This window comes from Haladaptatus sp. R4 (genome assembly GCF_001625445.1).
Lineage (GTDB): Archaea > Halobacteriota > Halobacteria > Halobacteriales > Haladaptataceae > Haladaptatus.
On sequence record NZ_LWHG01000028.1, the window covers coordinates 449,673 to 504,541 of the forward strand.

At 61.8% G+C, this 54,869-nt stretch carries 59 protein-coding genes and 5 pseudogenes (2 of these 64 cut by a window edge); 39 read left to right on the forward strand and 25 right to left on the reverse strand.

What is annotated here, in order from left to right:
• A protein-coding gene (locus tag A4G99_RS17315) for a proteasome-activating nucleotidase (RefSeq protein WP_066146398.1) crosses the window boundary here: on the forward strand, nt 1-631 show its 3' portion. 587 nt of this gene lie to the left of the window's left edge; the window shows 631 of its 1,218 coding nt (coding positions 588-1,218); its start codon lies off the left edge, out of view; it ends in the stop codon at nt 629-631.
• 76 nt (nt 632-707) lie between these two features.
• Here the strand turns inward: A4G99_RS17315 and A4G99_RS26085 are convergent, their stop codons facing one another.
• A complete protein-coding gene (locus A4G99_RS26085) occupies nt 708-851 on the reverse strand; it encodes a hypothetical protein (protein ID WP_190303794.1) in 144 nt (47 codons plus the stop codon).
• Between the two features lie 54 nt (nt 852-905).
• Nucleotides 906-1,103: a DUF5800 family protein gene (locus tag A4G99_RS17320; RefSeq protein WP_066146401.1), complete on the reverse strand. Its 198-nt coding sequence runs from the start codon at nt 1,101-1,103 to the stop codon at nt 906-908.
• A gap of 153 nt (nt 1,104-1,256) precedes the next feature.
• On the opposite strand from A4G99_RS17320, the pseudogene A4G99_RS17325 reads away from it, so the two are divergent.
• The 6 genes and pseudogenes from A4G99_RS17325 to A4G99_RS17350 all read left to right on the forward strand — a co-directional run bounded on the left by A4G99_RS17325 (nt 1,257) and on the right by A4G99_RS17350 (nt 8,140).
• A pseudogene (locus A4G99_RS17325) lies at nt 1,257-2,221 on the forward strand (polymer-forming cytoskeletal protein).
• Nucleotides 2,222-2,391: 170 nt separating this feature from the next.
• Nucleotides 2,392-3,240 carry an electron transfer flavoprotein subunit beta gene (locus A4G99_RS17330; protein ID WP_066146407.1) on the forward strand — a complete coding sequence of 283 codons (849 nt, stop codon included), beginning with the start codon at nt 2,392-2,394 and terminating at the stop codon, nt 3,238-3,240.
• Nucleotides 3,241-3,242: 2 nt separating this feature from the next.
• Nucleotides 3,243-4,814, forward strand: coding sequence for an electron transfer flavoprotein subunit alpha/FixB family protein (locus tag A4G99_RS17335; RefSeq protein ID WP_066146412.1), 1,572 nt, complete (start codon nt 3,243-3,245; stop codon nt 4,812-4,814).
• 3 nt (nt 4,815-4,817) lie between these two features.
• Nucleotides 4,818-6,490 (forward strand): annotated as a pseudogene (locus A4G99_RS17340) (FAD-dependent oxidoreductase).
• A gap of 197 nt (nt 6,491-6,687) precedes the next feature.
• Nucleotides 6,688-6,873: a hypothetical protein gene (locus A4G99_RS27445; protein ID WP_223301951.1), complete on the forward strand. Its 186-nt coding sequence runs from the start codon at nt 6,688-6,690 to the stop codon at nt 6,871-6,873.
• Nucleotides 6,874-7,006: 133 nt separating this feature from the next.
• On the forward strand, nt 7,007-8,140 hold the full coding sequence (locus A4G99_RS17350; protein ID WP_066146414.1) for a hypothetical protein: 1,134 nt from the start codon (nt 7,007-7,009) through the stop codon (nt 8,138-8,140).
• Between the two features lie 61 nt (nt 8,141-8,201).
• Here A4G99_RS17350 and A4G99_RS17355 read toward each other — a convergent pair whose 3' ends face one another.
• Complete coding sequence (locus tag A4G99_RS17355; protein ID WP_066146417.1) at nt 8,202-8,597, reverse strand: DUF2267 domain-containing protein; 396 nt, start codon at nt 8,595-8,597, stop codon at nt 8,202-8,204.
• A gap of 142 nt (nt 8,598-8,739) precedes the next feature.
• Between A4G99_RS17355 and A4G99_RS17360 the strand changes: the two genes are divergently transcribed.
• The 5 genes from A4G99_RS17360 to A4G99_RS17375 all read left to right on the forward strand — a co-directional run bounded on the left by A4G99_RS17360 (nt 8,740) and on the right by A4G99_RS17375 (nt 13,383).
• Complete coding sequence (locus tag A4G99_RS17360; protein WP_066146419.1) at nt 8,740-9,471, forward strand: GNAT family N-acetyltransferase; 732 nt, start codon at nt 8,740-8,742, stop codon at nt 9,469-9,471.
• 68 nt (nt 9,472-9,539) lie between these two features.
• Nucleotides 9,540-9,695, forward strand: coding sequence for a hypothetical protein (locus tag A4G99_RS26090; RefSeq protein WP_190303795.1), 156 nt, complete (start codon nt 9,540-9,542; stop codon nt 9,693-9,695).
• Between the two features lie 81 nt (nt 9,696-9,776).
• Nucleotides 9,777-10,751 carry a deoxyhypusine synthase gene (locus A4G99_RS17365; RefSeq protein ID WP_066146422.1) on the forward strand — a complete coding sequence of 325 codons (975 nt, stop codon included), beginning with the start codon at nt 9,777-9,779 and terminating at the stop codon, nt 10,749-10,751.
• Nucleotides 10,752-11,312: 561 nt separating this feature from the next.
• Nucleotides 11,313-12,494, forward strand: coding sequence for a redox-regulated ATPase YchF (locus tag A4G99_RS17370; RefSeq protein WP_066146425.1), 1,182 nt, complete (start codon nt 11,313-11,315; stop codon nt 12,492-12,494).
• Nucleotides 12,495-12,780: 286 nt separating this feature from the next.
• A complete protein-coding gene (locus A4G99_RS17375; RefSeq protein WP_066146427.1) occupies nt 12,781-13,383 on the forward strand; it encodes an NUDIX hydrolase N-terminal domain-containing protein in 603 nt (200 codons plus the stop codon).
• Nucleotides 13,384-13,416: 33 nt separating this feature from the next.
• On the opposite strand, the gene A4G99_RS17380 is transcribed toward A4G99_RS17375, so the two are convergent.
• Nucleotides 13,417-14,055, reverse strand: coding sequence for a type 1 glutamine amidotransferase (locus tag A4G99_RS17380; protein ID WP_066146429.1), 639 nt, complete (start codon nt 14,053-14,055; stop codon nt 13,417-13,419).
• Nucleotides 14,056-14,106: 51 nt separating this feature from the next.
• Nucleotides 14,107-14,511, reverse strand: coding sequence for a peptide-methionine (R)-S-oxide reductase MsrB (gene msrB, locus A4G99_RS17385; RefSeq protein WP_066146432.1), 405 nt, complete (start codon nt 14,509-14,511; stop codon nt 14,107-14,109).
• 87 nt (nt 14,512-14,598) lie between these two features.
• Here msrB and A4G99_RS26095 point away from each other — a divergent pair, with 87 nt between their 5' ends.
• Nucleotides 14,599-14,751 carry an HVO_A0556 family zinc finger protein gene (locus A4G99_RS26095; protein ID WP_190303796.1) on the forward strand — a complete coding sequence of 51 codons (153 nt, stop codon included), beginning with the start codon at nt 14,599-14,601 and terminating at the stop codon, nt 14,749-14,751.
• A gap of 140 nt (nt 14,752-14,891) precedes the next feature.
• Here the strand turns inward: A4G99_RS26095 and A4G99_RS17390 are convergent, their stop codons facing one another.
• The 3 genes from A4G99_RS17390 to A4G99_RS29430 all read right to left on the reverse strand — a co-directional run bounded on the left by A4G99_RS17390 (nt 14,892) and on the right by A4G99_RS29430 (nt 17,402).
• Nucleotides 14,892-15,869 carry a D-2-hydroxyacid dehydrogenase gene (locus A4G99_RS17390; protein ID WP_066146435.1) on the reverse strand — a complete coding sequence of 326 codons (978 nt, stop codon included), beginning with the start codon at nt 15,867-15,869 and terminating at the stop codon, nt 14,892-14,894.
• A 110-nt stretch (nt 15,870-15,979) separates the two neighbouring features.
• Nucleotides 15,980-16,984, reverse strand: coding sequence for a S9 family peptidase (locus tag A4G99_RS17395; protein WP_066146438.1), 1,005 nt, complete (start codon nt 16,982-16,984; stop codon nt 15,980-15,982).
• 250 nt (nt 16,985-17,234) lie between these two features.
• Nucleotides 17,235-17,402, reverse strand: a complete 168-nt coding sequence (locus tag A4G99_RS29430) for an HEWD family protein (RefSeq protein ID WP_394337464.1) — start codon at nt 17,400-17,402, stop codon at nt 17,235-17,237.
• A gap of 75 nt (nt 17,403-17,477) precedes the next feature.
• Between A4G99_RS29430 and A4G99_RS17400 the strand changes: the two genes are divergently transcribed.
• The 6 genes from A4G99_RS17400 to A4G99_RS17425 all read left to right on the forward strand — a co-directional run bounded on the left by A4G99_RS17400 (nt 17,478) and on the right by A4G99_RS17425 (nt 21,451).
• A complete protein-coding gene (locus tag A4G99_RS17400; RefSeq protein WP_082837871.1) occupies nt 17,478-18,071 on the forward strand; it encodes a YbhB/YbcL family Raf kinase inhibitor-like protein in 594 nt (197 codons plus the stop codon).
• A gap of 36 nt (nt 18,072-18,107) precedes the next feature.
• Nucleotides 18,108-18,611 carry a GNAT family N-acetyltransferase gene (locus A4G99_RS17405; protein WP_066146440.1) on the forward strand — a complete coding sequence of 168 codons (504 nt, stop codon included), beginning with the start codon at nt 18,108-18,110 and terminating at the stop codon, nt 18,609-18,611.
• Between the two features lie 151 nt (nt 18,612-18,762).
• Entirely contained in the window at nt 18,763-19,086 is a 324-nt protein-coding gene (locus A4G99_RS17410; RefSeq protein WP_066146443.1) for an EthD family reductase, read from the forward strand.
• Between the two features lie 55 nt (nt 19,087-19,141).
• Nucleotides 19,142-19,630: a TspO/MBR family protein gene (locus A4G99_RS17415; RefSeq protein WP_066146446.1), complete on the forward strand. Its 489-nt coding sequence runs from the start codon at nt 19,142-19,144 to the stop codon at nt 19,628-19,630.
• Nucleotides 19,631-19,690: 60 nt separating this feature from the next.
• Nucleotides 19,691-20,728: a diphthamide biosynthesis enzyme Dph2 gene (gene dph2 / locus A4G99_RS17420; protein WP_066146449.1), complete on the forward strand. Its 1,038-nt coding sequence runs from the start codon at nt 19,691-19,693 to the stop codon at nt 20,726-20,728.
• Nucleotides 20,729-20,917: 189 nt separating this feature from the next.
• The gene (locus A4G99_RS17425; protein ID WP_066146452.1) at nt 20,918-21,451 is read left to right on the forward strand and encodes a hypothetical protein; all 534 of its coding nucleotides are present in this window, start codon (nt 20,918-20,920) and stop codon (nt 21,449-21,451) included.
• A 143-nt stretch (nt 21,452-21,594) separates the two neighbouring features.
• Here the strand turns inward: A4G99_RS17425 and A4G99_RS17430 are convergent, their stop codons facing one another.
• Entirely contained in the window at nt 21,595-22,512 is a 918-nt protein-coding gene (locus tag A4G99_RS17430) for a triacylglycerol lipase (RefSeq protein WP_066146455.1), read from the reverse strand.
• Nucleotides 22,513-22,788: 276 nt separating this feature from the next.
• On the opposite strand from A4G99_RS17430, the gene A4G99_RS17435 reads away from it, so the two are divergent.
• Both A4G99_RS17435 and A4G99_RS17440 read left to right on the forward strand, forming a co-directional pair.
• Nucleotides 22,789-23,187, forward strand: coding sequence for a hypothetical protein (locus tag A4G99_RS17435; protein ID WP_066146458.1), 399 nt, complete (start codon nt 22,789-22,791; stop codon nt 23,185-23,187).
• Between the two features lie 46 nt (nt 23,188-23,233).
• Nucleotides 23,234-23,866: an METTL5 family protein gene (locus A4G99_RS17440; protein WP_190303801.1), complete on the forward strand. Its 633-nt coding sequence runs from the start codon at nt 23,234-23,236 to the stop codon at nt 23,864-23,866.
• On the opposite strand, the gene A4G99_RS17445 is transcribed toward A4G99_RS17440, so the two are convergent.
• Entirely contained in the window at nt 23,863-25,482 is a 1,620-nt protein-coding gene (locus tag A4G99_RS17445; RefSeq protein ID WP_223301952.1) for a rhomboid family intramembrane serine protease, read from the reverse strand. The two genes, A4G99_RS17440 and A4G99_RS17445, sit on opposite strands and share 4 nt — an antisense overlap.
• A 132-nt stretch (nt 25,483-25,614) precedes the next feature.
• On the opposite strand from A4G99_RS17445, the gene A4G99_RS17450 reads away from it, so the two are divergent.
• The gene (locus A4G99_RS17450; RefSeq protein ID WP_066146464.1) at nt 25,615-25,992 is read left to right on the forward strand and encodes a MaoC family dehydratase N-terminal domain-containing protein; all 378 of its coding nucleotides are present in this window, start codon (nt 25,615-25,617) and stop codon (nt 25,990-25,992) included.
• Here A4G99_RS17450 and A4G99_RS17455 read toward each other — a convergent pair.
• The gene (locus A4G99_RS17455; RefSeq protein WP_066146467.1) at nt 25,989-26,447 is read right to left on the reverse strand and encodes a hypothetical protein; all 459 of its coding nucleotides are present in this window, start codon (nt 26,445-26,447) and stop codon (nt 25,989-25,991) included. The genes A4G99_RS17450 and A4G99_RS17455 overlap by 4 nt on opposite strands.
• A gap of 173 nt (nt 26,448-26,620) precedes the next feature.
• On the opposite strand from A4G99_RS17455, the gene A4G99_RS17460 reads away from it, so the two are divergent.
• Nucleotides 26,621-27,811: a DUF4397 domain-containing protein gene (locus A4G99_RS17460; RefSeq protein WP_223301953.1), complete on the forward strand. Its 1,191-nt coding sequence runs from the start codon at nt 26,621-26,623 to the stop codon at nt 27,809-27,811.
• A gap of 79 nt (nt 27,812-27,890) precedes the next feature.
• Entirely contained in the window at nt 27,891-28,340 is a 450-nt protein-coding gene (locus A4G99_RS17465; RefSeq protein ID WP_066146470.1) for a hypothetical protein, read from the forward strand.
• 54 nt (nt 28,341-28,394) lie between these two features.
• On the opposite strand, the gene A4G99_RS17470 is transcribed toward A4G99_RS17465, so the two are convergent.
• Complete coding sequence (locus A4G99_RS17470; protein WP_066146472.1) at nt 28,395-28,874, reverse strand: acyl-CoA thioesterase; 480 nt, start codon at nt 28,872-28,874, stop codon at nt 28,395-28,397.
• Nucleotides 28,875-28,957: 83 nt separating this feature from the next.
• Between A4G99_RS17470 and A4G99_RS17475 the strand changes: the two genes are divergently transcribed.
• The 11 genes and pseudogenes from A4G99_RS17475 to A4G99_RS17520 all read left to right on the forward strand — a co-directional run bounded on the left by A4G99_RS17475 (nt 28,958) and on the right by A4G99_RS17520 (nt 37,752).
• Complete coding sequence (locus A4G99_RS17475; RefSeq protein WP_082837872.1) at nt 28,958-30,568, forward strand: bacterio-opsin activator domain-containing protein; 1,611 nt, start codon at nt 28,958-28,960, stop codon at nt 30,566-30,568.
• A 46-nt stretch (nt 30,569-30,614) separates the two neighbouring features.
• Complete coding sequence (locus tag A4G99_RS17480; RefSeq protein ID WP_066146475.1) at nt 30,615-30,959, forward strand: hypothetical protein; 345 nt, start codon at nt 30,615-30,617, stop codon at nt 30,957-30,959.
• A gap of 94 nt (nt 30,960-31,053) precedes the next feature.
• Complete coding sequence (locus A4G99_RS17485) at nt 31,054-31,338, forward strand: HalOD1 output domain-containing protein (RefSeq protein WP_223301954.1); 285 nt, start codon at nt 31,054-31,056, stop codon at nt 31,336-31,338.
• A 79-nt stretch (nt 31,339-31,417) separates the two neighbouring features.
• Nucleotides 31,418-33,134: pseudogene (locus A4G99_RS17490) on the forward strand (TraB/GumN family protein).
• Between the two features lie 8 nt (nt 33,135-33,142).
• Nucleotides 33,143-33,775 (forward strand): metalloprotease, encoded by a 633-nt coding sequence (locus A4G99_RS17495; protein ID WP_082837884.1) that lies wholly within the window; start codon nt 33,143-33,145, stop codon nt 33,773-33,775.
• Nucleotides 33,776-34,319: 544 nt separating this feature from the next.
• Nucleotides 34,320-35,294 (forward strand): phosphoribosylformylglycinamidine cyclo-ligase, encoded by a 975-nt coding sequence (gene purM / locus A4G99_RS17500; protein ID WP_066146741.1) that lies wholly within the window; start codon nt 34,320-34,322, stop codon nt 35,292-35,294.
• Between the two features lie 169 nt (nt 35,295-35,463).
• A complete protein-coding gene (locus A4G99_RS17505) occupies nt 35,464-35,880 on the forward strand; it encodes a hypothetical protein (protein WP_066146480.1) in 417 nt (138 codons plus the stop codon).
• Nucleotides 35,881-35,911: 31 nt separating this feature from the next.
• A pseudogene (locus A4G99_RS29890) lies at nt 35,912-36,100 on the forward strand (phosphoribosylformylglycinamidine cyclo-ligase); the annotation flags it as partial.
• Between the two features lie 57 nt (nt 36,101-36,157).
• On the forward strand, nt 36,158-36,598 hold the full coding sequence (locus A4G99_RS17510; RefSeq protein WP_066146483.1) for a cytidine deaminase: 441 nt from the start codon (nt 36,158-36,160) through the stop codon (nt 36,596-36,598).
• A 96-nt stretch (nt 36,599-36,694) separates the two neighbouring features.
• On the forward strand, nt 36,695-37,114 hold the full coding sequence (locus A4G99_RS17515; protein WP_066146485.1) for a hypothetical protein: 420 nt from the start codon (nt 36,695-36,697) through the stop codon (nt 37,112-37,114).
• A gap of 62 nt (nt 37,115-37,176) precedes the next feature.
• Nucleotides 37,177-37,752, forward strand: a complete 576-nt coding sequence (locus A4G99_RS17520) for a hypothetical protein (protein ID WP_066146487.1) — start codon at nt 37,177-37,179, stop codon at nt 37,750-37,752.
• Between the two features lie 20 nt (nt 37,753-37,772).
• On the opposite strand, the gene A4G99_RS17525 is transcribed toward A4G99_RS17520, so the two are convergent.
• The 10 genes from A4G99_RS17525 to A4G99_RS17570 all read right to left on the reverse strand — a co-directional run bounded on the left by A4G99_RS17525 (nt 37,773) and on the right by A4G99_RS17570 (nt 44,728).
• A complete protein-coding gene (locus A4G99_RS17525) occupies nt 37,773-38,297 on the reverse strand; it encodes an N-acetyltransferase (RefSeq protein ID WP_066146489.1) in 525 nt (174 codons plus the stop codon).
• A 71-nt stretch (nt 38,298-38,368) separates the two neighbouring features.
• Nucleotides 38,369-39,520 carry a low temperature requirement protein A gene (locus A4G99_RS17530; protein WP_150123143.1) on the reverse strand — a complete coding sequence of 384 codons (1,152 nt, stop codon included), beginning with the start codon at nt 39,518-39,520 and terminating at the stop codon, nt 38,369-38,371.
• A 74-nt stretch (nt 39,521-39,594) separates the two neighbouring features.
• A complete protein-coding gene (locus tag A4G99_RS17535; protein WP_066146496.1) occupies nt 39,595-40,170 on the reverse strand; it encodes a metal-dependent hydrolase in 576 nt (191 codons plus the stop codon).
• 104 nt (nt 40,171-40,274) lie between these two features.
• The gene (locus A4G99_RS17540) at nt 40,275-40,814 is read right to left on the reverse strand and encodes a CBS domain-containing protein (protein ID WP_066146500.1); all 540 of its coding nucleotides are present in this window, start codon (nt 40,812-40,814) and stop codon (nt 40,275-40,277) included.
• Between the two features lie 44 nt (nt 40,815-40,858).
• Nucleotides 40,859-41,233, reverse strand: a complete 375-nt coding sequence (locus tag A4G99_RS17545) for a DUF555 domain-containing protein (protein ID WP_066146503.1) — start codon at nt 41,231-41,233, stop codon at nt 40,859-40,861.
• 76 nt (nt 41,234-41,309) lie between these two features.
• Nucleotides 41,310-41,786 carry a GNAT family N-acetyltransferase gene (locus tag A4G99_RS17550; protein ID WP_066146506.1) on the reverse strand — a complete coding sequence of 159 codons (477 nt, stop codon included), beginning with the start codon at nt 41,784-41,786 and terminating at the stop codon, nt 41,310-41,312.
• A gap of 54 nt (nt 41,787-41,840) precedes the next feature.
• Complete coding sequence (locus A4G99_RS17555) at nt 41,841-42,377, reverse strand: NUDIX hydrolase (RefSeq protein ID WP_066146508.1); 537 nt, start codon at nt 42,375-42,377, stop codon at nt 41,841-41,843.
• Between the two features lie 48 nt (nt 42,378-42,425).
• The gene (locus tag A4G99_RS17560; protein WP_066146744.1) at nt 42,426-42,698 is read right to left on the reverse strand and encodes a DNA-binding protein; all 273 of its coding nucleotides are present in this window, start codon (nt 42,696-42,698) and stop codon (nt 42,426-42,428) included.
• A 2-nt stretch (nt 42,699-42,700) separates the two neighbouring features.
• Nucleotides 42,701-44,071, reverse strand: coding sequence for a hypothetical protein (locus tag A4G99_RS17565; RefSeq protein WP_066146511.1), 1,371 nt, complete (start codon nt 44,069-44,071; stop codon nt 42,701-42,703).
• A gap of 123 nt (nt 44,072-44,194) precedes the next feature.
• Nucleotides 44,195-44,728 carry an Rrf2 family transcriptional regulator gene (locus A4G99_RS17570; RefSeq protein WP_066146514.1) on the reverse strand — a complete coding sequence of 178 codons (534 nt, stop codon included), beginning with the start codon at nt 44,726-44,728 and terminating at the stop codon, nt 44,195-44,197.
• Nucleotides 44,729-44,876: 148 nt separating this feature from the next.
• Between A4G99_RS17570 and rocF the strand changes: the two genes are divergently transcribed.
• Complete coding sequence (gene rocF / locus A4G99_RS17575; protein WP_066146517.1) at nt 44,877-45,797, forward strand: arginase; 921 nt, start codon at nt 44,877-44,879, stop codon at nt 45,795-45,797.
• Nucleotides 45,798-45,973: 176 nt separating this feature from the next.
• A complete protein-coding gene (locus tag A4G99_RS25285; RefSeq protein ID WP_150123144.1) occupies nt 45,974-46,174 on the forward strand; it encodes a hypothetical protein in 201 nt (66 codons plus the stop codon).
• 45 nt (nt 46,175-46,219) lie between these two features.
• Here the strand turns inward: A4G99_RS25285 and gyrA are convergent.
• The 3 genes and pseudogenes from gyrA to A4G99_RS17590 form a co-directional block, all read right to left on the reverse strand.
• Nucleotides 46,220-48,708 (reverse strand): annotated as a pseudogene (gene gyrA / locus A4G99_RS17580) (DNA gyrase subunit A).
• Nucleotides 48,705-50,621 (reverse strand): DNA topoisomerase (ATP-hydrolyzing) subunit B, encoded by a 1,917-nt coding sequence (gyrB, locus tag A4G99_RS17585; RefSeq protein WP_066146520.1) that lies wholly within the window; start codon nt 50,619-50,621, stop codon nt 48,705-48,707. The pseudogene gyrA and the gene gyrB overlap by 4 nt, the downstream one beginning before the upstream one ends.
• A gap of 101 nt (nt 50,622-50,722) precedes the next feature.
• Nucleotides 50,723-51,409, reverse strand: coding sequence for a hypothetical protein (locus A4G99_RS17590; protein WP_150123145.1), 687 nt, complete (start codon nt 51,407-51,409; stop codon nt 50,723-50,725).
• A 243-nt stretch (nt 51,410-51,652) separates the two neighbouring features.
• Here A4G99_RS17590 and A4G99_RS17595 point away from each other — a divergent pair, with 243 nt between their 5' ends.
• On the forward strand, nt 51,653-54,070 hold the full coding sequence (locus tag A4G99_RS17595) for a DNA topoisomerase VI subunit B (RefSeq protein WP_066146525.1): 2,418 nt from the start codon (nt 51,653-51,655) through the stop codon (nt 54,068-54,070).
• Nucleotides 54,067-54,869 carry the 5' portion of a DNA topoisomerase IV subunit A gene (locus A4G99_RS17600; protein ID WP_066146528.1) on the forward strand. The gene runs 289 nt beyond the window's last position, so the window shows 803 of its 1,092 coding nt (coding positions 1-803); it begins with the start codon at nt 54,067-54,069; its stop codon lies beyond the right edge, outside the window. The genes A4G99_RS17595 and A4G99_RS17600 overlap by 4 nt, the downstream gene beginning before the upstream one ends.

A 54,869-nucleotide genomic window follows, 5' to 3' on the forward strand; every position in this document is an offset into this window, starting at 1 on the left:
GACGATGCTGGCCAAGGCCGTCGCCAACCAGACCGACGCCACGTTCATCAAGATGGCCGGGTCGGAACTCGTCCACAAGTTCATCGGCGAGGGTGCGAAACTCGTCCGCGACCTGTTCCAAGTCGCACGCGACCACGAGCCAGCGGTCCTCTTCATCGACGAAATCGACGCCATCGCGTCGAAGCGTACCGACTCGAAGACGTCGGGCGACGCCGAAGTCCAGCGGACGATGATGCAACTGCTCTCGGAGATGGACGGCTTCGAGGACCGCGGTGAAATCCGCATCATCGCGGCCACCAACCGCTTCGACATGCTCGACCGCGCCATCCTCCGCCCCGGTCGCTTCGACCGCCTCATCGAAGTGCCCAACCCCGGCGAGGAAGGCCGCGAGCAGATCTTCAAGATCCACACCCGCGACATGAACGTCGCCGACGACGTGGACTTCGCACACCTCTCGGAGGAGACGGGTGACGCCAGCGGTGCCGACATCAAGGCCATCTGTACCGAGGCCGGGATGTTCGCTATCCGCGACGACCGCACCGAAATCCGGATGCAGGACTTCCTCGACGCACAGGAGAAGATCGAGCAGGAAGAAGAGGAGAACGACGAAGTCTCCAAGACGTTCGCGTAATCCCGTTTAAACAATTCTGGGCCGCCCGCAGCACCCGCTTCGGGCGGATTTCGTTTCGATACAGTTTTTTTTCGATCTACAGGAATGTGAAAATCAGGTAGGGAATCCCGAACAGCAGGACAGTCATCGACACGAGGATGAGCAGGTACGATCCGACCGTGCTCGCCGCGGTCTTCCACGCGGGGTGGTCGAAGCCAGCGGCTTCAGCGGTTTCGGTCATACCCGACGTTTCGTGTCTCTCACCTAAACGCTATCGGACTGTCAGGGGGTTCGATTACCGCAGGATATCTCCGATTCGCCGCGCTTGTCCACCCGTCGCCGGGTCCTTCTCCACGATGTGCAGCACTTGGTGGTCCGTCACGTCGTAGTAGGACTTCCCCGTCGCCTCCTCTATGAGGTCCTTCGAGAGCCGAAATTCCGTCCCTTCGTACACGACATCGACGCCATCATCATCGAACGAGAGCGTAGTCATGCCCACTCGTTGGCCACGGTCGGATAAAAAAGCTACAAATCGGAGACGGGAAACGAAGCCCTTCGAGAACACATCTCATATCGAACGAATGACGGCAGACGGGCGTCAGACGACTCGGGAGGATTTATTACGAGCGACCCGGTGGTAGGATGTGTGCCGCTCCGTTCCGACCCTCTGGATGAACTCTCGATTCCCGACGGGACGACCGTCGAAGAACACGACCTCGTGACCGACGGTGACATCATCGTCGGCGCGCAGAGTACCGTCGAGTTCGGCGTACGGGGAAACAACGTCGTTGCGGGCGAACGGGCGACGTTCGGGGGACACATCGAAGCCGAGGCCGATTGCCGACTGGACCTCTGGTGTGACGTGGACGGGGACGTGCTCGTCGGACAGGACGCCTACCTGGGCGAGCGCGTCCACGTCACCGGCCAACTGATGGTCAGCGGCGATTTGGATATCGGCGACGACGTGGAAATCGACGAAGGGTTCGAAGCCAACGGCTGGATCGTCATTCGCAACCCGATGCCGACCGTGGTTTTCCTCTTCGTCTACCTCTCGCAACTCCTCCGACTCGGCGAGGAGGAGGCCGCTCAGGGCATCATCGACGATGTGCTGGACGAGAGCGACGCGGAACCGATCACGATTCCGCGAAACGCCCACGTCAGCGACGACGCGTGGCGCGTCTCCACCCCTGCCGCCGTCGGCGACGGTTGTCGCCTCCACGGCAACATCCGGGCTGAGGAGATTACGGTCGGCGCGGACAACGAAGTGTTCGGAAGCCTGCGCGGCCGCGGCGATATCGTGGTCGGCGAACGAACGCGAATTCACGGCGACGTGACGACTCGCAACGGGACCGTCGTGCTCGAAAACGGTGCCGAAGTGCTTGGCGACGTTTCCTGTACGGACCTCGAATTCCACGAGAACGCGACGGCGACGGGACCATGCGAGCACGCGGGGAGATGACGATGGTGCGCGCCGAAACGCGAAAACCGACCGACGAGGAGGAATCGGAGAGCGAACCCGAAGAGGAAGAAAACGCGGAAGACGCCGCCGAAGCGGTCGAGACGGCCCATCGTGACCGAAGCGGTTCCGACGGCCCAGCACCACAGGCCTGAGCAGTGACACGTTTTCGCCGTCATTTCGTCTGAGCGACAGCCATCAATCTCCCATTGAATCCGGTAAGTATGTCAGATTATTGTTAGACGTCCGACAGTATAATAACGACTGAGGGAATTGGTAATGATTGACGTATGCAAACTAAACACACTCACGGTAGGAGGTACCGATGCACTCGGTCGTGTTGACCAAGGGCGTTCCGGACTTCCGCGAGGGGCAGGTGTCGTTCAACGAGGACGGCCACCTCGAACGTGGGAAAACGCCGACGGTGATGAACCCGAACGACCGGTTTGCACTTCAAGCCGCCCTCCAGACGAAGGTGAAACACGGTGGAACGGTGAGTGCGATGAGCATGGGGCCACCCGGTTACGCCGACGTGCTGGGCGAGGCGATGTCGGTGTACGCCGACGACCTCTACCTGCTCTCCGACCGCGCGATGGCCGCCGCCGACACGTGGTCCACATCGATCACCCTCTCCGCGGGTATCGAGAAACTCGACCACCCCGACCTCGTTTTCGCGGGATTCAAAACGGCTGACGGAGAGACGGGACAGACCGGCCCACAGACCGCGTGGTGTCTCGACTATTCCATCATCACGCACGTCATCGCCATGGAGGTGGACGAGGACGAGGGCCGCGTTCGCGCGAAGCGACTCGTGGAAGGAGACGTGGACGAAATCGAGACGGTCGAATCCCCGCTTCCGGCGTTCATCGTCACGGACCCCGAGTACGAGGCGAGCTATCGGAAGGCCGCACATCGGCTTCGACGCAAACAGCTACAGGCCGAAACCGAGGAGCGCGCCGCGGAGTACGAGGAGTATCTCACGACGTGGGATCACGAGGACCTCAACCTCGACCCGGATTACATCGGACTGGACGGGTCGCCGACCATCGTCTCGTCCGTGGACCCGATCCCGAAAGCACCGGCCGAGCGCGAAGCCACGATGGCGACGTTGGACGACGAGGAGGCGATGTCCGACGTGCTCGAAACGATCCAGCCGTTCGCGGCAGGTGACTGATCATGGCCGAAATCACCCCCGGCGAGCGAACCGTCTCGGAAATCGAGGACGAGGTTCGAACCATCGAGGATCCCGGTGCGCTCTCCGAACTACTCACCGAAGAGGAGGACGGAAAGGACCGCAAGACGGCGAAGAAAGCGATTCAGGAGCGGATCGACGAAGTCGCCGACGAGTCGCCGGTCAGCGAGGCCGACGGCGGGACGGATACCGACGACACGGAAACCGAAGGCGAGTACGAGGAGACCGAGGAAGACGTGGAAAGCCCGGACGAAGCGGAAGCGACGGCGGAAGAGCCGGAGTCGGACGAATCCGAGTCCGAGGAGAGCGAATCGACGGACGGCGAGGAAGCAGAGGAAGACGACGGCCTCTCCGAACCGACCGTGGACAAAAAGCACGTTCGAGCGCTCGAAGACGGCGTCTACCGCGACATGTGGGTGTACTGCGAGACGCAGGGCGGTGAACTCCTCGACGTGTCGAAGGAGATGCTCGGCAAGGCCCGCGAGTTGATGGACGGCTACGCCGGGGACTACGGCGACGAGGAACGGGTCGACGCCGTCCTCGTCGGCGACGACATGGAGGAACTCGCCGAGGAGTGTATCACCCTCGGCGCGGACGTGGCGGTGTACCACGACGACGAGCGACTGGAGCGGTTCCGCCACAAACCGTACACCGAAATCGTCGCGGACATGGCCCGCTCGAAGACGGACTGGAAGGAGTACGACAAACCGCGCTACTTCCTCTTCCCGGCGACGAACAACGGCCGCGACCTCTCGGCACAGACGCAGGCCGAACTCGACTCCGGACTGGCGAGCGACTGTTCCGGCCTGACCATCACGGACGAACTCATCTCGAACCCCGTGAAGACCGGCGAACCCGGAGAGAAAATCGAGTTCGAGCGCATCCTCCACATGCAACGCCCGGACTTCTCCGGGTTCGAATACTCGACCATCCTCTGTATCGACAACCCCGACCGGGAGTTCCACCCGCAGGGCTGTTCGGTGATTCCGGGGAGTTTCGATCAGATGGACCCCGACGCGAGTCGTGAGGGCGAAGTCGTTTCGCACGACGCCGAACTTCCGGACGACTGGTTCCGCGTCGAGATGTCCGAGTGGGACACCCTCGACACCGGCGTGGACCTGACCGACCGTGACGTCATCGTCGCGGTCGGCCGCGGTATCGGCGACGACCCGACGGAAGGGATCGAACTCGCGCTCGACCTCGTGGACGCCTTCGAGGACGCAGACCTCGGACTCTCGCGCGGCGTGGTCACGGCCTCCTACAGCGTGGAGGGACACGTAGAGCAGTACGTCTCCGAGGAGCGACAGATCGGCGAGACTGGACAGGTCGTCCAGCCACCGCTGTACATCGCGGCGGGTATCAGCGGCGCGATTCAGCACAAGGTCGGGATGGACGAGTCCGAAACCATAATCGCCATCAACACCGACACTGACGCCGACATTCGGGACTTCAGCGATTTCTTCATCGAGGGGGACCTGTTCGAAGTGTTGCCCCGCCTGACGGACGCGGTAGAGGCGGGCGAACTGGACGCGGTCGCAGCGGAGGACGATGACTGAACGATGAGCGAGGAATACGAACACTACGAAGCCGTCGTGGTCGGTGCCGGTCCCGGTGGGCCGCCGCCGCCGCGACGCTCGCACGCAACGGAATCGAAACGCTCGTCCTCGAACGCGGTGTCGAGGCCGGGTCGAAGAACGTCTCCGGTGGGTTGCTGTACGCCGAGGAGTCGGCTCCCTACACCATCGACTCGCTGTTCCCCGACTTCCGCGAGGAAGCGACCGAACGGCCCATCACGGACTACAACATCCACAACGTGGCCGGGAACAAGGTGAAGTCGTTCGATATCACCCGACTCCACGAACACGACACGGAGTGGTCGGACGCGGTCCTCCGGCGGAAGATGGACTCGTGGCTCGCCGACCAGGTCCACGAGATGACCCACGAGACGGGCGGCGGTCTGCTGACCGGCGTGCACGTCAACGGTCTCCTCCGCGAGAACGGGAAAATCGTGGGCGTCACCAGCGACGAACTCGACCCGATAAAGGCCGACTTCATCGTCGCGGCGGACGGCGTGAACAGCGAACTCGCCCGACAGGCGGGGTTGATGGACTGGGACGAACCGGAGGAGTGGTTCCAAGGCGTCAAAGCGGTCATCGAGATGCCCGAGGATGTCATCCAGGAACGGTTCGACGTCGGCGAGGGAACGGGCGCGGCCCACCTCTTCTCGGGCAACCTCTTCGACGACGTTCGCGGCGGCGGATTCCTCTACACGAACGAGGACTCGCTCTCCATCGGGTCGGTCTTCCACCTCGACAGCCTCGTCGAGGAGGAGGCGGAACCGCACGAACTGCTGAACAACCTGCTCACACACCCGCTGCTCGGCCAGTGGCTCAACGGCCACTACAACGAGATAGAGTACTCCGCGAAACTCGTTCCCGACTCGAAGAAGGTCGCACACCCGGCACCGCACCGCGGACGGCTCGTCCTCGTCGGCGACGCGGGCGGGCAGATGCAGGCCCAAGGCCCCATCATCAAGGGCATGAACCACGCCGTGAGCGCGGGCGCGCTCGCGGCGGAAGCCTTCGCCGAGGCGCGCATGCGCGGCGACCCCGAGGAGGCGGGCCGACTGTACGAAAAGAAACTCAAGGACGAGGGCGTGATGGGCAAACTCCGCCCCCGCCAGTATCGGGCGACGCGCGGCGTCGCCGAGAACGACCGGATGAGCGAACTCGTAGATGGGGTTCTCTCGTCGTCGCTCGGCCGGGTCGCGCTCCGCTCCGGTCTCCTGTCGGGACAGCTCGAACGGCTGTACGGTTCTCCCCTCCTCTCCACGATGATTCCGGACACGCGGACGCCGTACGTCACGCTGCCGACGGTCATCGCGGAGGAACTCGGCACCGAAATCACGGACACGAACGAGGTCGAACCCAAGAGCCTCGCCGACCGTATCGGCGACCTGACCTACGACACCGACGTCGGCAACCCGCACATCGAACTGCGGGACAACTCCTACGAAGCCAGCGGGGCGGCCGTATCGGCCTGCCCGGTCAGCGCGGAGGGCTTCGGCGGCGGCTGTTACCGCGAGGAAACGGTTGCGACGAACGGCAGCGAGGAGACAATCGTCAGCCTCGACACGCAACCCTGCGTCGAGTGTGGGACGTGTGCCATCGTCGCCGATACGAAGTGGGAACACCCCCGCGGCGGCAAGGGCGTCGAGTTCCGAGAGGGATAAGCAGGAATGAGCGAGTACCGCGACCGAATCACGTCCCTCGCGGAACGGGCGCAGGACGACCGCGAATCGTTCGACCCCCCCGCCGACCCGCCGGACGAGGAACTGGCGGTGGCGTATTTACGAAACGGGGTCGGCGACGTCGTCTCGGTCTACATCGACGCCGAACCGGCGAGTTCGCGCGGTTCGACGCGGACGAGATGGCGACGATGGAGCGAGCGCTCAACGAGTGGGTCGCGCTGTACGCCCGCTGTTACGGCTACGACATCGAGACGGAGTTCACGGTGCGGGAGGTCGCCGAGATGGTGTTGAAGACGTACGACCTGCGCGACACAGTGCAGTTGCTGACGCGAATTCCCGACCCGAAAGCGGAACGGGTACGGTGAAGAAGGGACGGCACGGAGTTTGCTGAATTGCAGACACTAAGCCCCGTCCTCGACGCACGAAGCGCGTAGGGCGGGGTAATTTACTGAGGGAGAGTACAGAAAACTTATTCTATTTCGCCAAGGATTGTGCTATATGCCCTGTTCACGACGAACCCTCCTCAAGACGACTGGCCTCGCAGTTAGTAGCGGAACGCTCGCGTCGATCGCCGGGTGTCTCGGCGATTCGTCCGATGGTGGAAGCGGCTCGGGCGAACAATCCACGGCCGACCCGACCACATCGGACGAGTCCACGACGGACCAGTCGGCGAAAACCTCACCGCCGGATTTTGCCAAGTGGCTTCCGGACCCGACGAAGACCCCACTGAGAGATGGCTATGGGATCCTGTATTTCGACATCGCAGGAATCCGTGACCAGCAGGATACCATGCACGAGAACGCCTACGCCAGGCTCAAAAAAGAGATGTTGCGCCCCGTTCCCAGCAACTACATCGATGTGGCTGACGTCCACACCTCGATAAAGATCGACTTCTTCGGAGGAGCGAAGTTGGCCCTCGGGTCGTTCGATCCGGAGACAGTCGGAGAGAAATTCACCGGCAGCGGGAAATCGTCCGCAACAACGTCAGGGAGTTCCACGACAACCCGAGCAACGACGATGCAAACCAGTACGACCGCGACGGGACCGACTTGGTCGGACCCGGTACAGTACCACGGGTTCGATCTCTACGGAGATTCGATGATTTACGCGGTTTCGGAAGACGTGATGATGAAGGTGTATCCTCCGACGAACCAGGATGGAACGACGGGTGATACGGTCGAACTCACAAAAATGATCATCGACGCGGCGACGACGGAGACGAGTCACTACGTCGACAGTAACGAGTACGTGTCGTCGATGCTCGGAGTCGTCGACAATCCCGACGCACTCTGGTGCTATCCGGAGGCGATGGACGGGTCTGATTCCCGTGGCTTCCGAAAGGACGTCATCACGGGAGAACTCAAATCGTGGCGATTCGGGAGCGAGACGACCCACCTCACGTTTGCGGACACGTATCCCGACGAAGAGACGGCAAAGAACGGTGAACTGGCGAACCACATCGAATCGCAGTCCCGCCGATTCGGTTCGTACGACGGACTCGACGTCGAAGTAGATGGCCTGATGGCGTGGGCTGACGGCACCATCCCGACGAACGAGTTCGACCATCTGTCGGCCGGTGGCCCGAGCGATGGCGTCCACACCACGTACAACTCCCACCGTAGTCCCTTCTGACGGCTTCCGGAACTACCTGCGGTCTGGCCCCCATTCGGGCACAGTACTTACTGGAATGGAGTTAACTGAACGCCTCTTTGTTCCCCACCAATTCGAACAGCGGGTCGTACTCCTCGGGCAGTTGCCCGCGAATCTGTTCGAACTCCCCTTCCGGAACGACTTCCGCGACGAGCGACATCACGCCCTTCGCGTGAAAGAGCGCATCACCGTCGTCTATCCCCTCGCGCTCGGCGACGCGGGAGACGAACTCGTCGAAGTGAAACCGTTCCCCCGACTCGGCGTGGATGAGATACCAGTCGATTTCCATCGGGAGTGGCCCCGCGAGGTCTTTGGCCTCTCCTGCCTGTAAGCGCTCGCCGAGCGTCATCAACGTGGCCCGAATCGCGCGTACCGCTTGACCCTGTTTTCCCAATTTGAGACGATGCTGTACCTGTCCGATGAACTCGCTGTAGTCCATGATTCCCCCACGCCCATCACGACGGGGTACTACAAGAATCGAGTGGCGCGGTTCGACGGGGGATTTCGACAATTCCGAGACCTCTCACCATGGTTTCAAAACCATCGTTAATAATAAGTATAGATAGATGGTAACAGTGTACATGGAGTTCTCCGAGAAACTCGAATTCGGTCACGACGACCGCCGACGAATCTACGAGTATGTCGAACGCCACGGGACGGCGAACGTAAACGACGTACAGGATTCGCTCCGCATCGACCCCAGCGGGTTCCGTCATCACATCGCCATCCTTCGCCGTGACGGCTACCTCACGGAGGAGGACGATGCCCTCTCCGTCGCACTCGAAACCGGCGCGGAGGAGGAGTTCAACGACGAGGACGTCGAGTTCGTCATCCGCCCTGCCCGCCAGGAGGACCTCTCGGGGATCGTCGGCGCGATTCGACAAGTCGCCCAGGAAGGGTCGTACATCGTCGCCGAGACCGTCGCCGACGAGATCGATCATCAGGAAGCCCTGCTCCGGCACAACGACCTCGAATCGCGGATGTTCTTCGTCGCGACCGTCGGCGACGAAGTCGTCGGCTGGGTTCACCTCCACGCCCCCGAACTGGACAAACTCAGTCACACCGCCGAACTGACCGTCGGCGTGCTGGACGAATATCAGGGCCACGGCATCGGGAGCCACCTTCTCGAACGCGGACTGGAGTGGGCGGGTGCCAACGGCTACGAAAAGGTGTACCAGAGCGCCCCCTCGACCAACGAGAACGCCATCGACTTCCTCGAAGCCCACGGCTGGGAGACCGAAGCCGTGCGGAAGAACCACTACAAGATCGACGGCGAGTACGTCGACGAAGTGATGATGGCCGTGAAGTTGTAGGCGAGTCCGACCGGCACCGATACGTTTCGTTTTACGAGTGTTTCTCTAACGCCGTGAGCGACCACTTCGTGAGTAACCGCTCCGTGAGCAACTATCGAACCGCATCACGACCGCACAGTACCTCGTGCTCGCGGTTACACCGCTCCCAGTTCGAGGCGCGCGAGGTAAAACCGAGCGCGCGTTTCCCGCACGCGCCGGAGATTACTCCGGCAGTCCTCGGATAAAACAGCGATTCTGATACCCCACCGACATCCTGACGACGAAAAATCTGAAGACTCATTTCGGTTCGGCCACGACAACTCCCTATGAGCGACGAAAGCCACGACAACGTCGTCCCCGGGAGCGAGGAGGAAATCGCTTCCCCCGACGTTGCAGGCTACGATTTCAAGGGCGAGTTCGACTTCTTCGACATGCTGTCGTCGTACGAGACGACTGGATTCCAAGCGAGCCACCTGTACGAGGCGATCGAGCTGATTCGAGCGATGCGCGAGGAGGGCGCGGAGATTTATCTCACCTTCACCTCGAACATCGTCTCGTCGGGGCTTCGGGAGGCCGTCGCCTACCTCGCCCGGGAGGACCTCATCGACGTGATGATCACCACTTCGGGATCGATCACCGAGGACGTCATCAAGACCGAAAAGCCGTTCAAGATGGGCGAGTGGGACGTGGACGAGGCCGAAATGCGCGAGCGGGGTATCAACCGCCTCGGCAACATCTTCGTCCCCTCCGACCGCTACGTCTGGTTGGAGTCCTACCTCAACGACTTCTTCGAGGACTTCTTCGCCGAGGAGAAGGTCCGCACGCCGACGGCGTTCTCCCGCGAACTCGGCGAGACGCTGGACGACGAGGACTCCATCCTCTCGAACGCGGCGGACAACGACATCCCCATCTTTTGTCCCGCCCTGACCGACGCGGAGGTCGGTAACTTCCTCTACTACTACCGACAGGGCTACGACTCGGACGTCGGCATCGAGATTCTGGACGACTACGACAGCCTCATCGAGAAGGGCCTGCTCGCGGACAAGACCGGCCTCATCGTCCTCGGTGGCGGCGTCCCCAAGCACCACGCCATCATGACCAACCTCTTCCGCGGCGGCGCGGACTACGCGGTGTACGTTTCGACCGGCATGGAAGGCGACGGGTCGCTCTCCGGTGCCCCACCGCACGAGGCCGTCTCGTGGGGGAAGATCAAGGAGGAAGCGACGAACTACGTGCAGGTCGAAGCCGAGGCGACGCTCGTGGTTCCGATGATGCTCGCTGGCGGGTTCAAAGTCGATTAGAAGGCGAGCAGCAAAGACGATTTTTGGAAATCTTGTGAGCGACGCTCTGACGAGCCATTCGTTCGCTCGTTGCACTTGCTCACGAAGACCTCGCGCGGGCGCACTACCGTGTGTGCTTTCGCACCGTGTGGTTTCCCAGTAGCGCACAGTCCGTCCAACCGGGTGGCGCGCGCTGACGAGAGGGTTCGACCAGCGGTTCGGTCGAACCCTCTCGGAAAATCCGTGCGAGGGATGACGGAGGGACCGCTAGGGACCGGAGGAATCGGTGGGGAGGGTGTGGCTGTCGCGGTGCGGTTTGGGGTGGGACTGAAAGGGGCCACCCGCTCACGCAACGCATGGTCGTCTCAGTGACCCCTCGCGGCGAACCGAACGGAGTGAGGTGAGCCGGGATGTCGCTGAGCGGCCGCGAGCGGGCGGGGGCTTTCGAGGTGGTCTTCTCGGTTACTGTATTCGCAATCTAAGCGAAATCCTTTCGTCGTGAACGATTCGAGCAGTTCCCTCGAACCACCTCTCGCCACAAAAATCGAAAGACAGTTCCGACCCTCTGTGGTACCACAAAGCATGATTTCTATCGCGCTCGCGGGCAAACCGAACGCCGGGAAGTCCACCTTCTACAAGGCGGCCACGCTGGCCGACGTGGACGTGGCGAACTACCCGTTCACGACCATCGACGCGAATCGCGGTGTGAGCTACGTCCGAACCGATTGTCCCTGTCTCGAACGGGACGAGCGCTGTGACAACGACAACTGTCACGACGGGAAGCGCTACGTTCCCATCGAACTACTGGACGTGGCCGGATTGGTTCCGGGGGCACACGAGGGCCGCGGACTGGGCAACCAGTTCCTCGACGCGCTGACGAACGCGGACGCCATCGTCAACGTCGTGGACGCCTCCGGCGGGACGAACGAGGAGGGCGAACCCGTCGAAATAGGGGAGTACGACCCCGTCGAAGAGGTCGATTTCATCGAGGAGGAGATGGACCAGTGGCTCACTGGCATCATCGACCGCAACTGGGAGAGCGTGGTGCGCCAATCGCGCTCGCCGGGATTCGACATCGACGAGGCGCTCGCGGACATGCTGACGGGGTTCGGAGCGACGGAACACGACGTGACGACGAGTCTCCGCGGCTTGGAGTATCCCGGCGACCCGCAGAAGTGGACGGACGAACACCGCGTGGCACTGGCCCGCGACATCCGCGCCCGGACGAAGCCCATCATCCTCGTGGCGAACAAGGCCGACATCGCACCCGAGGAGAACATCGAGCGACTCCGCGAAACTGGCAAGATGGTCATCCCCGCGACCGCCGAGGGTGAACTCGCGCTCAGGCAGGGTGTCGAGGCGGGCGTGGTGGACTACGACCCCGGCGACGAGGATTTCGAGGTGGTCGGCGACCTGAGCGATCAACAGCAAGCCGGACTGGAACAGATTCGCGACGTCATGCACGAGTGGGGCGGGACGGGCGTCCAGGAGAGCCTCGACGCCGCCGTGTACGACCTGCTCGACCGGATCACGGCGTTCCCCGTGCAGAACGATTCGAAGTGGACGGACGGACAGGGCAACGTCCTCCCGGACGCCTTCCTGCTCCCGAGGGGGTCCACGCCGCCGGACCTCGCCTACGCCGTCCACAGCGACATCGGCGACGGCTATCTTCACGCCGTGAACGCCAAGACGAAACGCGACATCAGCGACTCCTACGAACTGGAAGAGGGAGACGTGATAAAAATCGTCAGCACGGCGAAGTAAGCCGCTCGTCCGCTCATCGTCTTTCCTGCACACTGTCTTTCCCGTTCATCATTTTCCCGCTCATCGTCTTTCCTGCACACTGTCTTTCCCGTTCATCATTTTCCCGCTCACCGTCTTTCCTGCACACTGTCTTTCCCGTTCATCATTTTCCCGCTCACCGTCTTTCCTGCACACCGTTTCTCCCGCAGCACGTTTCGATCACCCTATTGACCCATTGATTGATATTGATTCGACCTCTTTCATAAGACGATTATGGCACGCAATCGCACGAACAACGGAGAGTTCGATGTCTGAATCGGCGGGGGGCGACCTCCCATCCCTCCTCGACGAACTCCGGATCATGGCACAGGTGGGCCTCGAATACGCGGACGACCCGTACGACGAGGAGCGCTACGAGCGGATTTTGACCCTCGTAAGCGAATGGTACGGTCGGTCGTACGACCTGCCGCCGGAGGAAGTCCGACAGCGGTTCGCCGAGGAGGTCGGCTACGTCACGCCGAAGGTGTGTGCGGAGGCCGTCATCTTCGATTCGGACGGACGGCTTCTCCTCCAAAAGCGAACGGACGACGGAACGTGGTGCTTTCCGTGCGGATACACCGACCCCGACGAATCACCGGCGGAAACCGCCGTGCGGGAAACGCGAGAGGAGACGGGTCTCACCGTCGAAGTGGACGAGCTAGCCGGAATTCACACGAGAAAGCCCGGAGAGCACGGCCCGCACTGTCTGGTTCGTCACTCCTACATCTGTTCCGTCACGGGCGGCGAACTCCGGGTCTCCCACGAGGGCGAGGACGTACGGTACTGGCACATCAACGACGTCCCGGTTTGGCACAAGGACCACGAGCCATCGGCACGCGCGGCGGCCAGGAAGCGGCGGAACTCGGAGTAACCGCCGAAAGTCGAAGGTCGGAGTCGAGTCGCCCTATCCGTCGTCCACCAATCTCGCGAAGTTTTCGAGCACCCGTTCCCCGCTCGCGTCCGCAAACGACAACTCGTTCTCCTGCCAGCCGAAGTCCTCCGCGATTCGCGGGCGCAACTCGTCCGTGAACTCCGGGTGGAACTGCGTCGTCCACAGCGGTGCGTCCCGATGACGGCTGGCGAAATACTCGTTGTACGCCGTCGAGCCGATGGCCTCCATTCCGGCACCCAGTTCGACGACATGGTCGCCGTGTACCGCCGGAACGACCGACGAAACGCCCTCGAACAGCGGGTCGTCCGCCAACTCGGCCCGAACGAGTCGGTTCGTGAGGCCGCGATGTTCGACCGATCCACCGAGGGCGTCGTTCACCAACTGGTGGCCGAAACAGATTCCCAGCGTCGGAATTTCCCGTTCGATCAGTTCGCGGACCAGTTCGGCCTCCTCCTCCATCCACGGGTACTCGTCGCGCTCGTACACCCCCGCCGTGCTCCCGGCGACGATGACGCCGTCGACGCCCGACAGGGACGGCCGCCCGCCCGCCGTCACGTAGTCGTACACCTCGTGATCCGGCAGTAACGACTCCATCGTGCGGACGAAGTAACGATAGTCCGGGTTCACCTCGTTCTCCAGTACGAGCAGCATGGGTGAGATTCGGTTTGGGGGTGATAAAAAGCTACGCGAGTACGTCAAACCTTACTCGTCGGCGAAGTCGAGCGAGACGCTGTTGATGCAGTATCGTTTGCCGGTCGGTTCCGGGCCGTCGTCGAAGACGTGGCCGAGGTGGCCGCCGCAGTTCGCACAGACGACTTCAGTCCGGACCATTCCCTGGCTGGTGTCCTGTCGTGTCTCGACGTTGTCCTTGGGAACGTCGTAGAAACTCGGCCAACCGCAGTGTGAGTCGTACTTCGTGTCCGAATCGAACAGTTCCGCGCCGCACCCGGCACAGACGTAGGTACCGTCGTCCGTTCTATCGAGGTGTTCGCCGGTATGGGGGCGTTCGGTACCCTGCTCGCGGAGGACGCGGTACTCCTCGTCGGTCAGTCGTTCGCGCCACTCCTCGTCGCTCTCCGGTAGGTCGGTGGACGGTTGTTCGCTCATGGTCTCACCTAGTTCCTGCGGCGGGATAAACTGCCTGCACAGGGGGCCAGCAAATTCATGTTTTGAGCGATTGACAATGCGGACGATATGAGTTTGACTACCGAGAAAGGCATCATCGGACATCTCGTGGGGGAAAACTGTCAATGGTGCGACGACGGCACACTCGTTCACGACACGTACAAAGGAAACGAAGCGGCGATTTGCGACAACTGCGAGACGCCTACCGCACAGCTTTGGTAGGGATCCGCGGGCGATCTCTCCTACCGAATTCACTTTTTCGTCCCGAACAAGAAGACGAAACTCCGCGAGCGGTGCCAGCGGAACCGTACGCGAACGAGGGAACGGCTTTCGTGAACGGGAGTACGGCTTTCGTGGTGTTCTCAGCGAACCGCGTTTCGAAGGTCGTCGTACGACCCCGTCTCGGTCACGTGTTCGACGTTCTCGGCCAGGATGTCCGCGAGGCGGGCGAAGTATTTCGGCGTGTGGCCCGCCATGTGCGGCGTGATGAGCACGTTATCGAAGTTCCACAGCGAGTGATCCTCCGGCAACGGCTCCGGGTCGGTAACGTCTAGCGCCGCGCCGCGAATCGCGTTGCCGCGGAGCGCCGAAACGAGCGCGTCCGTCTCGACCACTTTTCCGCGTGCGATGTTCACCAGGACGGCGTTCGGCGGGAGGGTGCTGAACTCCGCGGTCCCGATCAACCCGCGCGTCTCCGGCGTCAGCGGACAGGCCAGCACGAGGTACTCCGTTCGGGAGAGCGCGTCGTGTAGACCGTCGAAGCCGACCACTTCGTCCGTCGGGCCGCCCTTCTCCGGCGAGTACCGAACGCCGATGGTCTCGACGCCGAACCCGTCCAACCGCTCGGCGATGGCCCGTCCGATGGCACCGAGTCCGACGATGGTTACGGTGCTCCCCTGCAGTTCGTGTGCCTGAAAGTGCCGCCATTCGCCGTGTTCCTGTTGTCGTTCCGCGCGGAGGAAGTTCCGGGTGAACGTGAGTATCGCGCCGATGACGTGCTCCGCGATGTTCGGCCCGTGAACGCCGGAGGCGTTCGTCACCGCCACGCCCCGCGATTCGAGCGCGTCGAGCGGGAGGTGTCCCGTTCCGGCGGACGCGGCGGCGAACAACTGGAGGTTTTCGGCGCAGGAAATCAGGGCCTCGTCGATTTCGAGGCCGGTCACGATTTCCGCATCGACGATGTACTCGCGTTCCTCCTCGGGGGTTCTCGCTCGAACGATTTCGTGGTTCGGCAGTCGCTCACGAAGTTCGGCAACGTAATCGGACATCGGCATGCCGTGCGTTCCTCTGCTCAGTACGAGCACGGTCGGTGCCTCGGATCCGGTTTCGGCGTCGGTCATACACCCGGTTTCTCGCCGGAAGGAAATAGAAGTAGGTGTCCCGGAACATCATACCTCCGTCCTGGCGTTCGAGCATCACACGACGGTCGAATTGCAGACTGACGGTCGAATCACGGATGGACGGTCGAATCACGGATGGACGGTCGAATCACGATGTGGTGGCGAGAGGTGGTCTGCCAGAAAGTCGTACACTCGCTGTCGGGAATCCCGGGCGAATCGCGATTCGTTGAGTTCGAAGTCGTGACCGCCGGGAGCGTCGTCGTAACACTCGTATTCGAACTCCGCGCCGACGTCGCGCAGGGATTCGACGAGCGACTCGACTTCGGAGTGATGGACGTCGCCGTCGTGGTCGTCGCGTTGATCCGGAGCGGGGTTCCCGTGGCGACTGCTTGATGGGCGGGCGAACGCTTGCGGTACCGGTCCGGGTCGGCGTCCGGCGTGGTACCGAGGTGATAGTTCGCCGTGTACAGGCGGTGGTATCCCTCGTCCTTGTACTTCCAGCGCTCCAGCAAGTCGGAGACGGGTGCGCCAGCGTAGGCGACGGCGTAGGAATCGGGATACCGAAACACGGACAACAGGGCGTGTAACCCGCCGTGGCTCCACCCCACGACGCCGATCCGTTCGTCGTCGACCTCCGCTCGGTCGGCGGCCCAGTTGCGCGCGGCGAGCGTGTCGGCGATCTCGTGGCCGCCGTAGTCGATGGCTTCGTAGTGTTCGCGGCCGTATCCGGTGCTTCCACGATACTCAGGAGAAACGACGACGTACCCCTCGTCGAGCAGTTCCCGAACGACGCTCACGTACTTCGTCGAGAAGTTGTCGTGAATCCCACCGTGGACGAGGACGATTGCGGGGCGCGACGAAGCGGTATCGTCGTCCGAGGAACTGTCGCCCGGGAAAAACGCGTACGTCGGAATTTCGAGTTCGACATCGGTGTTCGGAATCGGGGGACCGAGCAGGGTGAACTTCCGAACGCGAGCGTCGGGGAGTTCGTGATACCAGCGGTTATCGTCCGTCTTCTGCTGGAGGATGTCGAGTCGATGGTCGAGTCGGTTATCGAACTCGTTGCCGTCGGTCCCGCCAAGCCATCGGTGTACGTCATCGGCGTGATCGTCCATTATCGAGACCATGACCGCCCGGATGATAAATACAGGGTGGATATGGGTAGAAATATATATGTTTTCCGGTTTGGGTAATTAGCCCCACGAAATCGACCACCGGTCGCCGTTCACGGGATCGAGTCGGTCTTATTCTCGTTCGCTTCGCTGTCGACGGACTTCCCGAACCAGTGCGCCGACTCCGATCGCGAGGACGCCGAGGGCCAACACCCACGGCCCTGTCTGTCGGTCTCCCGGTTGCTTGGACACGCTATTCTCTAATCGGGCTGTGGGATCCGTTGATGTCCCACTCGTGAATACAGAAGGGTCGTCCTTCGTTCCCCGTGATCTTCCAGTTGTGGTCCGATTCGTCCCACGAGTCCTCCCGTCCGCACGCCACGCACTGCCGTCGGTTGGGTCGGTTGAGTTCAGCCATCATACCCGAGAAACGACGTGCAGGCACTTAAGCAGACGGCAACAGGGCATTTTACCGCGGGCGTCGAACGTCCCATCGATGCTCCGAAGACGGACCTTCCTCGTCGGCGTCGCTGGGGGAGGCGTGGCCCTGTCGGGGTGCACAGGCGTTCGCCACGATGGGAACGACCGGACGACGCGAACGGAATCGAGGCCGAACACCATGACGGAATTCAAAACGACCGCGTTCGAGGACGGCGGCCGCGTGCCGACCGAGTTCACCTGTAGCGGAAAGGACCGCTCGCCACCGCTCGAAATCTCGTCGGTCCCGAACGACACGGAATCGCTCGCCATCATCGTCGACGACCCCGACGCACCGAGCGGAATCTTCACCCACTGGTTGCTGTGGAACCTCCCGCCGAACACCCACCGGATCGGGGGCGGCGTTCCGGGATCGAAGACGGTCGATTCGCTCGGCGGGGCACGACAGGGGACGAACGGATTCGACGAAATCGGTTACCGCGGTCCCTGCCCGCCGAAGGGCGACGGCCCGCACACCTACCGATTCACGCTGTACCTGCTCGACGAGAAACTCGGACTCGACGCGGGTGCGAAACGCGACGTCCTATTGAACGCGATGGACGGGAAACGACAGGGTAGCACCCGATTCACGGCGAAATTCGGACGGGGATAGTGAACTTATTTCGTCCCACGACGGTGACGACCAGTAATGAACGATTTCTCTGTACGCCAAGAGCAGGCGACCGAGATCGATGAAATCAGCGACGTCGTCGCCGCGGCGTTCGGCCGCCGCGACGAGGCGGACATCGTTGCGGCACTCCGCGAGTCGTCCGAATTTCGTCCTGCGTTGTCGCTCGTCGCTCACCGTGACGACGAAATCGTCGGCCACGTCATGTTCACGGACGCCACGCTCGATGACGACGAAGAACGAGGGGCGCTCGTGCTCGCGCCGCTCGCCGTCGCGCCCGACCACCAGCGTTCGGGCGTCGGGAGCCGACTCGTCCGAATCGGCCTCGACGCGCCCGGACGGCGGGTGACGACCTCGTCTTTCTCCACGGAGATCCGAACTACTACGGACGGTTCGGATTCACGGCGGCCGTCGCCGCCGGGTTCGAGAATCCGCTCGACTCGTCCGACGAAGCGTTTCAGGTGTTCGACCTGGCGGGCGATGGGTCGGATGAAACCTCGGGGATTGCCACGGATGAAACCATAAGGACGCTTACCTATCCGGCTCCGCTCCGGGAGTGAAATCTCATTTCTCTTCTCGGTTCTCGGTTCCTGATTCCCGATTCCCCGTTCCCCATTCCCGATTTTCGGCCGCCAGTCGATACAGCGAAGTTACCGGGGAAACGATTTCACATTCCATGATAAAGATGGTCGATTTGCTGGTCCGCAAGGACGGCATGAGCCACGAGGAGTTCGAGGAGTACTGGCTGGACGAACACTCCGAACTGGCGAAGGAACTCCCCAACGTCAAGAAGTACGTTACCTCCGTCTCGAAGGACCCCGAGAAGGCGGGCTACGACGGCGTCCTCGAACTCTACTTCGACTCGACGGCGGACATGAAGGCCGCGTTCGACTCCGAGAAGGGAAAGGAAGTCATGGCCGACGCCGCGGAGTTCATCGACATGGAACAGGGTCCGACGCTCATCCTCGACGAGACGGTACAGTTGGACGAACTAAACTAGTCGAACCAACGTAGTTCGGGGAAAGGGACACCCTTTTTCGTGTCGTAGCGAACGCATGGAGATAGTCCGCCGTCAATCGTTCTCGTGGCGCGAAGTGCCTGCCCTGCTCGTGAGCATCGTCGTCTGTGAACTGGCGGGAATCGTTCCCTCGATACTGACCGCAACCTCGGTGGCGACGTGGTACACGACGCTTCAAAAACCCGGATTCACACCGCCGAGTTGGGTGTTCGGACCGTTGTGGACGACGCTGTATCTCTTGATGGGAATCGCGCTCTATCTCGTCTGGCGACGAGGTGACAACCGATTCGCGCTGGGTGTTTTCGCCGTTCAACTCGTCCTGAACGCGAGTTGGACGCTCGTCTTCTTCGGCATGCAGTGGCCCGCGGGAGGACTGGCCGTCATCCTCGCCCTGCTCGTCGCCATCGTCGCGACGATGGTCGCGTTCGCTCGCATCGACCGGCGGGCGGCCGCGCTGCTCGTCCCCTACCTCTGTTGGGTCAGCTTCGCCACCCTGCTGAACTACGAACTTTGGCGGCTGAACTGAGCGAGGAGGGAGAAACCGGGAACGTCGGGGTTAAAAGTTCTCGGCCGCAAGGGAGGTGTAATGAGCGAACAGAGCGAGTACAGCGAGGGAGACCTCCGAAACACCGGGATGGCTCTCAAACACGACCGGGAATGGGATTACGAACTCGAACGCATCATCGAAGCGGTCGAGGAGCGCGACGCCGAAAAAGTGGGACTGCAGTTCCCCGAGGGACTCAAACGCCGCGGCCCGCAGGTGGCCGACGACCTCCGCGAACTGCTCCCCGACGACGTGACGATTCTTCTCTCGGGGCAACCCTGTTACGGAGCCTGTGACCTGGACACCTACCTGATGAAGCGCACCGACGTGTTCGTCCACTTCGGCCACTCGCCGATGAAGAACACGGACAAGGTCATCTACGTCCCGCTGTTCTCGAACGTGGACGTCTTCCCCATCATGGAGGAGTCGATGGAGGAACTCGAAGTCGGCGATATCGGCCTCGTCACGACCGCTCAGCACATGAACCAGTTCGAGCGGATGCGGGAATGGCTCGAAGAGCGCGGCTTCGACGTGCACACGCGGCGCGGCGACGACCGACTCACCCACGAGGGACAGGTTCTCGGCTGCAACTACGCCTCGGCGGACATCGACGCCGACCAAGTGCTGTACGTCGGCGGCGGGAAGTTCCACCCGCTCGGACTGGCGATGGAGCATCCCGACAAGACGGTCGTCATCGCCGACCCCGTGAACAACGTCGTCACCGTGGCGGACACGGAAAAATTCCTCAAACAGCGCTACGGCGCGGTCCACCGCGCGATGGACGCCGAGAAGTGGGGCGTCATCTTCTGCACGAAAATCGGACAGGGTCGCTGGGACGTCGCACAGGACATCCTCGACGGGAACGAGAACGCCTACCTCATCACGATGGACGAGGTGACGCCGGATAGGTTGAGAAACTTCGACATGGACGCCTTCGTCAACACCGGGTGCCCGCGCATCACCACCGACGACGGTCCGCGATTCCACAAGCCCATGCTCACGCCCGGCGAGTACGAAATCGCCGTCGGCAACGAACCGTTAGATTCCCTCGAATTCGACACCTTCCACGGCACGTGGTAGGAAAATATTTGTAGCGCTTTTCTCTCCTTTCTCGCCGCAACTCCGTCCAGGATATCTCTCCCTTCGTTTCGATGACACTCGAATTCTCGATTCGCGGACCGAACTCCCCGCTCTCATACTCGTCCAGTGCCGACCACAAAAGCGTTGCATTCCAAAGTCTTAATGCAACGGAAATGCGTACCATTTAGTATGGTAGAAAACACGGAATCTGCCGAAGCTGAAGAACAACCCATGACGGAGCAACCGCTGACCAGCGGCCACGTCGAACGAACCATCCTGAACCATATGGTCGGCGACGACTCCGAACGCTCAACGCCGACGACCGTCGGCGGCGTGTTGGACGACATCGCGGCGGTCATCAGGCGAGGCGAATACGGCAACATCGGCCCGCGGACAGCCGAAAGCGGCACGGTCCGCCAATCGACCATCCGACGGACGTTCACGCAACTCCGCGAGAAAGGGCTCGTCCGGCGCGTCGAGGAACTCTCCGAGTCGGAACTACGGGAGGATCGATTCGATTTGGGAACCTCAAATGGCGACCGCGCCGACCCGAACGCCTACTCCGAAACTTCGGACGACTCCCGCGTCACCGACTGGATTCTCACCGACAACGGCCGTCAGGAGGTCGAACGCCTCGACGCGCGCTACGCCGCCGAACTGGACGAACTCGCCGCGCGGTACGGCCGCCCGCGCGGCGAGACAACCGATAGAATCGACGCGTAAATCCGGTTCCGTGTTTCGTGCTCTGATTCACTCCTTCGTCGTTCGTCAGAACTGCGTCGGAACGGGTTCTGACTGGGTCCAGTTCGCTACGCTCACTGAAACTGCGAAAAAGCGGAGCTTTTTCTGGCTCTCCTTCGCTTCGCTCATCGAAACTCCCCAACGACCGCAGGCATACACCCGTCGCCGGGTTCGTGATACGAGAAGTGGTCGGGGACGTAATCGACGTTGTGGTCCTCGTAGTTCTCCGGCGGCGTCCCTTCACATCCCGATTCCCCGACGGCGGAGTCGAACTCGGCGGTTCCATAGGCCCACGTGAGCACCTGATCGTCGGATTTCCAGAAGTTGTCGAACTCGCCGACGACGTTGGCGATGGCGGGACCGTACTCGCCGTCGACGGCCACCGATTCGTCGTCGGCGGCCCCGCCCAGCAGGGTCGCCGATTCGACGTAATCGCTGTAGCCGAGCGAGTCGAGCGCCCCGATGGTCGATGGGACGACCCGCCCGCCGAGCGAGTGGCCGATGAGGCGGACGCGAGCGCCGGTTCGGGCGCGGTAGTCGGTGATGAAGTTGGCGAGTTTCGCGCCGTTTCGCTCCGCGATGTCCGTCGCGGGCCACCACTGGTCGATGCGCGTGTCCGAGTCGTAACTGAACCCGATGACCGGATGGGTGTAGCCGTTGTTCCGGAGTGAGGTTTTGACTGTCTCGAAGTGGTCGGGCGCCTCGTCCGGCGCGACCAACCACCCGTGAACCGAGATGACGACTTCCTCCGGATTCGCGCTCCCGTAGCCCGGTATGTCCCCGACGGTGCTGTAATCCCACTTCGTGTGCCCGTCGGTCAACTCCTCCTCGTACAGCCAGTTGATGTCGAAATGACCGCGCGTCGTCGCGCGGGGGAAATCCGCGGGTCCGGTGATGTCCCCGTCGTCGCCTTCGAACCCGGCGGCGGTTCCGGTGACGCCGACCAGTCCGACCGCCGCCGCGGCCGTCCCTTTCAGCATGGTCCGACGGGTTATCTCGGTCGTTTCGGTCGCCTCTGAGTTTCTGTCGGTGTCGCGCGGCATGAATTCATAGAGCCCATTCCAGATATTAAATCTGTTGCAAAATTCGTTAGGGTTTCTGTTCGCGAGATCGAATACATCCATCCGAGCGGTTTCACGCGTCCTTACGCCCGATTCGATATATCCGTCCCTCGTACTCGATGACCCGCGACTCCGACACGGAAATCGCCGTTCGGTTCACGTCGAGGGTGACCCGGCGAACAGCCGTTTGACCAACCGAGATTACTACTAGACATACACAAACCTTTTTGTATTCCCAGTAGGTATTGTGTGGTAACCATGAGCGTAACTCGTCCATCCACGATCGAAACCGCAATCGAAGGCTGCCGACCCACCGACAAAACCCCGGTAACGCTCGAAGCGACTGCGCTTCCGTCCTCGCGCGACGACCTGCGCGACCTGCAAACGGAACTCGCCGCGAACGATTTCGTCCCGGCCGGTGTGACGGTCGAAGCCTGTTTCGACGCCGACTGCTCGTTCGCCACGCAGGACGAGGCCGACCGGATTCGGGAGTACATCCGAACCGCCGCGTTCATCGGCGCGGGTACCGTCACCGTCGAATTCGATACCGTCGAAGACGAGTCGAAAGTCCGCCCATCCCTCGCCGCGCTGAAGGAGCGTGCCCGCCGCGAAGGCGTCACGCTCGAACTGGACGGACCGCTGACGCTGAACGCCTGATCCGATCTAAAACCTGTCTCTTACGTCGTCCCACCGCGTCCACCCGATCATGGGAAAACGCGCGCTGGAACGACGTCTCTCTGCCGTCTCCACGTTCGACCAGCCACGCGTCGAGTTGGAGCAGTACCCGACACCCGCGGACCTCGCGGCCCACCTCGTCCATCTCGCGGACATCCATCACGATATCGCGGGGAAAATCGTCCTCGACCTCGGAACCGGAACCGGAATGCTCGCCATCGGCGCGGCGACTCGTTTGCCAGCGCGCGTCGTCGGTCTCGACTGCGATCCGACCGCGTTGGCACAAGCGCGGGAGAACGAGCGTCGAGTCGAACCGTCCGCTTCCATCGACTGGCTACTGGGCGATGCGACCCGTGTACCGCTCTACACCGCCGAGTCCGACTCCCCCGTCACCGTCCTGATGAACCCACCGTTTGGGGCACAGGAAGGCAACGAACACGCTGACCGGGCATTTCTCGAAACGACCGCTGACATCGCGGACGTGTCCTACTCGATTCACAACGAGGGAAGTGTGGAGTTCGTCGAATCCTTCGCCGACGACGCCGACGCCGAAGTGACACACGCGTATCGTGCGGAACTGCCGCTCTCGCGGCAGTTCGAGTTCCAGCAACGGGAGCGGACGGTTCTCGACGCCGAGGTTTTCAGAATCGAGTGGCGTTAGCCGCCGTACTGTTCCTTTTTGGCGACTTCGATGCGCGTATCGTTGACGGCGGCGATGACGTGGTTGTTCTTCTTCCGGGTGAACCTGATACCGTCGATGGTCACCGTCGAGTTTTTCCCCGGCATCGGTGCTGTGCCGACGGTGGAGTTGTTCTTCGACAATCGCAGGACGAACCGCCCCTTCCGTGGGACGACCGACACGTTGTTCCCGGCGAGGATTGGGTTCGCCGTCACCGAGTCGGACGAGAAGACGTGCTTCCATCGCCCCTTCGGCGACCGAATCCACACCTGATACGCCGCACCGCCGCCGGTGACCGTCCATCCGGTGCGTCGCACCGTCACCGCTTTCGCCCACCCGACGCCGCCGACCCTGACCGTCGCCACACCGTCGTACGCGAGTTGCCCCTTCGACACCTCACGGGACCATATCTCCCGATCCGGGTTGATGACGATGACGCCGCTAGTGTTCACGTCTGTCGTCTCGCCGCCGACCGACACGTCGATGACGGACACCTTGCGGTTCGGCACGTTCTCGGCGTACGTCACGGTGTAATCCCCGACCGTCACACCCGTATCGAGGGCGTCCGCCCTGTTTCGATGGACCGTCGTGAGGTTCAACGGGGCGGCGACACCGGCCATGATGATGATCGGAATCAACAGCAGGACCGTTCCGACCTGTCGCGCGCTCGGCGAGAACGTCCGTTGGTCCGTCGTGCGGACCGCGACGGCGACCAGCGTCGCCAACGTGAGGACGAACAGGACGCCCAGCGCGCGAAAGAGGACGAACGTCTCCATGCCGCGATACCACCAGAGCGCCCACAACGACGATGAGACGAGAACGACGAACCCACCCGCCCACACTCGAAGCGCGCTCGGCCGAACGCCGCGCGACCGGAGGAGATAGACGCCCGCGACCGCGCCGAGGAAGAAACCCATCGTGTGACCCTGAATGGCGATGCCGTACCACCACGGCCGGGAGAAACTCGTCGTCGCGTGTGCGATCGTTTGCGGGTCGTGAAACGCCGAATAGAGTGTCGAAACGACGGTCTGCACCGAGAGCGCGATGACCGTTCCGAGCGGATAGCGGACCAGTGCGAACCCGACGAACGCGAAGAAAACGCCGGAGAAGCCGATGACGGGACCCCACGAGAAGATGCTGGTGAGGAGTCCGATGGCGACGACACCGAGCGGGAACAGGACGAACGCCCGGACCCACGGGTTCGTCCGCCACGAGGAAAACGACGTTTCGCCGTCGTTCGGCGGATAGTGGCCGAAGTAGTACTCGGCCAGCGGCGCGACGGCCAGCGTGCTCGTCATGTTACCGAGCAAGTGGCTCGGTCCGACGTGAGAGAACGGTCCCGTCAGCATGCCGAGCGGGTAGAGATACGACCACGACGCGAACGCGACGGTTACGGGATTGTACCAGTGGTTCCAGCCGTCCTGTACGAACAGGTACACCGCGATGACCCCCGAAACGCTGACGACCGTCCCCCACGGAATTCCGAAGAGAAACCGTTTCCGGAGCGTTCTCCCCCACCGTCCGCGCGGAGGTCCAATCCCCAGACGACGACCATGGAAACCAACAGGCCGAGCAACAGGCCGAGTTGCATCGGCCACCCAGCGAACGGCGACACCATGTTCGGACCGTGTAACCGCGATACCATAAAACGAACACGTCCGCGGTCGCCGCGACTACCGGCCGGTCGCGTCCGCGGAAAACGTTAGGTCGGTTCGTGAGAACATCGAGGTATGACAACGACGCCGACAGAGGGCGAGACGAGGACTTTCTCGCGGACGTTCACGAACGAAGAGGTCGCCGCGTTCGCCGACCTCTCGGGTGACCGGGGACAGCATCACGTTGAAGGGGAGACGCCGATGGTCCACGGCCTGCTGACGGCGACGCTCCCCACGAAAATCGGCGGCGACATGGACTTCATCGCGCGGGAGATGACGTTCCAGTTTCGACGGCCGGTGTACGTCGGCGAGGAAATCACCTGCGAGACGACGGTCGAAGATGTCGTTTCGAGTCCGGAACGCCACGAGATGGTCGTCTCGTTCGCCTGTAAGAACGAGGACGACGAGGTCGTCCTCGCGGGCGACATCGACGGCGTTATCTTCAGAAATTAGAAGTCCGGCAAGTCGTCGGGCGCTTCGAACTCCGCTTCCCAGTCCACGTAGTTCTCCGCGAGGACGTCACAGACGACCTGTCCGAGTTCGGTCAGCGATGCGTTGATAGACGAGACGGCGTTCCACGAGTCGATGTCCGGGTGGATGTCCCTGACCTTCCAGTCCTCGGGGATGCCCGGCGCGTGGTAGCCAACGCGGTTCGCGAAGTCGTCCCAGAAGAAGTCGAACTCCGAAAAGAGGTCCAACTCCAGCGCGGTTTCGAACTCGCGTTCCTCCAGGTCGGTGTGTTCGGCCCACTGGTCGAACGATTCCTCCCACGCACCCTCGCGGAGGAAGTCTTCCAGTTCGTCGCGGTGGTAGTCCCGCTCGCCCGCGACCGACACGTCATCGTACTCCTGAACGTCCGTCTCGGCCTGAAGCGTCGGCGGATCAGGGGCAGGTACGTCGAGTCCCATGAATCCGGATAGAACGGGTGCTCGGATAAGCGTTCCTTCAGGGCAGGCACGGTAGGTGTGGATTTCGACCGCGACGAATCGCCGGAAATCGAAGTTACGTTCCCGAAAACAGCCGTTACACGCGTGGACGGTCGGGGAGGTTTATCCACGTTCTGGCCGACGAACGATCCGGAATGAGGGACACGACACGTACACTCGGAGTCACGCTCGTCGCAGCGCTACTCGCCGTCGGTGCCGGGTTCGCCGGTATCGGGGCGATGGCCAGCGGCGGCGGTACGACGACGAGTCAAACGACGATGGGGAATGGAACGACGTACGCAACGACAACCAATACGACGACCGCGATGGGCGGAACGACCACGGCGGCAGCGACGTCCACGACGGCCAACGAGACGATGACGACTGCCGCGAACCGGACCACGAGTCGGACGACGTCGAACGGAACGACCGCCACGAATCGAACGACGACGTCGAACGGAACGGGGAACGCACAGGTTCGTGTCGCGCACATGTCGCCGGACGCGCCGCCGGTCGATGTCCTCGTGGACAACGAGACGGCCGTCTCCAACCTGTCCTACGGGAACGTGACCGACTACACGAGTCTCCCGGCGGGCGAGCACAACGTGACGATCACCGCCGCGGGCGACCCGAGCACCGTCGTCTCATCGAACAACGTGACGTTCGACGCGGGCACGAACTACACCGTCGCGGCGACCGGATTGCTCTCGGGAAGCGGTGATAACGCGTTCGAGTCGGTGGTGTACGAGGACAACTTCACCGCGCCCGGACAGGGGAACGCCTCCGTCCGTCTCGTCCACGAAGCCATCGGAGCGGGACCGGTGGACGTGACTGTCAAGGGGACCAACACCACGTTGTTCGACGACGTGTCGTTCCGCAACGCGACGGCGTACAAGGAAGTTCCGGCAGGTGACTACACGCTTGAGGTCCGTCGCGCGACCGCGAACGACGACGGAACGGTGCTCAAGACGTTCGACGTCACGCTGAACGAGAGCACCGCCTACTCCGCGTTCGCGGCGGGATACGTCGACCACGATCTCGTCCCGCAGGGGACGCCGGACAGGCCGTTCGACCTCATCCTCGTTACCGACTTCACGGCAGCAGGGAACGTGACGACCACGCCGCCGACGGCTACAGCGACGACGACCGCAACGACCTCGACGACCGCAACGGCCACATCCACGACGCCACGAACGACGAGTTCGATGGGCACGATGACGACCACGTCGACGAACGCGACGACTGAAACACCAGCAACGAACGCGACGGCCACCTCGACGCAAGCGACGACGATGACGGAGAACACGACCACCTCGTCCACTACAACTACCACGACCAGCAAGTAGACCACCCGCCGTTTTTTTGAATTCGTGAGCGTCAGACTCGTGGATAATAATAAGTGTGTTGAGTAATACTAGTTGACAAATGAACGGACGTCGAGCGATCGAATACGGCCCGTACGCTGTCGCGGCGGGTATCGCATTGACTGCCGCTCTCGTAACCGGGGTGTTCGACTTCGTTCCCGGTTTGGGGTGGTTCTTGCGAGCAGTCGCGTCGATTCTCCCGGTTCGTGGACCGAACTTGTCGCTGTTGTTCGTCGGGCTTCCGCTACTACTCGCGCTTTCGCTCGTCCTTCGAGCCGCGTGCGTCACCGCGCCCGTCAATGTGATGCTCGCGGTTGCCGCCGTCCCCTGTTTGCTCGTCTGCCTGTGGGCGTTGTATTCGGCCGTTTTCACCAGTTCTGGCGTCTATTTCGGAGGTCTCTTCGCCATGGTTGCGGAGACGTTGTTGGCCATCGCCGTCCTCGTCGACGGACTCCTCTCACGGGTCGGTGCGTTAGCCTCGGTTCGTCGGCGAACCCGGTTCCCCGACTGAGTCACCGGTTCCGTGCCCCTCACTCCTATCGCGGCGCTCGACCGAAACCACGCCTCAGTCGATTCGTTCGACGAGTCTCTGGAGTTGTTCGATACGCTCCTCGCGGGCGGTGTCACGAAGCGCCTGCTGGTTTTCGTCGGGACATTCGAGTTCGGGAACGGGCGTCGGCTTGCCGTCGTCGTCCAGCGCGACGAAGGTGAAATACGACGTCGTCGTCTCGCGGTTGATTCCCTTGCGCGGGTCCTCCGCGTGCACGTCCACCTTCACGTCGATGCTCGTCCGGCCGGTGTCGAAGACGAACGCCTCCACGACGGCGACCTCGCCGCGGTCGATGGGCGAGATGAAATCCACGTGGTCCATCGACGCCGTGACACATTGGTTCCCGCAGAATCGCATCGCCGAGATCGCGCCACAGATGTCCATCCAGTGGAGCACCGCTCCCCCGAGTGCCCGGTCGAGGTTGTTGGTATCGTTCGGCAGGAGCAGTTCGGTCATCTCGGTGTACGAATCCATCAACGTCGCCGTGTCTGCCATACGTCCACTTCTCGGGCGTCGTACTTAGTTCGTCCCAGTTTTGCGCGCCAGAGTTATGCGCGTCGCCGACCGCTAGTACCCCAATGAGTCGGGAGCGGACGAAGCCGGAATCGAAACTATTGGCGACCGAGAAAGTCGTGTCAGCGATCGGCGATGGGATCTATCAACTCGACCCCGACGGCCGCTTCGTCGCGGTCAACGACGCAGTCACCGAAACGACCGGTTACGACCGCGAGGAACTGCTCGGCGAACACGTTTCGCTTCTCGTGGACGGTGCCGACGTGCGACGCCTCGAAGACGAAATCGCGGATCTGCTGTCGAGCGACCCGGACGGGGTTCGAACGACCGAGTTGTTGCTTCAGGGAGCGACCGGGGAGGAAGTCCAGTGTGAGATCCGTTTTTCGGTGGTGCTGTCCGACGGGGAGTTCCTCGGCACGGTCGGCGTCACCCGCGACACCTCGTGGAAAAAGCGACGGGACGCCGCGCTGAAGGCACAGCGCGACGAACTGACACAACTCCGCCACATCAACGCCGTCGTTCGAAGCATCGACCGCGCCGTCGTCCGCGCGGACACGGTCGAAGGGATCGAACAAGCCGTGTGTGACCGCATCGCGGCCGCCGAACCGTATCGGTTTGCGCTCATCTCCCGTTTCGACCCCGAACTCGAAACCCTCACGCCCGAGGTATGGGCAGGTATCGGGGAGGAATACGCCGAGAACCTGCGAGAGGCCGACTTCATCGATTCCGACGGTGAAGCCGTGGAAGCGACCAGAACGCGCTCGGTGCAGGTCGTACGAGACGCCACGACGGAAGTGCACGACTGGAAGGGTCCCGTTTCGGACACCGGTCGTTGGTCGATGGCGTTCGTTCCGCTGGTCCACGACCGGACCGTTTACGGCGTCCTCGGCGTGTACTCCGACCGCCCGTTCGCGTTCGAGGGGCCGGAGCGTGACGTGTTGGACGAACTCGGCGAGATGGTCGGCTACGCGCTCTCGGCGGTCAAAACCCGATTGGCGCTCGTTGGTGACCGAACCATCGAACTGACGTTCCAGTTCTCCGACGACGAGTACCTCTTCACCGTTATTTCGGAGGAGTTGGACTGCGTCGCTCGGTTCGAGGACGCGATACTGCATCCCGACGGAGCCATGCTGTTGTACGTCTCGATAGAGGGTGCCGATCCCGAGCACGTCCTCGACTTCTGTCGGGAGTTCGGCGTCACGCATCTTCGAGGGATCAGCGAGCGGGAGGACGAATGCCTGCTGGAGATACGCTACGACGAGCCGATGGCATTTTCGGTGCTGACGAACCACGGCGGTATCATCCGGTCGGCAACTGCGGAGGACGGGGTCGCACGCGTTACCGTCGACATGCCGGAGACGGGCAACGTCCGCGAAGTCGTCAAAGCCATGACTGGTGTGTTCGAGAATTCCGAACTCATCTCCCGACAGACGATCGAACAACCGACGGAAACGCGCGCCCGGTTCCGCGACACGCTCGAAGACCGACTCACCGAGCGTCAACGAACGGTTCTCACGACGGCGTATCGAGCCGGATACTACGACTGGCCACGCGGGAGCACCGGAGAGGAACTCGCAGAATCGCTCGACATCGCTCCGCCCACCTTGCACAAACACCTCAGACTCGCCGAGCGAAAGGTGCTATCGGGAATCTTCGACGAGCGGGATCGGGACTAATCGTTTAGCCTTCCTACTCAATGCCGTTCGGTGGTTGGTCTCTGGTATGACAATCGATACTCTGCCGAGGAAAAACGACGGTGTACGATTGGACGAGACGTCCCCATCCTCTCTCGACACGCTCTTCAAGGTGTTCTCGGAACCGACTCGGCGCGAAGCGGTCGTTCTCCTGCGACGTGAAGACGACCCCCTCTCCGTGATGGACCTCGTCGACCGTCTCGACGGCGATGCCGACCGCATACGGATCGCGCTCGTCCACGTTCATCTCCCGTTGTTGGATCGTGTCGGAATCGTCGACTGGGACCAAGCGAGGGAGTCGGTCGAATTCGTGGACTTCCCCGACGAGTACGACGAACTGTTGAACGTCGTCGAGCGAGATGTCCAACAGTAATCACCTACTATCGAACCCCTCTTAAAAACTCAACTATTGAACGCATAATCGCATGCGAGTCGATATAATATGTTCACGAGTGAATCAATCCGTGTTGAAAGGAACATCCGAACCGGTCGCGTCGGCCCAGTACTCGTGGGGTAGCGACATGACGCTCGTCCAGACTATCGTCGAGACGATGTCGTCGGCGAGCGGTCGATCACCTGAAGAGCTACCGCCGCTTCATCACGTCGTCGATGTCGACGCCCTCGAATCCGTCTTCGGTCCCCGTGGTAACGGCCAGCACCGGTCCGTTACAGGCGAAATCTCGTTCATGTACGAGGAGTACGAAGTCGTGGTCGAGAGCCAGGGCCGCGTCCTCGTCCACGTCGCCGATTAGTTCAATTCGCCGTCGAGATGCGTAGAAAAATTGCCTTATCATCGATACTGGTAAAAATAGCGAGAGAGTACGGAGAGTGATGACCGACCAGCGCCCGCCGTCATCCGGAGGCGGCGAGGGAAACATACGAGTAGTCGGAACGGCCCACGTCTCTGAAAAAAGCGTCGAACGAGTCGAAGAAGCCATCGAGGAGGACCAACCGGAGATTGTCGCCGTCGAACTCGACGAAGGACGGTACCGGCAGATGCAGGGCGAGGTCGCGGAGGACCTCGACCCATCGGATTTACTCCACGGAAACACCGTCTTTCAGTTTTTGGCGTACTGGATGCTATCTTACGTGCAGGCACGGATGGGTGAGGAGTTCGACATCCAACCCGGCGCGGACATGAAAGCCGCTATCGAGGCCGCGGAACGGCACGGTAGCGGCGTTGCACTCGTGGACCGCGACATTCAGATGACGATTCAGCGCTTCTGGGCGCGGATGAGCGTCCGCGAGAAGCTACGAATGGTGGGCAGTCTCGCCCTCGGGGTGACCGACCCGCTCACCATCGGCCTCGTCGGCGGTGCCGTCTTCGGCGTCTTCTTCGCCATGATATTCGGCGTCTTCCTCTCGCCGCTTCTCGGGTTGAACGGGGCACTGACCTTCGGCGCGGGAACCGGCGCGTTCCAACTCGTCGGTGGCCTCGCGGGTGGCGCGTTCGCCGGACTGGTGCTCGGAAGTCTCGCGCTCTCCATGGGGATGACGCGACGTATCGACCTCGCGCTCGGCGGCGGACTGGTGCTCGGAATCGTCGTCGGTGCGGCGGCGGGCGTCGGCGCTATCAGCCTCGTCGGTGCGGGCACACTTGTCGGAATCGGCGCAGTCGTGCTCCGAATCCTGACGTCGCTCGTCGTCGGCGTCGGTATCGGCATGGTCCTCGGGATGCTCGGCGGATTCCTCCTCGGGAGCGCCCCCGTCGAAGAGGAGGAACTCGACGAGGAGTTCGACATCGAGGACCTGACCGACGGTGACGTGATCACGGCGATGATGGAGGAGTTCCGCCGGTTTTCACCCGGCGCGCGGAAGCCCTCATCGACGAGCGTGACGCGTTCATCGCACACAAACTCGTCGCGCTCCGGGAGGCGGGCCACGACGTCATCGCCGTCGTCGCGCGGGTCACCGCGCCGGGATTCAGGGGTATCTGGACAACCCGAGTACGCTCCCGCCGATGGAGTCGCTGGTCGGTACCGAGAAAGGCAATCGATTCTCGCTGTTCAAACTGCTCGGCTACTTCATTACCGTCGCGTTCTTCGCCTTCTTCATCCTGCTGGCGATGGCGGGCGTGCGACACACGTTCCTCATCGAGGTGTTCGCGGCGTGGTTCCTGTTCAACGGCATCTTCGCCTTCGGACTGGCGAAACTCGCCGGTGCACACTGGGTCAGCGCGCTCGTCGGCGGCGCAATCGCGTGGCTGACCAGCATCAACCCGCTGCTCGCGCCCGGTTGGTTCTCGGGCTACATGGAGCTGAAATACACGCAAGTCAACATCGCCGACATCGCCACACTCAACGAGATCATGAGCGACGAGGAGTTGCCCCTCGGGGACATCATGAACCAGATGCTTGAGGTACCGCTGTTCCGACTCATCGCCATCGTGGCGATGACGAACATCGGGAGCATGGTTGCGACGTTCCTCTTCCCGTTCGTCGTCCTGCCGTTCCTCGGCCCGCAGGTCGGCGGCGTCGCCGAAATCACGCGGCTGATGGTCGAGGGCGCGCACAACAGCGCCGACATCATCTGGGGTGTGCTGTCGTGAGCGGCGGCGTGAATAGTACCGGCGGAGGCGTTCGGTTCAGCACGATAGAAATCCGCGACCTGTTGGTCGCGTGGGTCGCGCTCGGCGTCGCGTTCACGCTGTTTCTCGACCCCGAATTCGGGCAGTCGCTACTCCGTCCCGGCGTGTCCTTTTCGACGTCGGTGTTCGTGAAGGCGTTCGGCGTCTCGCTGCTCACGGCGGGAGTCGGCTTCCTGCTCCACGAGTTGGCGCACAAGGTGGTGGCGATTCGATTCGGTCAGTTGGCCGAGTTCCGCGCCGATTACCGAATGCTGGCGTTCGCCATCGTCGGCGCGCTCGCGGGCTTCCTGTTCGCCGCACCCGGCGCGGTGTACCACACCGGCGGGGTCACGGAGCGCGAAAACGGCCTCATCGCGCTGGCCGGACCGATGACGAACATCGTCCTCGGCGTGTGCTTCTTCCCGCTCATCTTCGTCGGGCCGGACATCGTCACACGCATCGGCTACCGCGGCGCACAGATCAACTTCATCCTCGCAGGGTTCAACATGCTCCCGTGGGGGCCGCTCGACGGAAAGTCGGTGCAACGCTGGAGCACGACGGTTTTCGTCGCGGCGCTGATTCCGAGCGTGTTGCTGGCGCTGTTCGGACTCTTCGTGATGTGACGCGGTTCGTTATGACGGGATGGATTTGGTGGGTTTGCAGTTAGCAAGAATGCGACCTCGAAAACCCCCGCCCACTCACGACGACGTGACTATTCTGGTTTTGCGACCGCAGCGACGACGAAGAAGGCCCAGAAAGCCCCCGCCCGCTCGCTACGACGAGACGTGTTTGATGGGTTTGTGATTTCCGCAACGGCGAACATGACCTCGAAAGCCCTCGCCCGTTCGGTCACTCGTCCCTCGCGCGGGCGCACTGGGGTGCGCCTTCACGCGCCGTGTGATCCACAAGCAACTATTCTGGCCGGGCTGTGTCGCCGCGAGCGAAGCGAGGGGCGGCTCGGGAGAGCAAAGCTCTCCCGGCGTGGAGAGGCCAGAATATCTCGTGGAGCGACCGCGACCAGACGGGGGGCTTTCGGGATCTGCTTCTCGGTAACTGCACTCACAAAACCATCAAATACATCTCAAAGTGGCTAGCTTCATCGAAACCGTCCGTGTGAGCGAACCCGCGAACAGCAAACCTTTACTCACCCGGGACACGCGTTCCACCATGAGCGAGGACGAGGAACTCACCTATTCTGACGCGGGGGTAGACATCGACGCGAGCGAGGCGGCGACGGCGGCCCTCGTCGGTGCGGTTTCGGACATCGACAACACGACCGACTACGCTGGACTGCTCGACATCGGCGACCAGTATCTCGCGTTGGCGACCGACGGCGTCGGGACGAAACTGCTCGTCGCGGAGGCGCTGGGCGACTACTCGACGGTCGGCATCGACTGCATCGCCATGAACGCGAACGACCTCGTGGCCAGCGGCGTCGAACCCGTCGCGTTCGTGGACTACCTCGCCGTGGACGAACCCACGGAGGAGTTCTCCGAACAGGTCGGCAAAGGACTCGCGGCGGGTGCCGAAGAGGCGGGCGTGGCCCTCGTCGGCGGCGAAACCGCCGTCATGCCCGAGGTCATCTCCGGCCTCGACTTGGCGGGTGCCTGTGCCGGACTCGCGCCGAAGGACGCCATCTTTCCCGGCGAGGCCGAGGTCGGCGACGTCGTCGTCGGCTTCGAATCCGACGGCATCCACTCGAACGGCCTGACCTTGGCCCGCAAAGCCGCGACGAAGAATCACGACTACGACGACGAGTTCCCGGACGGCGAGGGCACCGTCGGCGAACAGCTTCTCACTCCGACACGGCTGTACACCTACCTGCTTCCCGCGCTCCGCGAACGCGACGTGCACGCCGCCGCGCACGTCACCGGCGGCGGATGGACGAACCTCCTGCGGATGGGCGAACACGAGTACGAAATCACCGATCCGTTCCCGGTCCAACCGGTGTTCGACTTCGTCCAGGAGGAGGGCAACGTCTCCGACGAGGAGATGCACCGGACGTTCAACATGGGCACCGGCTTCGTCGTCGCGCTTCCCGAAGACGACGCCGAATCGCTGGTCGAAGAGACGGACGGTCGGATCATCGGTTCCGTCGAAGCGGGCGAGAGCGTCGAGATTCGTGGCCTGAGCCTGAACTGACGTCCGGAAGCGGTTCGTTCTGCGGGGATCCGGTCGGGTCGAACTTACAGGTGGAAGGACTCGAAACCAGCTGAATCGCTGCTAAGTCGTATCCTCACGGCGCGAAACTGCTACGTCTTCGAACGGGTATTACCAGAATATTTATTTAATTTGGGTGTGGGGTTTTGTCATGCCCAACCTGTCCCGTCGCGCTCTGCTCGGTTCCGCCGGTACGTTCGCTATTTCGGGGTGTGTGATGGGTTCCGGGGTACAATCGTTCGATTCGGACCACACCATCTGGCTCGAAAACAGGTACGACGAGGAGCGGACGATTCACGTCTGGGTCGTCCGGAAGGCGGCCGACGAAACCGTTTTCTCGACCACTCGACAGGTCGGGCCGGGAGACACGGCCGCGCTGTACAACCTCGAACAGGCCGAGACGACGGACGTGGAGACGTTCCGCGTCTGCGCCCAGATTCTCGATGCCAGTTCGAGCGACACGGGGTACAAACAGTGTACGACGGCCAAGACGAACGCGTGCTACGGGAACGTCGATATACAGATACAGAAGGACGGGTCGGTCGGCATCACCTACGCCATCTGTTGATTCCGCCACGAAGATCCACGACTACGACGACGAGTTCCCGGACGGCGAGGGCAACGTCTTCGACGAGGAGATGCACTGCACCTTCTACATGGGAACCGGGTTCGTCGTCGCACTCCCTGAAGACAATGTCGAATCGCAGGTTGAAGAGACGGACGGAGAAATCATCGGCGCCGTGGCCGAAGGCGAAATCGTCGAGGTCCACGGACTGAGTCTATCGTAATTCGTCTCACCACTTTTTCAACCGAAAGCATTTGTCGTGAAAGTCGCGAGAGTATGTATGAAAGACATTTCTCTCGCAACGCAGCCGCTCACGGATGCAGACGAGAAACTCATTGACCACGCTACGGAGGTGACAAAAACCGCGTTCGACCCTGAAAAGTGGGGTGGCGCGCACATTGTCGGTGCTGCACTCCGCACCGATTCCGGCGAAGTGTACACCGGCGTCAGCATGCCCGCGAGCGTCGGCCGTGTCTCCATGTGTGCCGAGCCAGTCGCACTCGGGAGCGCAATCGCGGATGGTAAAACCGAATTTGCAACCTCCGTCGCGGTGCGCCACCCGCTCCCCGACGAGAACCGCGATTTCGAAGTCGTTCCCGCGTGCGGTGTCTGTCGGGAACTGCTCGCGGATTACGGTTCGGATATCGAGATTATCGTCCCGCACGACGGCGAACTGCGGAAAGCCGATGCGCTCGCGCTCCTTCCGACGCGGAACTGGTGAGTCCTCCGATTTCAGAGATACAACATCTAGTCGACATATCTCTCGATCCGATCATTTCAGAAGACATATTACAGCGTGCGATCAGGATTGGCAAGTATGTCGAAGGTCTCTCGTCGCGCGCTCCTCGCGTCCGTTGGCGCAAATCTCGCCCTCGCTGGGTGCGTGTTCTCCACTGATTCGGACGGTCCGGACCCGGACCACCCCATCTCGTTGAGAAACGAACACAGCAAGTCGCATCGGGTTCGCGTCTGGGTCGTCCGCAAATCGACCGGGGAACGAATTTTCAATGCGAAGCGAGTGATCTCGGTAGGAGACCACGTATCGCTGTACAATTTGGAGCAAGCACATCCGAACGGTGTGGAGAAATTTCGCATCTGTGGGAAACTGCTCGATTCCGACCGACGAGAGACGGCGCACGAGACGTGTACGACGGTCAAAACGAACGAATGCTACGGTAGCGTTAGCGTGCAAATCGAGAGGGACGGGACGGTCAACACGATGTATTCGATTTGCTGAATCACGACACACCGTCATTTCTCCTCAGAAATCTCATTCCAACAAACAGTTTCGGTCGGGATATGTCCGAACCGACCCGTCGCGCCCTCATCACTTCTGTCGGTGCCACGCTCATTGTCGCAGGCTGTATCTCCGATTCAGGTGGTGGCGCTCCAACGGACGAACTATCGACCAATTCGACGACCGATGTCACGATTAGTACCGCCGCCCTCGTCTCTCCCGGTTTGGAAGAAACCGACCGGAGCCATTCCATCGAAGTGCAAAACGACGCGGGGAGAAACGAACCGTCCGCATCTGGGTCGTCCGCGAATCGACCGGAAAGACCGTCTTCGACGAGACGGACACGTTCGAGGCGGACGGCGGGCTACAATCTCAAGGATGCCAACCCCGAGGGCGTCGAAGCGTTTCGCATCTGTGCCGAACTCGTGGACTCGAAGGAGACGGAAACCAGCGCTCGGACGACGAGCGATTTCGAAACGGTAACAGCGGACGGAACGACGGCCCAAACGACGACAAAACGGAAACCGACCGCTGATACTTGGCACTACACCACGGCGGAGACGAGCGAGTGCTACGGGAATTATCGGATCACCGTGGAGAAAGACGGAGCGTTCTCTACTGCCATTTCCATGTGCTAACGTCTATTCCTCGCGATAACTCACGACAACTCCTTCACGTACACGTACCCCGACGTGTCGATGCGCTCGTCGTAGAACTTCTCGTCGCGGCGGTAGCCCGCCGATTCGTAGAACTCGATGGCGCGCTCGTTTTCGGCCATGACGCCGAGTCGGATTCGCTCGCCGCCGCGGTCCGCGACCGTCCGCTCGGCGTGTGAAAGCAGTCGGTCGCCGATTCCCTCGCGCCACCTGCTGGGAAGCACGTAGATGCGCCCCAAATCGAACGTCGCGGAATCGCCGTCGGTTGGACTCGCGCCGACGAACCCGACGACGGCCGCCTCCGTTTTCTCCTTCCCCGTTTTCCCGTCTTCCACTGCAACGCCGAGGATGGAATCGTCGTCCTCGAACAGCGAGCGAAACGTCGCGGCGTCGTAGTAGCGTTCGAGGAACTCATCGGTCGTCTCGGCCCCGATTATCGGGGCGTGTGCCGAATGCCACGCCCGCTCCGCGACGTGCTGGATTCCGTCGGTGTCCTCCCGCGTCGCCGGACGGACGTCGATGCCCATGCGAAAACGTCAGCGAGACCGATGAAAAAACTATCGCGGAGTTGCGTTCTCAGTTCGTACGAAGTCGTCGTTCAACGCGACCGAAGCCGTCGTCGGTCCTCGGAGCGGATCGTTTCGTAGGCGGCGAGGACGACGAGCAGCGCGGTGAGCAGGCCGAGACCGACGAAGGAGGGTACCACCATCATCACCGGAATCAACAGCACGGCGACGATTGCAACGATGGCACGCGCGACGCTGATGGTGCCGTGGTCGCGGAACCGGTAGGCGTTGTGACCACAGAGATAGAGCGTTCCGCCGCCACAGAGCGCGACGGCGGGGATGGCGGTGAGCGGTTGGTTCGGGTGTGCCGCCGTCTGTTCGATGCCGAGCGCAATGAAAATGATGCCGCCCATCATCATGAGGTGGATGTAGCTGTAGGAATCGCGCGCCAGTATCGTCCGTTCACGGTCGGACGCCCGAGCGAACCGGCGTTCGGCGGCGAGCGTGATGTAATCGAAGTAGAGCCACCACAGCGTCGCGATGAGGGCGAACCCGGAGAGGACGGCGAGCAGGAGTCGCGGGGTGATCGTCAACCCGGCCATGCCGACGCCGATGGCGACGATGGACTCGCCGAGCGCGATGATGATGATGAGTCGATGCCGCTCGACGAAGTGGCTCGCTTGGACGTGAAACCCTTCGACGCCTCGAAATTGCGCGATTCCGTAATCAACGACGATTGCGGCTGTCCACAGCGCCGCCTGTAGCGTCGTTCCGACGAACCCGGAGACGATGAGCAGGACGGGTGCTCCCAAAAATCCCGGTGCGAGGCGGAGTATCGCTTCCCGGGTCTCCGGCGGCGTGGTCAGTCCGTAGAGGACGACGTGCAACGCGCGAACGACGAAGTACGCGACGGCGAAGAATACCGCGTCCGTGGTGAACGCGCGCGGAATCGTCAGCGCGACGACGAGCATGGCCGCCATCGCCAACAGGATGACAAACCGCTCGGGGAGAATCTCCTCGACCGGAATGGCGTTCGTCAACCACGAGTAGCAGACCCACGCCCACCAGACGACGGCGAGTAGCGCGATTCCGCGAACGACGCCCGGCCACGACAGGTGATTCGTCAGAAAACCCGTGATCTGCGTGACGGCGAACACGAACACCAAATCGAAGAACAACTCCAGTGGCGTGACGTCCCCGTCGCGCTGTGTTTCGTCCACGGACTCGACATCTCTCGTACTCATCGTTGACATGCCTTACTCGTCCCGAACGAGAACCCGCGGGGGTATAATTGCGGTGGGAGAGCGACCGTTTCGAACTATCGAACCGCGCGACGGACCGTCACGACTAGCTCTCGCAAGACCGGAAAGCCGTCGTACGCCCAGAGCAGAAGCGTGCACGCCGAAATCGCGCCGACGAGAACGAAGTACGACGTGAAGTCGTGATGGACGAGGTGGGCGCGGTACTCGGCGAGGAGTTGCCCGACCGTTCCGGTGAACCCCGCGTCGTGGTCGGGTGGGAGCACGACTACCGGCCAGAGCATGTGTTCTATACCGTACCGGATTCCCTCGTTCATGTGTTCGAGTGCGTCACCGACGTTGTGCGAGAGGAATCCGATACCGAACGCGAGTCCCAATCGCGGGCGGGTCGTTCGCCGCGCGAGCGCGTGAGCGACGGCGATCACGAGGATGCTGGTGAACAGCGAGTGACCGAGCGCGTACCCGTTTCGAAAGACGCCGTACTGCCAACTCAACGGCTTGTCGATGAGGTCTGGGACGACCGAGGCCACGGCGGCGACGACGATCGCTGCTCCACCCGGTGGTTCGTGATGACGGACGTGAACGAACGCGGAATAACAGAGATAGGCGAAAATCGCGGATTCCCACGGCCACATGGTTCGTCGTACGTCCGCTTCGGAGATACGTCTGTGGTGAGAAACGGTAGCGTTCGACACGACCGAAAAAACGAGATTGCGACCGGAAGACACCCCAATTCGCGTTAGGACAGTCGAGCCGCGATATCGGCTTCGGTGACGATGCCGATGGTTTCGCCCTCTTCGGTCACCATGACTGCTTTGTAGTGGTCGAGGAGGTTGCTGATTTCGTTGAGCGTGGCCGACTTCGAGACGGTCGGGAAGCTTTCGTCCATGAACTCACGGACGGCCTCGTCGCGGGCGTCCTCGCTGACGTGGACGAGACTGCTCTCGCTGATCGAACCGACCGGAACGCCCTCGTTGATGACGGGGAGTTGGGAGTAGCCTGCATCCTGCATCTTCTGTACCGCCTCGCTCACCGTGTCGGACGGGCCGACGTTGACGACGGATTTGTGGAGCAGGTCGTTCGCACGAACGATGTCACCCTCGGATTCCTCCAAGGCGTTGACGATGCGTCGAAGCGTCGAGAGTCGCGGGTCAACGTCGTCGCCCTCGATCCGGGCGATGAGCGGTTGAGAGACACCGGCCCGCTTTGCGAGTTCACTCTGCGTGAGTCCCAAATCGGTTCGGTGTTCCCGAAGGTCTTGGGGTGTCGGGAGTTCCATGCCTAGAAATTACCAATGGTTATGGTATAAATCGTTCGGACCGCTTATTCGTCGCCGAAGTCGATTTCCTCGTCCTCGCCGAATTCGATGGTTTCGACCACCGACAGCGGGACGTCGCGGAGCGCGCCGCCGACTTCGCTCTTCGCGATTCGCTGGGCGTGTTCCTCGCCTTCGGCGTTGAACACTTTCATTTCGAGGACGAGACCGACGAGCGAGGTGTGGGCCGCGATGAACGCCGAATCGAACGGTTCGCCGCAGGCAGGACACCCCGTCGCGCCGACTTCGACTTCGACGTAGTCCATGTTCTTCTGATTTAGCCGCTTTCCTGCTTCGCTGACGGCGACGCCGATGGCGTCGTCGATGTCGTTGACATCGCGTACCAACCAAGCCGCCTCCATCGCAACGAGGTAATTGCTCATACTCGAACCAAACACCGGAGGGTTTCGTGTCTTTTGGTTTGGCGGTCGAAACCGGGCAGTTCGATGACCAATCGTTTCACAGGTTTCGTCGCATCTCGACGCACGCGAGTTCGACGCCACCGAACACCTCGTGTTCGACCGTCTCGATCCGTTCGTACCCGTTCTCCTCGTAGAAGTCGGCCGCGTTCAGCGACGCGTGCAGGGAGAGCGAATCCAAGCCCACGTTTCGTGCCACGGATTCGAGATGCGAGAGCAGCGACGACCCGAGACCGTTCCGCGCGTACTCCGGGTGGACGTACACCGCCGAGAGAACGCCGGTATCGAGTTCGAGACGGCCGAATCCGGCGACCTCACCGTCCTCCTCCGCGACGATAACGTACTTCGATTCGTCACGGATCGACTCCAGATACGGTGCCACCCCGAGCGGTTGGGCGGCCCACGCGTCCACCTGTTCGTCGTGGTAGCCCTCCGGTCCGAAGGCCCGAATGGACGCCTTCCGGAGGTCGAGAATCGGTTTCGCGTCGTCCTCCGTCGCGGAGCGAATCGAAAGCATAGAACAGGTGACAACGGACGGGACCCTAACAGTTCGGATGGAAGCGATAGAATGCTATTCTGAAGCGGGATACGGTCGGTCTCGAACTTCCGGATACAGCGCCGTTTCCGGCGGCGTCGAAAACCACCCGACTTCCGCGATTTCCCCTTCCTGTGGCCGAGGGTCACCGTCGAGTTTCGTCCCGTGAAAAATCACGATGAGTTCAACAATCTCGGGGCCCTCGTCCTCGGTATTCCGATTCCGTATGATGTGCACCTCGCACAGACCGGTCAGTTCGCACTCGATCCCGGTTTCCTCCCTCGTCTCACGGATCGCAGCCTCCTCGAAGGTTTCACCGACCTCTACTTTTCCTCCCGGGTCTCCCCATCCGTCGTCCCCATCGTTACGCACGAGGAGCACATCTCCGGATTCGTTCGTCACCCAGACTCCCGCCCCGCCGAGCGTTTCGTCCTCGAATCGTTCCGCGATGGCCCGGTACTGGTCCTGCGGATGCTCCCACGTCTTCTCGACGACATCGAACCTACCGTACTCGTCTTCGAGCCTTCGGAGTGACGACTCCACGGCTCGTTCGCTTCGTTTTCGGATCGACATACGATAGAGCCAGTCTTCGAACTGGAATAAGCGGTTCGCCTCGTTCGACTACGACAAGCCGACGATGGCGTAGATGAACAGGAAGCCGAAGTACAGCAGGACGAGCACGCCGAGCGCCTTGAGACGGAAGTGTTTGAGTTCCTCCGTCTCCTCCTCGTAGGTGTCGTAGAACTCCTCGACTTCACCCTCGGTGAGTTCGTCCCCGTGTTGCAACCCGCGGTGGAGCACCAGATACTCCTCACTCCGAAACGGGCAGCCACAGTAGGCACACTCGTAGGCCGATTCGCCGGACGGAACGTGGTAGTCTGTCGCTATCGTCATGGTCATGGTGGTGTGATCGTCGGTTGCGAAACGACCCACATGCTCGTCATCGTGTACAGGATCATCACGGCGACGAGCGGGTACTGGCTCCGTATCGCCTGCATCCTGCTCGGAAACACCTCGTACGCCGTGGCGTGGGCCACCCACACCGCGAGCAGGTGGCCGATCAGGATGAACGCCATGTTGACCGCACTCCACCACGGCGGAAGGACGATGATGATCGGTTGAGGCGGGTTGATCGGGTTCGACAACATTCCCAAGAGGGTGGGTGAGAGCGAGAGGAAGTAGCCCACGTAGTGGGCGAGATGATACCCGACGGCGATGGGCAGGAGCGACGGCGCGAACTTCCGGGTGATCGCCGAGGTGGTGAGGTAGGTGTCCGCCGTGTTATGGGCCAATCGCGCGGCCAGTCGATACGCGCCGAGGAAGAGCAAGAACCCGCCAAGCAGCGCCGCGAGATAGGTGACGTGTCGCGGCACTCCGGCACCGGTCACCGCCCCTTCGATGTCCGCCCAGAGCGGCGTCGAAACGAACCCGTCGTAGGTCGTCACCCACAGGATGGCGATGATGAACGCGACTTCGTCGATTCCCGTCACGTACTTCGTCTCGGTCAACCGTGCACCCGGCAGTTGAAACTCGAATCCCGACTCGGTTCGATGGAACGGGGCGACCCGCCCGTAGTAACGAAAGACGCGAGCCACGGGATCGACGGTGCTGAACCAGCGTTCGGTGGTAAATACGACGGTTCCCGCGAGCGTGATGAGCGAGTACGCGACGATGATATCGGCCAACATCTTGGGTTCGCTGGCGAGGGGGCTGAGCACTTCGAGCCAGATGAGCGCGAGCAGTCCGACGACGCTCGGCCACGCGCCCAATCGCTCGGGATAGTGAACGTCGAGGGAGGGAAGGAGGTTTCCGATGGTTCGCCACGGGTTCAGCGCGGGCCACGTGTTGCCGAAGATGTACACCGTTGTGGTGTACGCGGCCCACCACCCGACCCAAACGAAGATGATGGCGATGTTTTCGCGCGACGTGGGCGGACCGTACCATCCGGCGGCGATGATTCCGAGCAGAACGAGGACGCCGATGGCTTTCGTCGCGTGAATGACCGTGTCTGCCGACCACGACGTGAACCGTTGCCAGTCGTGAATCTCACGGATGAAGCTTCTGTCGGTGATGAAACTGGCGAGGAGGAACGACGCGCTCACCACGCCGCCGCTCGTGAGGATGAACAACCAGAGGGGGACGGACAGGGATTTCGATGAGCCCTCGATACTCGCCCCGTGTGCCAGCGCGTGACCGGAGAGGGCGATGAAGAGCCACAGCGCGGCGACCGCGCGAGTCGTGTACCGAATCGGTGTTCGGCGATGCATCGATTGAACTAGAGTGCGTCGGTCGATAATAGTTTCCGAAAGCGGACCGCAGGCGTCAAAGAAATGAAAAACGTGTGAGATTCAAACGTGTGAGATACGAACCCGTTCGAATCGCTCCCGAACTCAGTGGTTCGGTTCTTCCGTCGGCGCTTCCATCCCCTCGATCTTCAGGATGAGGATGTTCCGGGTGTCGTCCTTGCCGTCGACGCGCCCCTCCACGACGAGCTTCGAGAGCGGCGTCGGGCCGACCTTCACCGCGTCGCCTTCGTGGAAATCACGGACGGAGCCACGGAGGTGAATCTCCGCGCGGCAGAGTTCGGGGTGGTGCACGCTCGTGAGGTCGATCTCCTCGATGTTGCTCTGCTCGACTTCCTCGCCGTTGTGGGTAAGTGGCACCTCGGCGGCGGAGTCGAGTTCTTGCGTGTCGAGTGCCTCGAAGGCCGTCGCGGTCGGCTTGTAGCCGCCCTTCGGGCCGGGAACACCTTCGACGAGTTGGAGCGCTTTCAGACTCTGCATCTGATTGCGAATCGTTCCTGGGTTGCGGTCGACTTCTTCGGCGATATCCTCGCCCTTGACCGCATCTTCTGTCTCACGGTGGAGATTTACGAGTGCCGTCAGTATCGTCTCCTGACTAGGCGTCAACTCAATACTAGACATTAGAGGAATCTTGGTAATTGATTTCCTTAAATCCGCCGAATATGCCGGGAGAATCGCTGTCTGTTATCTGTCGATACTCCAAGTATAAATACCAATCCATCTACCCGAAATGTTGCCTTTGAAACCCCCCCGCCTCGTTCGTTCTAGCATGACGAAACCCGTCCAGATCATCGGGGCACCGGTCGACTACGGCGCGAACCGACGTGGCGTGGACATGGGGCCGTCCGCGATTCGCTACGCCGGACTGGCCGAGGAACTCGCCGACGCTGGCGTGACCGCCATCGACACCGGCGACCTGAGCGTCCCGCGCGCGGAGGAACGCGATCCGGAAACGCACGAACCGAACGAAGGCAAAGCCAAATTCCTCCGCGAAACGGCGGACGCGTGCGAAGGCCTCGCCGACAGGGTGGCGGACGCAATCGAGGACGACGCCTTCCCGCTCGTCCTCGGCGGCGACCACTCAATCGCCATGGGAACCCTCGGCGGGGCGGCCCGCGACGCAGAAATCGGTGCCATCTGGTTCGACGCGCACAGCGACTTCAACACCCCGAAGACTTCCCCGAGCGGGAACGTCCACGGCATGCCGCTCGCTGGCGCGCTCGCGGTGGACGACTTCGCGGACACCGACTGGGCGAACGCCCCCGGCCTGCGCGCCGAGAACGTCGTCCTCGTCGGCCTGCGAAGCGTGGACGACACCGAAGTCGATGCCATCCGCGAGAGCGGCGTCACGACCTTCACGATGTCCGACATCGACGAGCACGGCATCACCGAAATCGTGGAGGAAGCCCTCGACATCGCCACCGACGGCGTGGACGGCATCCACGTTAGCTTCGACATGGACTGGCTCGACCCCAAGGAGGCCCCCGGCGTCGGGACGCCCGTCCGCGGCGGCGTCAGCTACCGCGAAGCCCACTCCGCCCTCGAAATCGTGGCGACGCGCGACAGGGAGGACGGTATCCTCCGCTCGCTCGAATTCGTGGAAGTGAACCCGATTCTCGACGAGCACAACGAAACCGCCGCGCTCTGCACCGAACTGGCGGCGAGCGCGCTGGGGAAGCGTATCCTGTAACAGCACCTTTTGCTGCGTGAGTGCGCCGCCGGCGCACTCACTGGCAAAATCTGCACCAAAAGCGCTTCGTCACCCCCTCAGTCACGCCGACGGACTCGCAGAGCGAGTCGTCGCGTTCCTTCGAGGGTTCCTCGGCCCGGAAAATCGAAGATTTTCCGGAAAGCGACTGGTGACTAGTGGCCGTTTCACTGACTGTTTCTGGTGGTTGTGTAAATGCGAGTTATTGGCGGTGGTGTAGATTTCCGGTCGATCTTTCATCGAACGCTCGCGGCGGCAACGCCGCCGCGAGCGAGGGCGTCTTCGTCGGGACGAGTTCCGACCCGACGTGTTTCACGCCGACCATCGCCGCGCTTCGCTCGCTGGTTCTGAACGACTGATCCCGAGTCGAAAAATCGTCGTTTCGGCTGAAAACGTACCGACCGTTATTCGTCGGCCGCGTCGTCTTCTATCGGTTCAGCTTCGTCCGGCATCGCGTCCGCCGCTTCCGCGGGGATCACGTCCACGCTCGCCACGCGGTCGTCCTCGTCCACGTCCATCACGGTGACGCCCATCGTGTTCCGACCGACTTCCGAGATGTCGGCCGCGCGAATGCGCATGATCTGACCGCGCTCGCTCATCATTACGAGGTGGTCGTCCTCGATGACGGTCTTGATCTCGGTGACCGGGCCGTTTCGCTCGCCGGTCTTGATGTCGATGAGGCCCTTGCCGTTGCGCGACTGGGCGCGGTACTCGTCGAGTTTCGTCCGCTTCCCGTAGCCGCGACGGGTGACGGTGAGCAGGTCGTCCACGTCGCCGTTCGCGGCGACCATCCCGACGACTTCGTCGTCGTCGTCGAGTTTGATGCCGTGAACACCGCGGGCGCTGCGACCCATCTCGCGGGCTTCCGTCTCGTCGAAGCGGATGGTCATCCCGTTCTTCGTGGAGATGAGCAGGTCCTTCGTTCCGTCCGTGACCTTCACGTCCATGAGTTTGTCGCCGTCTTCGAGTCGCGCGGCGATCTTACCGGTCGAGCGGATGTTCTCGAACTCCTTGGCTGCTGTCCGCTTGACGTAGCCCTGTTCGGTGACCATGCTCAACGACTCGTTCTCCTCGAACTCGTCCGTCGTGATGACCGCCGTGATGTCCTCGTCCCGCCCCAAATCGAGGATGTTGACGGCGGATTTGCCGCGCGCCGTTCGGGACATCTCCGGAATCTCGTAGGTCTTCAGGCGGTAGACCTGCCCGTGATTCGTGAAGCAGAGCAGGTAGTCGTGGGTGTTCGCGCGGAACACCTTCGAGATTTTGTCGTCCTCTTTGAGGTCCGCACCGATGATACCCTTGCCGCCGCGGCCCTGCGCGTCGAACCGCTCGATGGGCATCCGTTTGACGTAATCCTGCTCGGTGACGACGACGAACACGTCCTCCTCGGCGATGAGGTCCTCGCGGGTGACCTCCGACGTGTCCTCCACGATTTTCGTCCGCCGGTCGTCGGCGTACTTCTCCTTCATCTCCAGCAGTTCGTCCTTGATGACGGCGAGCAGTTCCGACTCGTCGTCGAGGATGGTCTTCAGACGTTCGATGCGCGCCGTCACGTCCTCGTATTCGGCCTCTATCTCCTCGGATTCGAGCGAGGTCAGGCTACCGAGTTGCATCCGGACGATGTGTTCGGCCTGCTTCTCGGAGAAGTCGAACGTCTCCTGCAAGCCCGAACGCGCGCCGTCGCGGTCCTCGGCGTTGCGGATGAGTTCGACCACGTCGTCGATACTTTCGAGCGCTCGAAGCGACCTTCGAGGATGTGAGCGCGTTCCTCGGCTTCGCCGAGTTCGTGCTCGCTCCGCCGTCGAACCACGTCGCGCCGGTGGTCGAGGTAGTGTTCGAGCAGTTCTTTTAGCGTCAGCACTTTCGGCTGTCCGTCTACAAGCGCCAACGAGATGATGCTGAACGTGCGTTCGAGGCGGTGGTTCAGCAGTTGGTTCTCGACGACCTCCGGAATCGCGTTCTGCTTGAGTTCGACCACGACGCGGATGCCGTCGCGGTCGGACTCGTCGCGCAGGTCGCGGATTCCCTCGATGGTGCCGTCGTTGACGTGGTCGGCGATTCGTTGGATGAGTCGCGCCTTGTTCGTCTGGAACGGCAGTTCCGTGATGACGATTCGGTCGTCCTGTACCTCGTACTCGGCGCGAACGCGGAGGCGTCCCCGTCCGGTCGTGTAGGCCTGGTGGATGTCGTTGCGTCCGACGATGTTCGCGCCGGTCGGGAAGTCCGGTCCCTTGACGTGCTCCATCAGGTCCTCTATCGTCGCGTCGGGGTTGTCGATGAGTTCGACCGTCGCGTCGATGACTTCTCCCAGGTTGTGCGGCGGGATGTTCGTGGACATCCCGACCGCGATACCGGACGACCCGTTGATGAGGAGGTTCGGGACGGCCGACGGGAGGACTTCCGGTTCCTGCAAGCGCCCGTCGTAGTTGGGCTTGAACTCCACCGTGTCCATCTCGATGTCGGCGAGCATCTCCTCGGACAGCGAGTCCATCCGAGCCTCGGTGTACCGCATCGCCGCTGGCGGGTCGCCGTCCACGCTACCGAAGTTCCCCTGCCCGTCGATGAGCGGGTAGCGCATGGAGAACTCCTGTGCCATGCGGGCAAGCGCGTCGTAAATCGACTGGTCGCCGTGCGGGTGGAAGTCACCCATCGTGTCCCCGACGATGTTCGAACATTTACGGTGACTCGCGCTGCTCGTCACGCCCGAGCGGTGCATCGCGTAGAGAATGCGCTTGTGGACGGGTTTCAACCCGTCACGAACGTCGGGGAGCGCACGACCCGCGATGACGGACATCGCGTAGTCGATGTAGCTCTGTTCCATCTCGTCCTCGACGCGGACGCTCTTTACTTTCTCCGCGACTTCGTCCGGCAGGTCCGGTGTATCGGAGCTCATATATCCACCCACTCCGCTTCGGTCGCGTGGTCCTGAATGAACTGTTTTCGTGGGCCGACGGAATCACCCATCAGCACCGAGAACATCTTGTCCGCCGCGGCGGCGTCCTCGATGGTTATCTGCTTGAGGATGCGGTTTTCGGGGTTCATCGTGGTCTCCCACAACTGTTCGGGGTTCATCTCGCCCAGCCCCTTGAACCGCTGGACCTGCGACGGGTTCCCGTCGCATTTCTCCTCGATGATGCGGTCGCGTTCCTCCTCGGTCATCGCGTCGTACGTGTTTCCGCGATACCGAACCCGGTACAGCGGCGGTTGGGCGGCGTAGACGTAGCCCGCTTCGAGCAACGGTTGCATGTAACGGTAGAGGAGCGTCAGGTACAGCGTCCTGATGTGCGCCCCGTCCACGTCCGCGTCCGTCATGATGATGATCTTGTGGTAGCGCGTCTCCTCGATGTCGAACTCCTCGCCGACGCCGGAACCGATTGCCGTGATGAAGTTCCGGATCTTCTCGTTTTCGAGGACGCGGTCGAGACGGTGTTTCTCGACGTTGAGCACCTTGCCGAACAGCGGAAGGATGGCCTGGAACTCCCGGTCTCGTGCCTGTTTAGCCGACCCGCCCGCGGAGTCACCCTCCACGACGAACAGTTCGGACTTCTTCGGGTCACGCGACTGGCAGTCCGCGAGTTTGCCGGGGAGCGCGCTCGATTCGAGCGCGCTCTTGCGGCGCGTGAGTTCCTCGGCCTTCTTTGCGGCTTTTCGGGCCTTCGCGGCCTCGACTGCCTTGCGGATGATGGCCTGTGCGGTGTCCGGATGTTCCTCGAAGTAGACCGACAGTCCCTCGTGCACGGCGCTCTCGACGATACCGCGGACTTCGCTGTTGCCGAGTTTCGTCTTGGTCTGTCCCTCGAACTGCGGGTCCGGGTGTTTGACGGAGATGACGGCGGTCAACCCTTCGCGGATGTCCTCGCCGCGGAGGTTCTCGTCGATGTCGCCCAGCATGTCGTTGTCGTTGGCGTAATCGTTGACGACGCGCGTGAGGGCGGTCTTGAATCCGGTCAGGTGCGAGCCACCTTCGCGGGTGTTGATGTTGTTCGCGAACGCGTGAATCGACCCCTGCAACTCGTCGGTGGCCTGCATCGCCACTTCGACTTGGATGTTGTCCGCTTCGTCCTCGAAGTAGATGACGTCGTTGTGGAGGGCGGTTTTCGTCTCGTTCAGGTACTCCACGAACTCGCGGATACCGCCGTCGTAGCGGAACGTTTCCCGTTTCTCCTCGTCCCGTTCGTCGTCGAGGACGATTTTGACGCCGGAGTTGAGGAACGCGAGTTCGCGCAGGCGGTTTTCGAGCGTCGAGAAGGTGAAATCGGTCGTTTCGAAGATGTCACGGTCGGGCCAGAATCGCTGGTACGTGCCCGTCTCCTCGTCGTCGCGCATGTCGCGGACGCGTTCCATCTCTCCCGCCGGATCGCCACGCTCGAACGTCTGTCGCCAGACGGCACCGTCGCGCTTCACTTCGACTTCGAACTTCTCCGAGAGGGCGTTCACCACGGAGATGCCGACGCCGTGGAGACCGCCGGACACCTGGTAGGATTTGTTGTCGAACTTCCCGCCAGCGTGGAGGACCGTCAGGATGACCTCCAATGCGGGCATGTCGTACTCCTCGTGCCGGTCCACGGGGATTCCACGTCCGTCGTCCGCGATACTCACGGAATCGTCTTCGTGGATCGTTACGTCGATACTGTCACAGTATCCGGCTAACGCCTCGTCGATGGAGTTGTCCACCACTTCGTAGACGAGGTGATGTAACCCACGGGAGTCGGTAGAACCGATATACATCGCTGGGCGTTTTCGAACGGCTTCGAGCCCTTCGAGAACTTGAATCTGCCCAGCACTATACTCATTTCCGTCGCTCATAAATTCTGATTTTTAGTAGGCAGGCACCACTGATAAAGTTCACGCACGCGCGCGTAGAGCAGAGTAAAATTATCCGACACACCGGATTTATCCCACGCCACTCAGGAGAGAGAAAGTGAGATCCGCCACGTCGATTTCGCGTCGTTTCGCCGGAAGACACGAGCAAACTCGTACGTTCCCCGAGGGAGGCAGGACGTGTTTTCGGGATAGTTCCATAGTTGATACGTTTTCTCCCACGTCCCCCCACCCGAAACCGTGATCGACCGTTCCTGATCGGGAACACCTCGTTCGAGCACGCGCGCGTCGGGTTGCCAACAGTCGTCCGTCCGCGTCCAGTTCGTCCCCTCGCCGACCAGCAACGCCCGAGCAGTTCCCGACGATTTCGTTCCGGTGACGAGGTCCAACCCGCGCGGCCAATCGTACGAGAGGGTCACGGATTCCGACGACCGATTCCGGAGCGAGAGGACCAGTTCGGCGGTATGTGCGTCGGTGATTTTCGACTTCCGGAGCGAGAGCGACCCGGTGATTCCTCCGGTTTCGAACGAACCCGCGTCGGCCACCGTGACGACGCGACCCGTTGCCGATGCGGACGATGTCGTGGTCACACCCCGGTTTCGGGTCGTTTCGGTAGTCGAGTTCGTTTCCGTCGTTCGCGTCCCATCGGTCGTACCAGCGGCGGTCGAATCCGACGCGTTCGACGACGTCGACGTGTCGGGTGACTGACCGAGACACCCCGCAAACGCACCGGTGTAAGCCACCCCCGCGAGGATGAATCGTCGGCGATGCATACGGAACGTCTCGAATCCCACGGACAAAATCACGGTGATGACTCAAACGGCCCTTTGACCGATGGCCTCGTAATCGGACGACGAAAACCGCATCCGGGCGACCCGAAACGTCCTCGTTTCGCACTCGACAAAACCCGCAACCGCCGAAAATCACGTCATAACCGACTCTCCGCGTTCACTTTCACTTTCACTCCGCACCATCGGCGCAGTTTTAACGTTCCCGCCGATAAATACTGGCGAAGAATGCCTTCGATGCAGTCTACGCTCGGCGACGAGGGGATCGCCGAAGAGTTGGCCGAAAGCCAGCGACAGATCTCCATCGCCGAGTTCTTTGAGAAGAACAAGCATATGCTCGGCTTCGACAGCGGTGCCCGGGGGATGGTCACCGCCGTCAAAGAGGCGGTCGACAACGCCCTCGACGCCTCCGAAGAAGCCCGATTGAAGCCGTTCGTCCGCGTGAAAATCGAGGAAGTCGGCGACTACTATCGACTCATCGTCGAGGATGAGGGTCCGGGGATTACCCGCGAGCAGATCCCGAAAGTGTTCGGGAAACTGCTCTACGGGTCGCGCTTCCACAAGCGCGAGCAATCCCGCGGCCAGCAGGGTATCGGTATCTCGGCCGCCGTCCTCTACTCCCAGTTGACCAGCGGGAAACCCGCGAAGATCACGAGTAAGCCGAAGGGGAGTGACCGACAGCGCTACTTCGAACTCATCATCGACACCGACGAGAACGAACCCGAGATCCAGACCGAATCCGACACGCCGCCGGTCGGCCGCGAACTCGTCGGAACGCACGGCACGCGCATCGAACTGGAGATGGAAGCGAACATGCGCGCCCGCCAGCAACTCCTCCGGTACATCAAACACACCGCCGTCGTCAACCCGCACGCGAAGATCGTCTTCGAGGAACCCGGGATGGAGAACGGCGACGAGATGGTGTTCGAACGCGCCGAGGGTGCCAGCCTCCCCGCCGAAACCGAGGAGATCCGCCCGCATCCACACGGCGTCGAACTCGGGACGCTCCTGAAGATGCTCAGCGCGACCGACTCCCACAGCATCTCGGGCTTCCTCCAGGAGGAGTTCACCCGCGTCGGAAAGAAGACGGCCGAGAACGTCATCGAGAACTTCCGCGACCTCCACTACGGCCGGGAAGCAGCGTGGCGACCCCCGCAGGCACACGAGGAAGTCGACCTCGAATCGGCCATCGAGGAGGCCGTCGCGAACAAGGGTGCCGACGCCACCGCTTCCTTCGCGGAGAACGTCGTGGCGCGAGTTGAGGAGAACGACCGTATCTCGCACCACGAGCTCCGTGCGGTCATCGCCCTCGTCGCCGACGAAACCGAGGAGGAGTTCGGAACGTCGTTCGGCAAGACGGTCCAGGAAAACGCGCTCGATGCGGCGTGGGACGCGGTTTCAGACGACCGCGTCACCGACCTGTACGAACTCGTCGACGACGCGACGAGCGTTCGAAAGGACGACGAGACGGTTCGCTCCCTCGCGGAGCGAATCGCCGCGAAGTTCGAGAGCGAGGACGGTCACGACCGAGCGACGGAAAGTCGCCTCGTCGAATACGTCGGCCGTGCGGCCGACATGACCGAGGAACGCGAGGAGGTGACCATCGGCGAGACGGCCCGCGAGAACGTCGTCGAAGCCATCTGGAACTCGATGGTGACCGTGCCCGACGAGGTACCGAAAGTTCGGACGGTCGCCGACAGCCGCGACACCGCGAGCGAACTCCTCGACGCGATGAAGGAGACGGACATCATCTCGCCGCCGACCAACTGCCTGTCGCCGATCACGGCTGAACTCGTGGAGGCCGGACTCCGAAAGGAGTACGACGCGGACTTCTACGCGGCCGCGACCCGCGACGCCGACGTTCACGGCGGCGACCCGTTCATCGTGGAGGCCGGTATCGCCTACGGCGGCGAACTGCAAGCCGAAGGGTCGGCCGAACTGCTCCGCTTTGCGAACCGCGTGCCGCTGGTGTACCAGCGCGGTGCGTGTGCCACGACCGACGTGGTGAAATCCATCGGCTGGCGCAACTACAACCTCGATCAACCCGGCGGCAGCGGCGTCCCGAACGGACCGGTCGTCATCATGGTGCACGTGGCGTCCACCAACGTCCCGTTCACGAGCGAATCGAAGGACGCGATAGCGAACGTCCCCGCCATCGAGGACGAAATCGAGTTGGCGATTCGGGAGGCGGCCCGCGAACTCAAATCGTACCTCAACAAGCGCCAGTCGCTCAAGAAGCGCCAGAAGAAACAGAACGTCATCGCCACCATCCTGCCGGAGATGGCTGAAAAGCTCTCGACCATGACTGGCCGCCAACAACTCGAAATCGGCGATTCGCTGGCGCGTATCATGAACAACGTGCTGGTCGAACGCGAGGTCGATGACGACCTCGTCAAACTCGTCGTGGAGAACCACGGTTCGACCAACGAGTCGCCCAAACTGACCGACGTCGTGGCGGCCGAACCCCAGAACCTCTCGGACGGCGCAACCGCCGTCGAGATGGACGGCGAATGGTTCGTGACGTGGGAACCCACCGTCGAAAGCGGTGAGGAATCCGTTCTCGAATACAACGTCGCCGATGACGTATCGTTCGACGCCGTCAGGGTCGAAGGAATCGAAGACGAACGATTGACCAACAACACATGAGCACGGACACCAACGAAGAAGCCCAGCAGAAACTCATCGACCTCGCCGCGGAGTTCTACGACCAGTTCGCGGGGGGGAAGATTCCGGAGATGTCCATCCCGACCCGGACGAAGAGCAACATCGAATACGACGAGGACGACCGCGTCTGGGTGTACGGCGACCGGGAGAGCACCCGGAGCGCGAACAGCGTCCGCGGGGCCAGAAAGCTCCTGAAAGCGGTGTATACCATCGACTTCCTCGCAAACCAGTTGGAGGAAGACCGCTCGTCCACCCTCCGTGAGTTGTACTACCTCTCGGAGTCGTGGGATGCCGACGAGGCGCAGTTCTCGAATCAGGACGAGTCGAACCAACTCATCGAGGACCTGGAAATCGTCTCGAACGTCACCCGCGAGGACTTCCACATGCGTCCCGAGGAGTCCGGAGCGAAGGTGATGGGACCGCTGCTCCTCCGGGAGCAGACGAATCGAGGCGACCGCGATATTCACTGTCAAGAGGACGTGGGACAGGGCGGCTACCAGATTCCGAACAATCCCGACACCATCGAGTTCCTCGACCACGACGCTGATTTCGTCCTCTGTGTCGAGACCGGTGGGATGCGCGACCGACTCGTCGAGAACGGATTCGACGAGGAGTACAACACCATAATCGTCCACCTCGGCGGTCAGCCCGCACGGGCGACCCGTCGTCTGACCAAGCGACTTCACCAGGAACTCGATCTACCGGTCACCGTATTTACGGACGGTGACCCGTGGAGTTACCGTATCTACGGTTCGGTCGCCTATGGTTCCATCAAGAGTGC

Coding starts and splice junctions, on each gene's coding strand:
- A4G99_RS26085 (WP_190303794.1), bottom strand. CDS start 851: ATGACCGAAACCGCTGAAGCCGCTGGCTTCGACCACCCCGCGTGGAAG.
- A4G99_RS17320 (WP_066146401.1), bottom strand. CDS start 1,103: ATGACTACGCTCTCGTTCGATGATGATGGCGTCGATGTCGTGTACGAA.
- A4G99_RS17330 (WP_066146407.1), top strand. CDS start 2,392: ATGCACTCGGTCGTGTTGACCAAGGGCGTTCCGGACTTCCGCGAGGGG.
- A4G99_RS17335 (WP_066146412.1), top strand. CDS start 3,243: ATGGCCGAAATCACCCCCGGCGAGCGAACCGTCTCGGAAATCGAGGAC.
- A4G99_RS27445 (WP_223301951.1), top strand. CDS start 6,688: ATGGCGACGATGGAGCGAGCGCTCAACGAGTGGGTCGCGCTGTACGCC.
- A4G99_RS17350 (WP_066146414.1), top strand. CDS start 7,007: ATGCCCTGTTCACGACGAACCCTCCTCAAGACGACTGGCCTCGCAGTT.
- A4G99_RS17355 (WP_066146417.1), bottom strand. CDS start 8,597: ATGGACTACAGCGAGTTCATCGGACAGGTACAGCATCGTCTCAAATTG.
- A4G99_RS17360 (WP_066146419.1), top strand. CDS start 8,740: ATGGAGTTCTCCGAGAAACTCGAATTCGGTCACGACGACCGCCGACGA.
- A4G99_RS17365 (WP_066146422.1), top strand. CDS start 9,777: ATGAGCGACGAAAGCCACGACAACGTCGTCCCCGGGAGCGAGGAGGAA.
- A4G99_RS17370 (WP_066146425.1), top strand. CDS start 11,313: ATGATTTCTATCGCGCTCGCGGGCAAACCGAACGCCGGGAAGTCCACC.
- A4G99_RS17375 (WP_066146427.1), top strand. CDS start 12,781: ATGTCTGAATCGGCGGGGGGCGACCTCCCATCCCTCCTCGACGAACTC.
- A4G99_RS17380 (WP_066146429.1), bottom strand. CDS start 14,055: ATGCTGCTCGTACTGGAGAACGAGGTGAACCCGGACTATCGTTACTTC.
- msrB (WP_066146432.1), bottom strand. CDS start 14,511: ATGAGCGAACAACCGTCCACCGACCTACCGGAGAGCGACGAGGAGTGG.
- A4G99_RS26095 (WP_190303796.1), top strand. CDS start 14,599: ATGAGTTTGACTACCGAGAAAGGCATCATCGGACATCTCGTGGGGGAA.
- A4G99_RS17390 (WP_066146435.1), bottom strand. CDS start 15,869: ATGACCGACGCCGAAACCGGATCCGAGGCACCGACCGTGCTCGTACTG.
- A4G99_RS17395 (WP_066146438.1), bottom strand. CDS start 16,984: ATGGACGATCACGCCGATGACGTACACCGATGGCTTGGCGGGACCGAC.
- A4G99_RS29430 (WP_394337464.1), bottom strand. CDS start 17,402: ATGATGGCTGAACTCAACCGACCCAACCGACGGCAGTGCGTGGCGTGC.
- A4G99_RS17400 (WP_082837871.1), top strand. CDS start 17,478: ATGCTCCGAAGACGGACCTTCCTCGTCGGCGTCGCTGGGGGAGGCGTG.
- A4G99_RS17405 (WP_066146440.1), top strand. CDS start 18,108: ATGAACGATTTCTCTGTACGCCAAGAGCAGGCGACCGAGATCGATGAA.
- A4G99_RS17410 (WP_066146443.1), top strand. CDS start 18,763: ATGATAAAGATGGTCGATTTGCTGGTCCGCAAGGACGGCATGAGCCAC.
- A4G99_RS17415 (WP_066146446.1), top strand. CDS start 19,142: ATGGAGATAGTCCGCCGTCAATCGTTCTCGTGGCGCGAAGTGCCTGCC.
- dph2 (WP_066146449.1), top strand. CDS start 19,691: ATGAGCGAACAGAGCGAGTACAGCGAGGGAGACCTCCGAAACACCGGG.
- A4G99_RS17425 (WP_066146452.1), top strand. CDS start 20,918: ATGGTAGAAAACACGGAATCTGCCGAAGCTGAAGAACAACCCATGACG.
- A4G99_RS17430 (WP_066146455.1), bottom strand. CDS start 22,512: ATGCCGCGCGACACCGACAGAAACTCAGAGGCGACCGAAACGACCGAG.
- A4G99_RS17435 (WP_066146458.1), top strand. CDS start 22,789: ATGAGCGTAACTCGTCCATCCACGATCGAAACCGCAATCGAAGGCTGC.
- A4G99_RS17450 (WP_066146464.1), top strand. CDS start 25,615: ATGACAACGACGCCGACAGAGGGCGAGACGAGGACTTTCTCGCGGACG.
- A4G99_RS17455 (WP_066146467.1), bottom strand. CDS start 26,447: ATGGGACTCGACGTACCTGCCCCTGATCCGCCGACGCTTCAGGCCGAG.
- A4G99_RS17460 (WP_223301953.1), top strand. CDS start 26,621: ATGAGGGACACGACACGTACACTCGGAGTCACGCTCGTCGCAGCGCTA.
- A4G99_RS17465 (WP_066146470.1), top strand. CDS start 27,891: ATGAACGGACGTCGAGCGATCGAATACGGCCCGTACGCTGTCGCGGCG.
- A4G99_RS17470 (WP_066146472.1), bottom strand. CDS start 28,874: ATGGCAGACACGGCGACGTTGATGGATTCGTACACCGAGATGACCGAA.
- A4G99_RS17475 (WP_082837872.1), top strand. CDS start 28,958: ATGAGTCGGGAGCGGACGAAGCCGGAATCGAAACTATTGGCGACCGAG.
- A4G99_RS17480 (WP_066146475.1), top strand. CDS start 30,615: ATGACAATCGATACTCTGCCGAGGAAAAACGACGGTGTACGATTGGAC.
- purM (WP_066146741.1), top strand. CDS start 34,320: ATGAGCGAGGACGAGGAACTCACCTATTCTGACGCGGGGGTAGACATC.
- A4G99_RS17505 (WP_066146480.1), top strand. CDS start 35,464: ATGCCCAACCTGTCCCGTCGCGCTCTGCTCGGTTCCGCCGGTACGTTC.
- A4G99_RS17510 (WP_066146483.1), top strand. CDS start 36,158: ATGAAAGACATTTCTCTCGCAACGCAGCCGCTCACGGATGCAGACGAG.
- A4G99_RS17515 (WP_066146485.1), top strand. CDS start 36,695: ATGTCGAAGGTCTCTCGTCGCGCGCTCCTCGCGTCCGTTGGCGCAAAT.
- A4G99_RS17520 (WP_066146487.1), top strand. CDS start 37,177: ATGTCCGAACCGACCCGTCGCGCCCTCATCACTTCTGTCGGTGCCACG.
- A4G99_RS17525 (WP_066146489.1), bottom strand. CDS start 38,297: ATGGGCATCGACGTCCGTCCGGCGACGCGGGAGGACACCGACGGAATC.
- A4G99_RS17530 (WP_150123143.1), bottom strand. CDS start 39,520: ATGAGTACGAGAGATGTCGAGTCCGTGGACGAAACACAGCGCGACGGG.
- A4G99_RS17535 (WP_066146496.1), bottom strand. CDS start 40,170: ATGTGGCCGTGGGAATCCGCGATTTTCGCCTATCTCTGTTATTCCGCG.
- A4G99_RS17540 (WP_066146500.1), bottom strand. CDS start 40,814: ATGGAACTCCCGACACCCCAAGACCTTCGGGAACACCGAACCGATTTG.
- A4G99_RS17545 (WP_066146503.1), bottom strand. CDS start 41,233: ATGAGCAATTACCTCGTTGCGATGGAGGCGGCTTGGTTGGTACGCGAT.
- A4G99_RS17550 (WP_066146506.1), bottom strand. CDS start 41,786: ATGCTTTCGATTCGCTCCGCGACGGAGGACGACGCGAAACCGATTCTC.
- A4G99_RS17555 (WP_066146508.1), bottom strand. CDS start 42,377: ATGTCGATCCGAAAACGAAGCGAACGAGCCGTGGAGTCGTCACTCCGA.
- A4G99_RS17560 (WP_066146744.1), bottom strand. CDS start 42,698: ATGACGATAGCGACAGACTACCACGTTCCGTCCGGCGAATCGGCCTAC.
- A4G99_RS17565 (WP_066146511.1), bottom strand. CDS start 44,071: ATGCATCGCCGAACACCGATTCGGTACACGACTCGCGCGGTCGCCGCG.
- A4G99_RS17570 (WP_066146514.1), bottom strand. CDS start 44,728: ATGTCTAGTATTGAGTTGACGCCTAGTCAGGAGACGATACTGACGGCA.
- rocF (WP_066146517.1), top strand. CDS start 44,877: ATGACGAAACCCGTCCAGATCATCGGGGCACCGGTCGACTACGGCGCG.
- gyrB (WP_066146520.1), bottom strand. CDS start 50,621: ATGAGCGACGGAAATGAGTATAGTGCTGGGCAGATTCAAGTTCTCGAA.
- A4G99_RS17590 (WP_150123145.1), bottom strand. CDS start 51,409: ATGCATCGCCGACGATTCATCCTCGCGGGGGTGGCTTACACCGGTGCG.
- A4G99_RS17595 (WP_066146525.1), top strand. CDS start 51,653: ATGCCTTCGATGCAGTCTACGCTCGGCGACGAGGGGATCGCCGAAGAG.